Annotated in this window: 55 protein-coding genes and 1 pseudogene (1 of these 56 only partly in view); 24 read left to right on the top strand and 32 right to left on the bottom strand. The window is 71.4% G+C overall.

What is annotated here, in order from left to right; genetic code table 11:
* The 3 genes from AB1673_08600 to AB1673_08590 form a co-directional block, all read right to left on the bottom strand.
* On the bottom strand, positions 1–265 hold the start of the coding sequence (locus AB1673_08600) for an ABC transporter ATP-binding protein (GenBank protein MEW6154030.1). 569 nt of this gene lie to the left of the window's left edge; only the first 265 of its 834 coding nucleotides appear in the window; the start codon lies at positions 263–265; the stop codon falls past the left edge of the window.
* On the bottom strand, positions 262–1,215 hold the full coding sequence (locus AB1673_08595; protein ID MEW6154029.1) for an iron ABC transporter permease: 954 nt from the start codon (positions 1,213–1,215) through the stop codon (positions 262–264). The genes AB1673_08600 and AB1673_08595 overlap by 4 nt, the downstream gene beginning before the upstream one ends.
* Before the next feature lie 129 nt (positions 1,216–1,344).
* Positions 1,345–2,196 (bottom strand): ABC transporter substrate-binding protein, encoded by an 852-nt coding sequence (locus AB1673_08590; protein MEW6154028.1) that lies wholly within the window; start codon positions 2,194–2,196, stop codon positions 1,345–1,347.
* A 474-nt stretch (positions 2,197–2,670) separates the two neighbouring features.
* Between AB1673_08590 and AB1673_08585 the strand changes: the two genes are divergently transcribed.
* The 5 genes from AB1673_08585 to AB1673_08565 all read left to right on the top strand — a co-directional run bounded on the left by AB1673_08585 (position 2,671) and on the right by AB1673_08565 (position 10,293).
* Positions 2,671–3,519: a hypothetical protein gene (locus AB1673_08585; protein ID MEW6154027.1), complete on the top strand. Its 849-nt coding sequence runs from the start codon at positions 2,671–2,673 to the stop codon at positions 3,517–3,519.
* Complete coding sequence (locus tag AB1673_08580) at positions 3,516–6,512, top strand: YcaO-like family protein (GenBank protein MEW6154026.1); 2,997 nt, start codon at positions 3,516–3,518, stop codon at positions 6,510–6,512. Before AB1673_08585 ends, AB1673_08580 begins: the two co-directional genes overlap by 4 nt.
* Positions 6,509–7,747, top strand: coding sequence for a YcaO-like family protein (locus AB1673_08575; protein ID MEW6154025.1), 1,239 nt, complete (start codon positions 6,509–6,511; stop codon positions 7,745–7,747). The genes AB1673_08580 and AB1673_08575 overlap by 4 nt, the downstream gene beginning before the upstream one ends.
* A 261-nt stretch (positions 7,748–8,008) precedes the next feature.
* Positions 8,009–9,364 carry an MATE family efflux transporter gene (locus AB1673_08570; GenBank protein ID MEW6154024.1) on the top strand — a complete coding sequence of 452 codons (1,356 nt, stop codon included), beginning with the start codon at positions 8,009–8,011 and terminating at the stop codon, positions 9,362–9,364.
* Between the two features lie 20 nt (positions 9,365–9,384).
* A complete protein-coding gene (locus AB1673_08565) occupies positions 9,385–10,293 on the top strand; it encodes a DUF368 domain-containing protein (GenBank protein MEW6154023.1) in 909 nt (302 codons plus the stop codon).
* 24 nt (positions 10,294–10,317) lie between these two features.
* Here AB1673_08565 and AB1673_08560 read toward each other — a convergent pair whose 3' ends face one another.
* Positions 10,318–12,252 (bottom strand): choice-of-anchor D domain-containing protein, encoded by a 1,935-nt coding sequence (locus AB1673_08560; GenBank protein MEW6154022.1) that lies wholly within the window; start codon positions 12,250–12,252, stop codon positions 10,318–10,320.
* 148 nt (positions 12,253–12,400) lie between these two features.
* On the opposite strand from AB1673_08560, the gene AB1673_08555 reads away from it, so the two are divergent.
* The 8 genes from AB1673_08555 (at position 12,401) to AB1673_08520 (ending at position 21,075) form a co-directional block, all read left to right on the top strand.
* A complete protein-coding gene (locus AB1673_08555; GenBank protein ID MEW6154021.1) occupies positions 12,401–13,468 on the top strand; it encodes an LLM class flavin-dependent oxidoreductase in 1,068 nt (355 codons plus the stop codon).
* Positions 13,465–13,905, top strand: a complete 441-nt coding sequence (locus AB1673_08550; protein ID MEW6154020.1) for a nitroreductase/quinone reductase family protein — start codon at positions 13,465–13,467, stop codon at positions 13,903–13,905. Before AB1673_08555 ends, AB1673_08550 begins: the two co-directional genes overlap by 4 nt.
* A gap of 22 nt (positions 13,906–13,927) precedes the next feature.
* Positions 13,928–14,290, top strand: a complete 363-nt coding sequence (locus AB1673_08545) for a hypothetical protein (protein MEW6154019.1) — start codon at positions 13,928–13,930, stop codon at positions 14,288–14,290.
* Between the two features lie 47 nt (positions 14,291–14,337).
* A complete protein-coding gene (locus AB1673_08540; protein MEW6154018.1) occupies positions 14,338–16,584 on the top strand; it encodes an AAA family ATPase in 2,247 nt (748 codons plus the stop codon).
* A gap of 7 nt (positions 16,585–16,591) precedes the next feature.
* The gene (locus AB1673_08535) at positions 16,592–17,458 is read left to right on the top strand and encodes a hypothetical protein (GenBank protein MEW6154017.1); all 867 of its coding nucleotides are present in this window, start codon (positions 16,592–16,594) and stop codon (positions 17,456–17,458) included.
* 52 nt (positions 17,459–17,510) lie between these two features.
* The gene (locus AB1673_08530; GenBank protein MEW6154016.1) at positions 17,511–18,323 is read left to right on the top strand and encodes a hypothetical protein; all 813 of its coding nucleotides are present in this window, start codon (positions 17,511–17,513) and stop codon (positions 18,321–18,323) included.
* 120 nt (positions 18,324–18,443) lie between these two features.
* The gene (locus AB1673_08525) at positions 18,444–19,511 is read left to right on the top strand and encodes a hypothetical protein (GenBank protein MEW6154015.1); all 1,068 of its coding nucleotides are present in this window, start codon (positions 18,444–18,446) and stop codon (positions 19,509–19,511) included.
* Between the two features lie 64 nt (positions 19,512–19,575).
* On the top strand, positions 19,576–21,075 hold the full coding sequence (locus AB1673_08520; GenBank protein MEW6154014.1) for a DUF6544 family protein: 1,500 nt from the start codon (positions 19,576–19,578) through the stop codon (positions 21,073–21,075).
* A 170-nt stretch (positions 21,076–21,245) separates the two neighbouring features.
* Here the strand turns inward: AB1673_08520 and AB1673_08515 are convergent, their stop codons facing one another.
* The gene (locus tag AB1673_08515; protein ID MEW6154013.1) at positions 21,246–23,219 is read right to left on the bottom strand and encodes a PhoX family phosphatase; all 1,974 of its coding nucleotides are present in this window, start codon (positions 23,217–23,219) and stop codon (positions 21,246–21,248) included.
* A 211-nt stretch (positions 23,220–23,430) separates the two neighbouring features.
* On the opposite strand from AB1673_08515, the gene AB1673_08510 reads away from it, so the two are divergent.
* The 4 genes from AB1673_08510 to AB1673_08495 are packed head-to-tail and all read left to right on the top strand — an operon-like array spanning position 23,431 to position 26,140.
* The gene (locus tag AB1673_08510; GenBank protein ID MEW6154012.1) at positions 23,431–23,955 is read left to right on the top strand and encodes a hypothetical protein; all 525 of its coding nucleotides are present in this window, start codon (positions 23,431–23,433) and stop codon (positions 23,953–23,955) included.
* Between the two features lie 23 nt (positions 23,956–23,978).
* Positions 23,979–25,124, top strand: a complete 1,146-nt coding sequence (locus AB1673_08505) for a class I SAM-dependent methyltransferase (protein MEW6154011.1) — start codon at positions 23,979–23,981, stop codon at positions 25,122–25,124.
* Positions 25,125–25,169: 45 nt separating this feature from the next.
* A complete protein-coding gene (locus AB1673_08500; GenBank protein ID MEW6154010.1) occupies positions 25,170–25,325 on the top strand; it encodes a hypothetical protein in 156 nt (51 codons plus the stop codon).
* Positions 25,322–26,140, top strand: a complete 819-nt coding sequence (locus AB1673_08495) for an AAA family ATPase (protein MEW6154009.1) — start codon at positions 25,322–25,324, stop codon at positions 26,138–26,140. The genes AB1673_08500 and AB1673_08495 overlap by 4 nt, the downstream gene beginning before the upstream one ends.
* A gap of 184 nt (positions 26,141–26,324) precedes the next feature.
* On the opposite strand, the gene AB1673_08490 is transcribed toward AB1673_08495, so the two are convergent.
* The 3 genes from AB1673_08490 to AB1673_08480 form a co-directional block, all read right to left on the bottom strand.
* Positions 26,325–26,546 (bottom strand): hypothetical protein, encoded by a 222-nt coding sequence (locus tag AB1673_08490; GenBank protein MEW6154008.1) that lies wholly within the window; start codon positions 26,544–26,546, stop codon positions 26,325–26,327.
* A gap of 177 nt (positions 26,547–26,723) precedes the next feature.
* Positions 26,724–27,035, bottom strand: a complete 312-nt coding sequence (locus tag AB1673_08485) for a YegP family protein (GenBank protein MEW6154007.1) — start codon at positions 27,033–27,035, stop codon at positions 26,724–26,726.
* Between the two features lie 63 nt (positions 27,036–27,098).
* A complete protein-coding gene (locus AB1673_08480) occupies positions 27,099–28,640 on the bottom strand; it encodes a helicase HerA-like domain-containing protein (GenBank protein MEW6154006.1) in 1,542 nt (513 codons plus the stop codon).
* A gap of 135 nt (positions 28,641–28,775) precedes the next feature.
* Here AB1673_08480 and AB1673_08475 point away from each other — a divergent pair, with 135 nt between their 5' ends.
* Positions 28,776–29,798, top strand: coding sequence for a L,D-transpeptidase family protein (locus AB1673_08475; protein MEW6154005.1), 1,023 nt, complete (start codon positions 28,776–28,778; stop codon positions 29,796–29,798).
* Between the two features lie 149 nt (positions 29,799–29,947).
* Positions 29,948–30,481 carry a hypothetical protein gene (locus AB1673_08470; GenBank protein MEW6154004.1) on the top strand — a complete coding sequence of 178 codons (534 nt, stop codon included), beginning with the start codon at positions 29,948–29,950 and terminating at the stop codon, positions 30,479–30,481.
* 9 nt (positions 30,482–30,490) lie between these two features.
* On the opposite strand, the gene AB1673_08465 is transcribed toward AB1673_08470, so the two are convergent.
* A complete protein-coding gene (locus AB1673_08465; GenBank protein ID MEW6154003.1) occupies positions 30,491–31,309 on the bottom strand; it encodes a PPK2 family polyphosphate kinase in 819 nt (272 codons plus the stop codon).
* Between the two features lie 41 nt (positions 31,310–31,350).
* Positions 31,351–31,626, bottom strand: a complete 276-nt coding sequence (locus AB1673_08460) for a thioredoxin family protein (GenBank protein ID MEW6154002.1) — start codon at positions 31,624–31,626, stop codon at positions 31,351–31,353.
* Positions 31,627–31,681: 55 nt separating this feature from the next.
* On the opposite strand from AB1673_08460, the gene AB1673_08455 reads away from it, so the two are divergent.
* Both AB1673_08455 and AB1673_08450 read left to right on the top strand, forming a co-directional pair.
* Entirely contained in the window at positions 31,682–32,086 is a 405-nt protein-coding gene (locus tag AB1673_08455; GenBank protein MEW6154001.1) for a heavy metal-responsive transcriptional regulator, read from the top strand.
* Between the two features lie 170 nt (positions 32,087–32,256).
* Positions 32,257–33,354, top strand: a complete 1,098-nt coding sequence (locus AB1673_08450) for a calcium/sodium antiporter (protein MEW6154000.1) — start codon at positions 32,257–32,259, stop codon at positions 33,352–33,354.
* An 87-nt stretch (positions 33,355–33,441) separates the two neighbouring features.
* Here AB1673_08450 and AB1673_08445 read toward each other — a convergent pair whose 3' ends face one another.
* From AB1673_08445 to AB1673_08405, 9 genes are all read right to left on the bottom strand, one after another.
* Complete coding sequence (locus AB1673_08445; GenBank protein MEW6153999.1) at positions 33,442–33,936, bottom strand: DUF2505 family protein; 495 nt, start codon at positions 33,934–33,936, stop codon at positions 33,442–33,444.
* Positions 33,937–34,212: 276 nt separating this feature from the next.
* Complete coding sequence (locus AB1673_08440) at positions 34,213–34,419, bottom strand: hypothetical protein (GenBank protein ID MEW6153998.1); 207 nt, start codon at positions 34,417–34,419, stop codon at positions 34,213–34,215.
* A 12-nt stretch (positions 34,420–34,431) separates the two neighbouring features.
* Positions 34,432–35,010, bottom strand: a complete 579-nt coding sequence (locus AB1673_08435; GenBank protein MEW6153997.1) for a methyltransferase domain-containing protein — start codon at positions 35,008–35,010, stop codon at positions 34,432–34,434.
* Positions 35,007–35,246: a zf-HC2 domain-containing protein gene (locus AB1673_08430; protein ID MEW6153996.1), complete on the bottom strand. Its 240-nt coding sequence runs from the start codon at positions 35,244–35,246 to the stop codon at positions 35,007–35,009. The genes AB1673_08435 and AB1673_08430 overlap by 4 nt, the downstream gene beginning before the upstream one ends.
* Positions 35,243–35,842, bottom strand: coding sequence for a sigma-70 family RNA polymerase sigma factor (locus AB1673_08425; protein ID MEW6153995.1), 600 nt, complete (start codon positions 35,840–35,842; stop codon positions 35,243–35,245). The genes AB1673_08430 and AB1673_08425 overlap by 4 nt, the downstream gene beginning before the upstream one ends.
* Positions 35,843–35,846: 4 nt before the next feature.
* Positions 35,847–36,212, bottom strand: coding sequence for a DsrE family protein (locus tag AB1673_08420; protein MEW6153994.1), 366 nt, complete (start codon positions 36,210–36,212; stop codon positions 35,847–35,849).
* On the bottom strand, positions 36,209–36,445 hold the full coding sequence (locus tag AB1673_08415; GenBank protein ID MEW6153993.1) for a hypothetical protein: 237 nt from the start codon (positions 36,443–36,445) through the stop codon (positions 36,209–36,211). Before AB1673_08415 ends, AB1673_08420 begins: the two co-directional genes overlap by 4 nt.
* Positions 36,446–36,535: 90 nt before the next feature.
* Positions 36,536–37,678, bottom strand: a complete 1,143-nt coding sequence (locus tag AB1673_08410) for a serine hydrolase domain-containing protein (GenBank protein ID MEW6153992.1) — start codon at positions 37,676–37,678, stop codon at positions 36,536–36,538.
* A 153-nt stretch (positions 37,679–37,831) separates the two neighbouring features.
* Positions 37,832–38,620: a hypothetical protein gene (locus AB1673_08405; protein ID MEW6153991.1), complete on the bottom strand. Its 789-nt coding sequence runs from the start codon at positions 38,618–38,620 to the stop codon at positions 37,832–37,834.
* A gap of 622 nt (positions 38,621–39,242) precedes the next feature.
* On the opposite strand from AB1673_08405, the gene AB1673_08400 reads away from it, so the two are divergent.
* The gene (locus AB1673_08400; GenBank protein MEW6153990.1) at positions 39,243–40,217 is read left to right on the top strand and encodes a hypothetical protein; all 975 of its coding nucleotides are present in this window, start codon (positions 39,243–39,245) and stop codon (positions 40,215–40,217) included.
* A 272-nt stretch (positions 40,218–40,489) separates the two neighbouring features.
* Positions 40,490–41,140 (top strand): hypothetical protein, encoded by a 651-nt coding sequence (locus AB1673_08395; protein ID MEW6153989.1) that lies wholly within the window; start codon positions 40,490–40,492, stop codon positions 41,138–41,140.
* 273 nt (positions 41,141–41,413) lie between these two features.
* Here the strand turns inward: AB1673_08395 and AB1673_08390 are convergent, their stop codons facing one another.
* The 12 genes and pseudogenes from AB1673_08390 to panB all read right to left on the bottom strand — a co-directional run bounded on the left by AB1673_08390 (position 41,414) and on the right by panB (position 54,898).
* The gene (locus AB1673_08390) at positions 41,414–43,867 is read right to left on the bottom strand and encodes a S8 family peptidase (GenBank protein MEW6153988.1); all 2,454 of its coding nucleotides are present in this window, start codon (positions 43,865–43,867) and stop codon (positions 41,414–41,416) included.
* A 35-nt stretch (positions 43,868–43,902) separates the two neighbouring features.
* Entirely contained in the window at positions 43,903–44,904 is a 1,002-nt protein-coding gene (locus AB1673_08385; GenBank protein ID MEW6153987.1) for an ATP-binding protein, read from the bottom strand.
* A gap of 298 nt (positions 44,905–45,202) precedes the next feature.
* Positions 45,203–45,583: a PIN domain-containing protein gene (locus AB1673_08380; protein ID MEW6153986.1), complete on the bottom strand. Its 381-nt coding sequence runs from the start codon at positions 45,581–45,583 to the stop codon at positions 45,203–45,205.
* A gap of 25 nt (positions 45,584–45,608) precedes the next feature.
* Positions 45,609–45,863, bottom strand: coding sequence for a hypothetical protein (locus AB1673_08375; protein ID MEW6153985.1), 255 nt, complete (start codon positions 45,861–45,863; stop codon positions 45,609–45,611).
* Between the two features lie 512 nt (positions 45,864–46,375).
* Entirely contained in the window at positions 46,376–49,042 is a 2,667-nt protein-coding gene (locus tag AB1673_08370) for a replicative DNA helicase (protein ID MEW6153984.1), read from the bottom strand.
* A 127-nt stretch (positions 49,043–49,169) separates the two neighbouring features.
* Positions 49,170–49,616, bottom strand: a complete 447-nt coding sequence (rplI, locus tag AB1673_08365; GenBank protein ID MEW6153983.1) for a 50S ribosomal protein L9 — start codon at positions 49,614–49,616, stop codon at positions 49,170–49,172.
* 179 nt (positions 49,617–49,795) lie between these two features.
* A pseudogene (gene rpsR / locus AB1673_08360) lies at positions 49,796–50,056 on the bottom strand (30S ribosomal protein S18).
* Positions 50,056–50,538 carry a single-stranded DNA-binding protein gene (ssb, locus tag AB1673_08355; protein ID MEW6153982.1) on the bottom strand — a complete coding sequence of 161 codons (483 nt, stop codon included), beginning with the start codon at positions 50,536–50,538 and terminating at the stop codon, positions 50,056–50,058. Before ssb ends, rpsR begins: the two are co-directional and overlap by 1 nt.
* A gap of 4 nt (positions 50,539–50,542) precedes the next feature.
* Positions 50,543–50,944, bottom strand: coding sequence for a 30S ribosomal protein S6 (gene rpsF, locus AB1673_08350; protein ID MEW6153981.1), 402 nt, complete (start codon positions 50,942–50,944; stop codon positions 50,543–50,545).
* A 196-nt stretch (positions 50,945–51,140) separates the two neighbouring features.
* Positions 51,141–53,300, bottom strand: coding sequence for a sigma-70 family RNA polymerase sigma factor (locus AB1673_08345; GenBank protein MEW6153980.1), 2,160 nt, complete (start codon positions 53,298–53,300; stop codon positions 51,141–51,143).
* Between the two features lie 138 nt (positions 53,301–53,438).
* Entirely contained in the window at positions 53,439–54,041 is a 603-nt protein-coding gene (locus tag AB1673_08340; protein ID MEW6153979.1) for a DUF192 domain-containing protein, read from the bottom strand.
* A complete protein-coding gene (panB, locus tag AB1673_08335) occupies positions 54,038–54,898 on the bottom strand; it encodes a 3-methyl-2-oxobutanoate hydroxymethyltransferase (GenBank protein MEW6153978.1) in 861 nt (286 codons plus the stop codon). Before panB ends, AB1673_08340 begins: the two co-directional genes overlap by 4 nt.
* A gap of 65 nt (positions 54,899–54,963) precedes the next feature.
* Between panB and AB1673_08330 the strand changes: the two genes are divergently transcribed.
* Positions 54,964–55,134, top strand: a complete 171-nt coding sequence (locus tag AB1673_08330) for a hypothetical protein (protein ID MEW6153977.1) — start codon at positions 54,964–54,966, stop codon at positions 55,132–55,134.
* A 57-nt stretch (positions 55,135–55,191) separates the two neighbouring features.
* Here the strand turns inward: AB1673_08330 and AB1673_08325 are convergent.
* The coding region (locus tag AB1673_08325; protein ID MEW6153976.1) for a transglycosylase domain-containing protein at positions 55,192–57,432 on the bottom strand (2,241 nt) is incomplete at its 5' end.

Raw genomic sequence — 57,432 nt, 5'->3', positions numbered from 1 at the left:
CCTCGGCCGTGGTTTCCTGAAGGACGGCGGCCATCGAGCGGGCCACCACCCGCCCGGGGGTGGCCCACACGTCGGCGCCGTCGAGGCTGACCCGTCCCGAGGTAGGCCGCTGGGCCCGGTACATGCAGCGCAGCAACGACGTCTTCCCGCTCCCGTTGGGCCCGAGCAGGCCCACGAAGCGCCCGGGCGCGACCGTAAAGCACACGTCGGCCAGGACGGCCCGGCCTCCTACGGTCCAGCCCACCCCCTCGACGTCGACTCTCAACCCTTCGCCTCCCGCCGAGCCAGCAACCACAGGAAGACCGGGGCGCCGATGGCGGCGGTGACCACGCCGATGGGCAGCTCCGCAGGACGGATGATCATGCGAGCACCTACGTCCACCCAGACGAGGAAGATGGCCCCCAATAGCCCGGCCACCGGGACCAGCCGGCGGTGGTCGGGCCCGACCAGCAACCGGCCGACGTGGGGCAGCACAAGGGCCACGAACCCGATGGCTCCACTGACAGCCACCACCGAGCCGACGAGCAGGGCGACGAGAACCACGAGCGTGTGCCGGAAGCGGTCGACCTCCACGCCCAAGGTGGTGGCCGTCTCGTCGCCCAGCGACAGGCAGTTCAGGGTGCGGGCGTGCACGACCAGGTAGACGGACACGACTACGAGAGCAGCCGTGGGGGCCACCAGCCACCGGTAGCGGGCACCCGCCACCCCGCCCAACAGCCAGAACAGGGCACTGCGCAACTGGGCGTTGTCGGGGGTGCTGATCACCACGTAGTTGGTGGCCGCGTTGAGGAGGGCGGCCACTGCCACTCCGACGAGGATCATGCGCAGGGGAGACAGCCGCCCGCCCCGTCGGGCCAGCGTGAAGACGGCCAGGAACGTCAGCAGGGCGCCCACGAAGGCGGCCAGAGGGATCGACGTCGTGCCGAAGCTGCTCCCCAGAGCGATGACGCCAATGGCTCCGAAGGCGGCTCCGGCCGAGATCCCGAGGATGTAGGGATCGGCTAGCGGGTTGCGGACCAGAGCCTGGACCGACACTCCGGACACGGCCAATCCCGCACCCACGACCGCGGCCAGCAGTACCCGCGGGAACCGGATCTGGGTGACGATCACCCGGCGCGAGCCCTCGGCGCCGTCACCGAGGAACTCATCGACCAGCGTCCCCCACACCTCCAAGAAGGGGATGGCGACCGGCCCGATGCCGACCGCCATCACCATCGATGCGACCAGCGCGGCCCCGAGCCCACCGAGGACGGGAGCAAGAGGCGCCCGCCGGTGAGACGGCCGGGCCCCGACCGTCAGTGCCACAGGGGCCCGGCCACCCACGGGAGGCCGGGCCACCCGCTATCAGCCACCGGCCAAACCCTTGGCAATGGTCACCAGCGCCTGCCCGTTACGGGGACCGGGCTGCACGTCGTTCACCCCCACGCTTACGATCCGGCGGTTGGCCACGGCCTTCACGCCCGCGACGGGCTCGTAGCCATATAGGAACTCCTCGGCCGTGGTCAACGGGAACGAACCGGTGGTGACGACCAGGATCACGTCGGGGTTGCGCTCCACGGCGGTCTCCCAGTCGAAGCGGCCGAAGCTGGAGATCTCGGGGAAGATGTTCTGGCCGCCAGCCCGGGCCACCAGATCGGCTGCCAGCGTAGACGCACCGTGCGTGCTCGGCTGCTCTCTTCCGGCTGCGTAGATGAGCACCTTGGGACTGCCCGGGGCCGGGCGTGCGGTGGCCGCCTCGGACTTCAGCTTCGCGACGAGGTTGGCCGCCTGCGCCGGGACGTTGAAGACCCGGCCCAGGTTCTCGATGTCGGCGTAGGTGTCGTCGAGGGTGGCCCGGCCGTCGCCACACTTGCCCTGCACGAGGTAGCTGCTCACGCCGGCCGCCTTGAGCTCGCCCCGGTCGCCGATGGCCGTGGCCGCGAAGTCCTCCGAGTAACCCGACACCACGTAGTCGGGGTTGACCGAGAGCACCGCCTCCTTGCTGGGCGGGGGGAACGTCCGCTCGGTGATGATGTTGACCCCGGCCATCTTCGGTTGAAGGTCGGGGGACAGCACCCCGACGGCACCGACCACGCCGGCCAGCTTGCTCTCCAGGCCGAGGGCCAGCATGAGCTCTGTGCCCGGGACGCTAGGCGTCACGACCCGCTCCGGCGCCTCGGTGAAGGTGTAGTCGACCCCGCAGTTGCGCACGGTCACCGGGTAGGGATCGGGTCGGGCCGCCGTGGTCGACGCCGTCGTGACGGGCGCCTGGGCTGATGCCCTCTCGCCCTCGTCCGAACCCCCGCATGCCGAAGCGACCAGAGCGATCGGGAGGAGGGCCGTCGCCCACTTCTGCCTACGCCTTCTTCTATCCGCTGACCACACGGTCGCTCCTTTGCCGATACAGGTTTGGTTCTCGGAACTGTTCTCGTTGACCCTAGCGGGGCGGGGCCTCGTTGACAATGAGAATCGTTCCTGGAACACTCAGGGGGTCGGCGGCCCTCGGACCCCCGGAAGGAGGTGAACGAATGAAGATCACCAAGAGCATCAAGGCCCAGAAGGCCTCGGTCTGCTCCAGCAACCACGCCCTCACCGTGCGCTCGAGCGCTCTCACCTGGCGGTAGGGCAGACCCGTGATCCCCCCGGGGCCGTCAGCCGGCACGGCCCCGGGGCCACCGGAAAGGAGGACCCTTGGACTGGACGGCCTACGACACGTCATTGCGCTACCGGGAGGGCACCGCGGTCGTCCCCACCTCGGCCGGATGGCTCGTACACCTGCCCGACGAACAGTTCCTGCGGATCGAGGCCGAGGAGGCCTCGCGCTCGGTGGTGGACGACCTTCTGGGCGGGCGCACGAACCCGGCAGCCGCCATGGCGGCCGCGCCCGGGGCCGGGACAGCAGATCTGCTTGACGTCCTCCTGGCCGAAGGGGCCCTGGCTGGCCCCGAGCCCACGGCCCCGGGGTGGGTGGTGATCGTCGGAGGAGGCCTGACGAGCGAGCTCGTCGACGGCTTGCTGTCGCGCTCTGGCGTGAGGGTCGAACTGGCCGCTGACCTGGACGGCCTTGACCAGGCCGGGCCGCCCACGAAAGCCACGCCCGACGCGGTCGTGGCCGTGGCCCGCTGGCTACCTGACAGGCGGTGGCGGGCCTTGGACGGGTGGGCAGCCAAAGTGGGCGTTCCCTGGCACCGCGCCCACGGCGAGGGCCGGTCCTGGTACGTCGGGCCCTTTACGGTCCCCGGGGAGAGCCCGTCCTACGAGGACCTAAGGCTACGGAGGCTGGCTGCCTGTCCCTGGCCCGCGGACCTGCTGGAGCTGTGGGCCTGGCTCGACGGCGGGGGAACGGCCGCTGGCTGCGAGCAGCCCGGTCCCGGGGAGGCCGTGGCCGCGGCGCTGTTGGCCGCCGACGTGCTGGCCCACCTGCGAGGCGAACCCGTACCCGGCTCCCACGTGCAGGTCGGCGTGGACGCCGTGACCGGCATCGTCCGCCGCCACCCGGTCCTCCCCGTTCCTCGGGACCTCCTCGTGGACCAGCCGTGATCGACGACGAGCCCGGCGTCGAGTTGCCGCACAGCGCCGGCCCGTTCCCGACCTTGCTGGTCTGCGCCCCCCGTTGGCGGGCACCCATCGCCGGGGCGTCCCAGGCCTGGCTCGACGCCGGCTTCGCGGTGGTGACCGATCACCACGGGCCCTGCGGGCTCGACGGAGGCCTGAGCGGCAGTGACTCGCAAGGGTGGGACGTGCTGGCCTGGGTGGTGGACCAGCCGTGGTGTGACAGGCGAGTGGTGTGTGCCGGGACGGCCTACGACGCGGAGCCGGCCTGGTGGGCGGCAGCCAGTGGCCACCCGTCGGTGGCGGCCGTGGTGGTACGCCAGCCCTGGGTCTGTCCCGGAACGGCCGGGCCGTTCCGCCTCGAGGACGAGCTGTTGTGGCTGGCGGACCACGCCCACCCTGAGAGCCGGGCGGGCTCGCTCAGCTCGCTCCACGAGACCCTGAGAGGCCTGCTCCTGGCCGGGCCGCTGGCCGGCCTCGCCGATCGCTGGCCCGGGCCGCTGGCCGGCTGGCCCCTCGGCCCGCCGGCGCGCCCGTGCCGGCCGCGCCAGAGCAACGGGCCGGGCGCTGAGCGGGGTGGGGGCCTAGAGGCCGCGATCGCGGCCGTGGCCGCCGCCGGGGTCCCCAGCCTCCATCTGGCCTCGTGGTTCTGCCCGTCGGCGGTGGCCAGCCTGGCTCAGGCCGAGGTCTCGGGGCCGTCCGCCACGGTGATCGCCGGCCCCTGGGTCAGCGGGCTGACCCACCGCCTCGCCCCCCATTGCGTCCTGGCGATCGAACCCGCCCAGGTGCCGTGCCCAGAAGCCCTGGCCGCCTCGTGGGCGGCCGAGCTACTGGCCGGCGCAGACCCCCGTTCCCGGGGCCGAGCCCCTGGTCAGGCGGCGGCCGCACGCCCGACGCCCAGCCAGCAGGCCACCGGGAGGAGTTTCCTACTCGGCAGCCACCGCTGGGTGAGCCTCGACCCCCGGGGCGCCACGGTCTCCCGCCAGCTGACCGCGTGGGCGGGCGGGGCCCGTGGTCGCCTACGGGCACCGGGCGTACCCGGGCAGGCGTCGCCGCCGACCGTCCTGGTCCACGACCCCGGCGACCCGTTCCCGTCGAGCCGCCACAGTGACGACCACCGGCTGCCGGTGGCCCGGGCCGATGTCGTCTCCTGGTTCTCGGCATCCCTGGCTGGGCCCCTCGGGTGGTTCGGCCGGGCCCAGTGCCGAATGGAGGTGTGCGCCCCGACACACGGCTGCGACGTGGTCGTAACCCTGCTGCACGAGCGGGCCGGAGGTGAGCGCACCCGCCTGCTCGACTCGGCCGTCGAGGTCGCCGCTGGGCGGACGAAGGTCGTGGTCACCTTCCCGCCGGCCGCCGTCGAGATCCCCGCCGGTCACCGGATCGGCGTGGAAGTGACGACCTCTCGGTTCCCGCGCTTCGCCCGGGCCATCCCTGGGGCCGACCGGTGGCAAGCGGCGTCGGGACCGACCGTCGAGATCACCGTGGCCCCCGCGGCGGGCGGCCTGCTGTGGCTGCCGGAGGTGACCTGGCCGTCCGACGCCGCGGCCCCCGCCCGGCCCAGCGGGGAGGAACTGGGCGCGGGCAGCAACCTGGCCACCCTCGTCGACGAGCGCACGGGCGTCGTCACGGCCGTGGAGCCGGTTGCGACCGCCCCCGGGGCACCCCCCTGGGCTCACCTGTACGCCGGGGCGGTGGCCGACATCGGCGCCCACCTCCCGTGGCCCGCCGACAGGGTGACGACCGGCATGGCAGTGGCCGACCGCCAGCGGGCATGGTCGTCGGCCGTGGGCGAGGCCGTCGAGCGCTACTGCGGCAACTTCGTCCCGGCGGGGCTGCGCCGGGCGAGCTTCGACGAACTGGCGCGCGAGGGAAGAGCGGCCGTCGACCCCCGCACCCTGGCCCTCTACTCGCCGTCCCAGCACGCGGCCCCGGGTTTCCCGTTCGAGCCCTTCACCACCGGTCTGAGGGTGCGCTGGGCCGAGGGCTACACCCTCGACGACGGCCTTCCCGTACTCGTCCCGGCGTCACTCGCGTACGTGAACTACCACCACCTGGCCGGCGAGGGTGAGCCGCTCACGAACTACGTCAACCTGGCCGGCATCGCTGCCGGCCCCGACCTGCAGGCGGCCGAGACGGCGGCCATGGAAGAGCTCATGGAGCGTGACGCCACCATGATCTGGTGGCACAACGCCCTGGCCGCCCGGCCAGTCGAGGTGGACGACCTCCGCCTGGCGCCCTGGCTACGCCCGTGCCCCGAACTGGGCCCGGGCTGGGCCCAGGCCGCCGGGGTGGAGAGCCCGTGGCGGTACCGGCTGGTCGCCATCCCCACCACGCTCGACGTCGCCGTGATCGGGGCCCTCGTACACGACCCGGAGGCGGGGATCGTCGGCCTCGGCGTGGCGGCCCGGCCCGACCCGGTGGCCGCCGTCCACAAGGCCATCGTGGAGGCTGTCAGCCTGCACTTCTACGCGTGCGGGCTGGACGACCCGGCCGGCGCCATCTGGGAACTGTCGGAGTCCGGCCTGTTCGACGGCTCGGTCCTCAAACCGCACCGCGCCGACCGCCGGTACCGCGACGACTACCGCTCCGATTGGCGCGACGTGCTCGACCTGGCCTGCCACAGCCAACTCTGGCTCGACCCCCGCATGGAGCCGGCTCTGGCCCCCATCGTGGGTGAGGCGCCGCCGGTCACCCTCGACCGTCTCCCCAAGGTGACAGGTGACGTCAGGGCCGGCTACATCCGGAGGTTGCTGGCCCAAGGGCTGCGGCCTTGCGCAGTCGACATGACGACGCCGGACGTGGCCGCGACCGGAGCTCGGGTCGTCAGGGTGGTGGCTCCCGGGGCGTACTCCAACCCACCGGCCGCCTTCGCGTTCCTCGGTGGGCGCCGCCTCTACACCGACCCCGTCGTCCTCGGTCTGAGGGAGGTCGCGGCTGAGGAGGAGGAACTGGTGCTCGCCCCACTTCCCCACACATGACCCACGCCTCCCGCATTCTCGACGAGCGCACCGGCCTCGTCGGTGAGCTGGCGACGGTGGCCGTGGCCGGCGGCCCGGCGGCGCGTACCGCCGCCCTGTGCGACACGGCGGCGTTCGCCCTGTGCTCGGGCGGGCCCTTGACGGCCGGCGCGTCGTGGTACGACAGCGATGCGGCCGTCAGAGCGGCCCTGGGCGAGGCCACCGAGCGCTACTGCGGCCACCTCGTTCCCCGGTCGCGGCTGCGGTGGGGCAGCTACCGGGAGTGGGCCCGGGACGGGACCGATGCCGTCGACCCGGCCACCTTGGCCCTGTACCGCCCCGAACAGCTCGCCCGAGCCCAGTTCCCCTTCGCCGGCATCTCCTCCAACGAGCACATCGCGTGGACCGAGGCCACCGACAGCCAGGGCGGCACGGTCCTCGTGCCCGCCAGCCTGGTCTGGCTGGCCCCCGGCCCCCATAGCGCCACGCCCGACGGGCGCCAGCTCCACCTCCCGGTCAACGCCGGCATCGCGGCCGGGCCCAGCCTGGCTGCAGCCGCCGAAGGGGCGCTGGTGGAGGTCGTAGAGCGCCATTGCCTGGCCCAGGCCTGGCACGGCGGCCGGGCCTTTCCGCTCGTAGAGCGGGTCCCCGGGTACGAACTGCGGGAGGTCCCGTGCGATCTCGGGCTGGCTGTCGCCCTGGCCGCCGTGACCTCCGACGACGGCCTGACGGCCTACGGCTGCGGGGCCGGCCCGCGCTGGGAACAGGCCGCGGCCAAGGCCCGGGCCGAGGCTACCTTCATGGTCACGACGGCGCGCCTCGTCGCCAACGGCTTGGACACCTGGGAACGGCCTCGGGGACCACTGGCCCCGCACCGGGCCGACGGTCGCTACGCCCGCTCCTACCGCCCGGACCTGGCCGATGCCACCGACATCACCTGCCACCTCCAGCTGCTGGCCGACCCGTCGGTGGCCACCCGGGTGGCCGGACGCCTGGCCTCAGGGCATGGTCCGCGGTCTTGGTCCCACCCGCCGAGGGCCGAGATGGGCGACCTGCACGCGGCCCTCGATGCCGCCGGGCTCCGGCCCCTGACCGTCGATCTGACGACACCTGACGTGGCCTCATGTGGCCTGGCCGTGGCCCGGGCCGTCGTGCCCGGCCTGCGGGCGACGGGCCCGGCCGCCTTCCCCTACCTGGGCGACGGCCTTGCCCCCCTGCCGGGACAGCCCTGCCGCCTCCCGGTGCCCCATGTCTGACAGCGCGGCCGGGCCGCGAACAGGGCGGGCCCCGCGGCCCGCCCGGCGCGCTCGTTTGCACCCGGGCCGGGGGAGCGGTCGGCGGAACGGGCTCCGGTCAGCTCCCGGGACCGCCCCCGGCGGGGGGCTGGCACACAGACCTGGTCCGCCTCGACCTCCGGGCCCCGCTTGCTTGCCCCGGGCGCGTGCAGTTCTCGGGAGCGAGCGACGCACTCTCAGCGCGCCCGCCGGTCGGGCTGCCGGCGCGCCGGCCGCCGCGCCGTGACCGCCCGACGCGCCCTCCTGGCCCGTCCCGGGGACCGGTCGGGACCACACCGCGCCCTGTGGGCGCTGACCTACCCGCTGATCGTGGGGAACCTGGCAGCCGTCGCCCTCAGCGTGACCGACGGGGCCGTCCTCGGCCGGTTCTCGACCGACGCCCTTGCCGCCGTCGGGCTGGCCGCCCCCGTGATGCTGGTGGCGACCATACTGGCCACGGGGTGGGCCACGGCCGTCCAGGTCATGACCGCCCGCCGCCACGGGGCCGGCGAAGCGGCCGCCACCGAGCGCGCCCTCGATATCGGAGCGGCCGTGGGCCTGGCTGTCGGGGCGGTCGTCGGGGCGGCCCTGGCCGCCATCGCCTCACCCCTGATGAACGCCCTGGCCGGCGACACCGACCTGGCCCCGGCCGCCGCGAGCTACCTGCGCGTGGTGGCCGTGGCCCTGCCCCTGCTGGGGGCCATGACCGCCCTCCGTTCCGCCTTGGCCGGCATGGGCCTGACCAAGGTCACGATGCGGGCTGCCATCGGGGTCAACCTGGTCAACATCCCGGTCACCATGGTCCTCGTCCTGGGCCTCGGGCTCGGTGTGGTGGGGGCGGCGGTCGGGACGGTGTCGGCCGTGGCCTGCGGCTTCACCGCCCTCGCCTGGTACGGCTGGCGCCGGTTGCCGGCGTCGGGGCACTGGCGCCGTCCTCGGCCCCAGGGGTGGACCACCGAGGTGGCCAGGATGTGGAGGATCGGTTGGCCGGAGACGGCGATGCTCTCTGCCGGCTATCTGACGTCTGTCCTGCTGGCGGCCATCGTGGCCCGGTTGGGCGTGGTCGACCTGGCCGCGTGGTCGATCCTGGGCCGGGCCCTGCCCGTGCTGTGGACTGTCATCTACGCCTGCAGCAGCGGGATAGCCATCATGGTGGGCCAGCGCCTGGGAGCCGGGGATCCCGAGGGCGTCGGCTCGGCCCTGCGGTCCGGGTGGGTCGTGACCGGGTGGCTGGCGGCCGCCATCGTTGCCCCCGTCGTGGCCGTACCCGACCTGGTGTTCGGGGTCTTCACCGACGACGGGGCCGTAGCCGGCCAGGCCGTGGCCGCCCGCCTCTACCTCTTCGGCCAGGCCCCGCTCATGGTCGCCACCATGGTGTACTCGGGAGCCCTGCGAGCCGGGGGTGACACCCGCTCGATCATGGTGGCCTCGACCGTCGCCAACTACCTGTGCGCCCTACCGCTGTCCTGGGCGCTGGCCATCCCCTTGGGCCTGGGACTGCCCGGTGTCTTCGGCGGCCAGCTCGGCTACTGGGTCCTGCGGCTGGCCATCACCCACCGGAGCTTTGCCCGAGGCCGCTGGCGCACGGCCTCGCTCTGACCGCAAACTACGGTCATGGCGTGATCCGCGAGCACGTCAAGCATGCCGGCGTGGGGTTCCTGATGGGGTCGGCCGACGTGGTCCCGGGAGTCTCGGGGGGAACGGTGGCCTTCGTCACGGGCATCTACCCCCGCCTGGTGGACGCCATCCGCGACGGCGCCCGGGCCGCAGGGTGGCTGGCCCGGGGCCGGGTGGCCGACGGACTGCGCGGCCTGCGCCAGGTCGACTGGGCCCTGCTCGTTCCGCTGTTGGCCGGCATACTCACGGCCGTGCTCACCCTGGCCTCGGCCATCGAGCACCTCCTGGAGGAGGAGCCGGTCAAGCTCTCGGGGCTGTTCTTCGGGCTCGTGGCCGGCTCGGTGGTGGTGGCCCGGGGTCTCCTGCGCCGGCCCGACCGGTCCCACCTCGTGATCGCGCTGGTCAGCGCGGTCGCCCTGTTCCTCGTCCTGGGGCTGCGCACCGAGACGTCGGCCGAGGCCGCGGAACTGGTCCAGGCCCCGCTGTGGGCCTTCCCGGCCTCGGGCGCGGTGGCCATCTGCGCCATGATCCTGCCGGGCGTGTCAGGGTCGTTCCTGCTGGTCATGCTGGGTATGTACGGCGACGTGCTGGGCGCAGTGAACGACCGGGACTTGCTGCCCCTGGGCCTGTTCGTCGCCGGCTGTGTGATCGGGCTGGCCGCCTTCTCCCGCCTGCTGGCGTGGCTGCTCGACAACCACCACGACCGGGTGGTGGCCTCCATGATCGGGCTCATGCTGGGCTCGGTCAGGGTGCTGTGGCCGTGGCCCGCGGGAACCTCCAACACCGAACTGGGGGCGCCCAGGGGCGACGTGCTCTTCCCCGTGCTGTTGGCCGCGGCCGGCTTTCTGTTCGTCTTGCTGCTGGGCCGGCTCGGGACCGTCGAAGAGGAGCCGGTGCCCCACCCCGGCTGACGGGCCCCAGCGGGCGGGCCGGTCCTACAGCGAGGCGCACTGGCCAGTCTTGGCCGCCGCCGTGTTCGGTTGGCCGGCGTCCACCGGCGCGGGGTCGTTGCCGGCGCACCCCAGTGCACCGAACATCGTGTTGGCCTTGACGACCGTGTTGCCCGGCCCGTTGCCGTCGAAGGTGGCCGAGTGCGAGACGGTGTTGGCCCCGAACATGGCGGCCAGGTTGGAGGACATGACCACGTGGCCCGCGATCCGGTTGCCGGCGCATCCCGCCGCCGGGTCGCCGGCCCGAACGGGCACGGGCGCGTCGGTCACTGTCAGGGCGACCATCGACGGGCGGGGCCCGGACACGTCGGTGCCGCACAGGTCGAAGAAGGCGGGCGCATCGGCCACGATGCCTCCCGCCACCCGTGAACCCACCACGGTGAGCGCCCCACCGGGTTCGACGACGACCCCCCGGGCCACCCGGGCGCCGGTTACAAGCACGCTCTCACCCGCCCCTACGACCAGGGGGCCGAGGAAGTCGCCGGTCACCGTGGAGGTGAACGGTGGCGCCTGGAAGGCGGTGATCGTGACCATCTCGTCGGGCGCGCCGCACGGCGAGGTCGCGGACGTGTGCAGGTCGTCGCCGCTGTAGACCGCGGTCCACCAGTAGGTGCCCGGTGCCTCCGGGCTGAACCACCCCGAGGTGGCCGTCGTGCCGTCGACCACGTCATCGGTCGAGGTGAACACCTCGGTGGTGCACGTGGCGTCGCTGAACAGCCTGAACGTCACCGTTCCGGTCGGGCCTGCACCCACCCCGCCGCTGAGGGTGGCCACGTCGCGCACAGGGGTGCCCAGGACGCCCCCGGGTGACGCCACCGTCGAGATCGAGGGAGCCACCTTGGGTGTGGTCCCGTTGAGGCTGATCATGAACGCCTGGCCGTTCCAGGTCCCCGACGACGTGGCCGACGCCGGCCCGTGCTCGGTGGGCGAGAAGCCAAAGGACATCTGGCAGGACTCACCGGGCTGCAGGGTGTTGCCCTGGCAGTTCTGGACGGCCGAGAAGGGGGCCCCGACGCCGCCGCCGGCCCCGTCCATGACCACCGGGGCGGTCCCGACGTTGGTGATGTCGACGGTCTGGCTGGGCGCCGTGTCCCCCACGGCCACGGCCCCGAACTCCAAGGCCGTGGGCGAGACCAGCAGGCGGGGCGCGATGCCGGTGCCCCGCACGGCGACCTGGAAGGGCTGGTCGTTCCAGGTCCCCGACGAGGTGGCGGTGGCCAGGCCCGCCTCGGTGGGCGAGAAGCCGAAGGACATCTGGCAGGACTCACCGGGCTGCAGGGTGTTGCCCTGGCAGTTCTGGACGGCCGAGAAGGGGGCCGCCAGGCCGCCGCCGGCCCCGCTCATGACCACCGGGGCGGTCCCGACGTTGGTGACGTCGACGGTCTGGGAGGGCGCGGCCGTGCCCACCTGGACCTCGCCGAACTCGAGGGCGGTGGGCGAGACCAGCAGGCCCGTCGACGGCGGCACAGCGGCGCCGGTGCCCCGCACGGCGATCTGGAAGGGCTGGTCGTTCCAGGTCCCCGCCGAGGTGGCGGTGGCCAGGCCCTCCTCGGTGGGCGAGAAGCCGAAGGTCATCTGGCAGGACTCACCGGGCTGCAGGGTGTTGCCCTGGCAGTTCTGGACGGCCGAGAAGGGGGCCGCCAGGCCGCCGCCGGCCCCGCTCATGACCACCGGGGCGGTCCCGACGTTGGTGATGTCGACGGTCTGGGAGGGCGCGGCCGTGCCCACCTGGACCTCGCCGAACTCGAGGGCGGTAGGCGAGATCAGCAGGGTGGGACCGTGCTCGTCGCCCGCGCTCGGAGCGGCGATCAGGCCGGTGGCACCCAGGGCCACCATGACCATCGAGGCCAGCACGGCGCGTGGACGGCGCCTGCTGCTCCCGAGAGCGAGGGCAAATCCGCTCCGTACGGCCCGTGCCATTGTTCGACCCCCTGATACCCGTGTTCCTGGCACGAGCCTGCCGCGTCGCCCGCCCGACCGCAACGCCACCCCGGCTCCCGCGCCCGCCGAAGGCCGAAGGCCGAAGGCCGGGTCAGGGGAGCACGGGACCGGTCGCTACGCTGCGTCCATGGCCGAGGGCACGGACGCAGCCGGCCCGGGCCGGCGGCTCGAACTGGGGATCGACACGTTCGGCGACGTCGGGGTCGACGACGCCGGCCAGCCCCTGCCCCAGGGCGAGGTCATCCGCCAAGTAGTGGAGCAGGCCGTGCTGGCCGACCGGGTGGGGATCGACTTCATCGGCGTGGGTGAGCACCACCGGCCCGACTTCGCGGTCTCGTCCCCCGAGGTGGTGCTGGCCGCCATCGCCGGTCGTACACAGCGCATCCGGCTCGGTTCGGCCGTGACCGTTCTCAGCTCCGACGACCCTGTCCGGGTCTTCCAGCGGTTCTCGACGCTGAACGCCCTCTCCGGTGGGCGGGCCGAGGTGATCCTGGGACGCGGCTCGTTCATCGAGTCGTTCCCCCTGTTCGGCTACGACCTGGCCGACTACGAGCAACTGTTCGAGGAGAAGCTCGAACTTTTCGCCACCCTGCTCAAGGGCGGTCCCGTCACGTGGTCGGGCCAGACCCGGGCCGCCTTGGAGGGCCAGCGCGTGTACCCACCCGTCGAAACCGGTTCCCTGCGGGCCTGGGTCGGGGTCGGGGGCAGCCCCCAGTCGGTGGTGAGGGCGGCCCGCCACGGCCTTCCCCTGGTGCTGGCCATCATCGGGGGCGAACCCGAACGGTTCGTGCCCTACGTCGAGCTCTACCACCGCGCCCTGGCCGAGTACGGGCACCGCCCCCAGCCCGTGGCCGCCCACTGCCCGGGGTACGTGGCCACCACCGACCGCCAGGCACGCGACGAGCTGTGGCCCCACTACTCGGCCATGCACGCCCGCATCGGGAAGGAGCGGGGCTGGCCCCCGATGACCCGGGAGCAGTTCGACCGCACGGCCGGGCCGGACGGGGCCCTGTTCGTGGGCTCGCCCGAGACGGTGGCGGCCAAGATCGTCCGGGTCGCCACCGCCCTCGGCCTGTCGCGCTTCGACCTCAAGTACAGCGCCGGCACGCTGGCCCACGATCGCCTGATGGCCGCCATCGAGCTGTACGGCACCGAGGTGGCGCCCCTCGTCCACCAGGCCGCCGCCGGGCGGTGACCCGGACCAAGGACGCCGCTTTCCGGGCGGGGACGGCCGCCCACCGGGCCCTGCTGCGCCTGAGCCGGGGGCGGGCCTTCGGCCGGGTAGCGGGCATGCCGGTCATCGTGCTGTCCACCACCGGCCGGCGCACGGGGCGCACCCGTTCGACCGTGCTCACGGCGCCCGTCACCGACGGTGGCCGCCTCGTCTTGGTGGCCTCCTATGGTGGGGACCACCGTCACCCCGCGTGGTTCCTCAACGTGCGGGCCAACCCCGACGTGACCGTCACGACCGGTGGACGGTGCACACCGATGCACGCCCGGGTGGCCACCGCGGCCGAACGGGCCGACCTGTGGCCTCGGGTGGTCGCCGCCTACCCGGGCTATGCCACCTACCAGGCCCGCACCCCCCGCACCATCCCCCTGGTGATCGTCGAACCCCGCCACGGTGGGTGACCTGAGGAAGGAGGGTCCCAACTTGGACGAGCTTGGTTTCACCGCTGGCATCACGTTCCAGGACGACCGCGCCCAGACGGTGGACGTGACCGCCATCGACGCCACCGGGATCACCTACGTGACCCCCGACGGGCCCGGGCACGCACCCTGGCCCGAGGTGAAGGCCGTCATGCTGGCCACCACCGACCACATGCTCGAGAGCGCCGGGTCCCTGTTCACCATGGCCGAGCGCCTCGAAGCAGGCGGGGACGAGGGCACGGCCGCGGCCCAGGACATGCGCCGCTTCGGGGCCGGGCTGCTCCAGCAGCTCGCGCCCCGTGTCTGCCCCATGGGGGTGGCCTGCGGCCTGCGGCCGGGCCGCCAGCCGGGCGCCTCGCCCGGCTAGTCCCCGCCGGTGGCGCGCCGGGCTGCGGCCGGGCTTATCGTCGCGCGGTGATCCGGATCGAGCGGTCGGCCCCGGCCCCGGGGGTGCTGGATAGCGACGACACCCGGGAGGCTCGGGCCGAAGCCCGGGACTGGGCCGAGCGCGTCGCCCGCCGGACGCGCAGCTCGGCCAACCAGAAGCCCTTCCACCCCCGCGACGTCGTGCGGTCGCGTGAAGTCGAGGGTGCCCTGGCCGAGCTGTTCCACGGCAAGTGCGCGTTCTGTGAGACCCGGCTCGGTACAGGCGGGCCGACTGAAGTGACGTGGTACCGGCCGCCCAGCGCGGCCACAGGGGCCGAAGGAGACGCCAGCCTGGCCCACTACGCATGGCTGGCCTACGACTGGGACAACCTCTACCCGGCGTGCGAGAGCTGCAGCCGGGCCCGGGGCCGGCGCTTCCCCGTCGAGGGGCGCAAGCGGGCGCCGGTGGGGTCCCACGGGCCGGCGCTCGACGCCGAACGACCTCTGTTGCTCGACCCCTGCCGGGACGACTGCGACGCCCTGCTCGTCTTCACCGACGACGGCCGGGTGTCGAGCCACGACCGGCGGGCCATGACCACCATCGGGGTCTTCGACCTGAACCGGCCGGCCTTGGTCGAGGGCCGCCGGGGGGCCGTCGAGGAGGTCAGGGCGGCCTGGGCTACCGGCCCCGTCGAAGAGGCCCATCTGGCCCCATCCACCGAGTTCGCCGGTGCCCGCCGCCAGGCCGCCCGCCGCCTGGTGGCAAAGCAGCCCAGCGCTGCGCCCGGTCCCCCGGCCACCCCCCCGGCGACGCCCGGCCCTTCGGTCCGGGAGGCAGGGGCCGCGCCGCCACGGACCGCGCCCCAAGTTCTCGACTACGACGACCACGTGGTCATCGGCGGGGTTCGGCTGGCCAAGCGCAGCCTCGACGAGGAACGGTCGGCCCAGGAGGCGACGGCCGCGGCCCAGACCAAGCAGGCCGCCTACTCGCTGCACGACCGCGGCACCGACGAGCTCTATTTCGCCACCGCCCGCTACGTGGAACGTGTCGAGGTCCGCAACTTCCGGCCCATCGCCCACCTCGACCTGGCCGTCCCTCTCGGGGGCGACACGGCCGGCTGGTTGATGCTGGTGGGCGAGAACGCGGCCGGCAAGAGCTCGTTCCTCACGGCCGTGGCCCTCGCCCTGATGGGACAGCCGGCCCGCGACGCCCTGGGCCTCGACGCCCGGCGCTACGTCCGCAAGGGGGCCCGGAGCGGGGAGGTGAGGGTGTGGCTCACCGGCCTGTCCGAACCGATGAACCTGGAGTTCGACACCCGCCGCCCGGGGTTCACGGGCACCCCCGACCCGAAGGTGCTGTTGCTGGGCTACGGCGCCACCAGGCTCCTTCCTCGCCACCCGGCCGAGGGGCCCAGCCCGGATGCAATAGCCGACTTCGACAACCTGTTCGACCCGTTCGTCCCCCTCGTCGATGCCACCGCCTGGCTGCTGTCACTCCAAGACGACCAGTTCACCGCCGCCGCCCGGGGCCTGGCCGGCCTGTTGGAGATGGACGAGGGTGACGCCCTCACCCGCCACCCGTCGTCGCGCGAGGTGCGGTGCCGCAAGAAGTCGATCGGCAGAGCGGTGCGCATCGAGGAGCTGAGCGACGGCTACCAGTCGGTGGTGGCCCTGGCCGTCGACATCATGGCCGTGCTGCTCAACCGCTGGTCGGACCTGTCGGCCGCCGAGGGTGTCGTGGTCCTCGACGAGCTGGGTGCCCACCTCCACCCCCGCTGGCGCATGCGGATCGTCTCCAGCCTGCGCGAGTGCTTCCCGCGCGTCCAGTTCCTCGTCACCACCCACGACCCGCTGTGCCTCAAGGGCCTGCGCGACGGCGAGGCCGTGGTCATGGAACGACTGGCCGACGAGGAGCGTACGGTGGTCGCCCGGACCGACCTTCCCCCCGTCGCCGGCATGAGGGCCGACCAGTTGCTCACGTCGGAGTTCTTCGGGCTGCGCAGCACGATCGACCCATCCCTCGACGCCCAGTTCGACGAGTACTTCCGGCTCAAGGGAGCGCGCTCACGCACGGCCGCCGAAGAGGCCCGGCTGGCGGAGCTGGCCGCCGTGCTCGAACCCCTGCGGGTCTTGGGTGAGACACCTCGCGAGCGCCTGGCCTTCGAGGCCGCCGAGCGCTACCTGGCCGACTACCGGGCCACCCGCGGGCCGCTGGAGGCGGCCCAAGTCAAAGAGGCGGCCCTGGAGGACCTCCGAGGGATCTGGGGCCAATCCGCCCCCGAGCGGTTCACCTGAGGCCAAGGTGCGGCTCGTAACCCGAGGGGCGGTGCCCAAGAGCCTCGACGGCCCGGCTTCGGCCGGGGCCAAGGAGCTCGAACGGGCCCGGGCCCACTTCGGGGCGGGAAGCGACAAGGAGTTCCCGTTCAAGGCGTACAAGGGCCCCGACGTGCGGGAGGCCCTCGACCGCGACTTCCTGCGCAAGTGCGCCTACTGCGAGACCAACATCGGGGCCACCCAGCCCATGGACGTCGAGCACTACCGGCCCAAAGGGGCGGTGGCCGAGGGTGGCCGCTTGGTGAAGCCGGGCTACTGGTGGCTGGCCGCGGAATGGTCCAACCTGCTGCCGTCGTGCATCGACTGCAACCGCCAGCGCGCCCAGCAGATCATGGGCGCCGAAGGGGCCACGACGGTGGGCAAGGCCAACCAGTTCCCGATCGCTCCGGGGACGGCCCGGGCCGGCCACGAAGGCGGTGAGGCGGCCGAGCAGGCCCTGCTGCTCGACCCGTGCACCGACGACGGCACCGCCCACCTCGAGTTCATGGAAGACGGCAACGTGAGGCCGCGGCTGGTCGACGGCCACGAGAGCGAGCGGGGCGAAGCCACCATCGAAGTCGTCGCCTTGCGCCGTAAGGGCCTCGCCGACCGCCGCATGGCCGTGGCCCTCACGGTGGCCGTGGCCATCAGCCACGTCGAGGAGACCCTGCGGGACCTCAACGAGAACGAGGCCCTACCCCTGCCCGCCCAGGCCAAGGCCGACCGCCGGGCGATGCTCAACGACCGGCTGCGCCAGCACGTCGACGAGCTCGAGCGCCACGCCCGGCCCGACGCCGAGTACACGGCCATGGCCGAGGAGATGATCAGGGCCTTCAAGGCCCGCATCGGCCTCTGACCCCGGGGGGCAGAGGCCGGGAGCACCGCGACGGCCGGGCTACCCTGCCCCGATGGGCCGGTTCACGAGGATCACTCTGCTGGCGGCGATCTCCCTGGCGACGGCCGCCTGTGGGGGCGGTGGTGGTGGCGACGCGTCGGCTACCTCCACCACGACCACGGCCGCCCCGACGACGACCACGGCCGCCCCCACCGGTCCGGTCACAGAGCTCACCCTGCGGGTCACCGAGGTGCGGCTCATCAACTCCGAGGACTCCGACAGCGGCATGCGGGTCCTGCTGCCGCCCGGTGTCCCGAGCGCCTCGGTCACCCTCGCCGGTCTGCCGTCACCCAACCGGGTGATCTCCGTGTGCCAGGCCCGCGAGCTGGCAGCGCGCATGTTGGGGGCCACCTGCCGCATGCCCCAGAACGGCGAGGCGGTGACCATCGAGCTGGGCCAGGCCGCCTCGGGGATCGAGATCGCCCAGGTGGGGGTCGTCGGCCCGGGGCCCGAAGGGAACTCGGCGGCCATCGAGCAACTGACGGTCCGTTACTCGGCCGGGTCGCGCGAGGTCAGCGTGCGGCTCCCCCAGATAGCCGCCGGCGAGGGTGCGGGCCGGCCCACGTTCGCCATGACCCCGGCCGCCACGACCGGCGAGTTCCAGGCCGCCCTGTCGTGGGTCGCCATCCCCCAGTTCGGTGGGACGGTCTCGGCCGGCCAGCTCGAACTGCTCCGCGACGGAGAGCCGGTCCAGACCGAGTCGAGCGCGGCCGACACGCGTATGAGCGGCACGGTGGCTCCCCCCGGTGCGGCCGCCGCCATACGTGTCCAGAACTCCGGGTCGACGGCCCTGGTCACCCCCACCGTCACCCTCCTGCTGCCGTAGGAAAAGGACGGGCCGTGTTACGGCTTGTCGACATGACGGCCCACGGGGGGACAACTCGGGCCTGCTGGGGTACAGATGGCGGCCGTGGGAACTGACCCGTGTCCGGACGGTCGGCGGCCGATGGCCAAGATGACCGCGTTGATGGCGGCCGCCCTCTTGGTGGTGGCCGCCGCCTGCGGGGATACCACCGACCAGGGGAGCGGTCCGGGCACGAACACCTCGACGACGCAGGACCGGCCGCCCGTCAACGGGGCCGGGCCCCAGGAATGCACGGCGGCCGGGGCCTACCGCGTGGAGTTCCCTGGCGGTTGGCACACCAACGCCCCTGATCGGCCGTCGCCGTGCCGGTACTTCCACCCCGAGCCCTTCACCCTTCCGGAGGCCAGTGAGGCCACCGGCATCGCCGTCCACTTCCAGGTGGCCCAACAGCGCCTCGGTGACATCGCCCCCGGGCCCTCGGGCAACATATCGGTCGAGGTGCTCGACCGCCGGGAAGCCCAGGTGGACGGGCGGCCGGCGGTGAGGGCCGAGACCCGCTCGACCGGCCAGGGCCTGCTGGGACCGGGGGTGCGGGGCGTCAGCTGGTACGTCGACCACGGCCCCCGTACGGTCATCGCCACCACCACCGACGTGGCCACCGCCGGTACCTTCGAGGGCAACGTCGATGTGCTCGACTCGATGGTGTCCACCGTGAGGCTGCTGGCTACCGAGGAGGGATGCTCGGCCTCCGGCGCGACCCGGCCGGCCCCTCAACCGGGCCTGCCCGCGGCCGTGGCCGAGATGCGGGCCGCCATCCTCGACGCCGCCTTGGAGTGCGACTACGACGAACTGGCCGAGCTGGCCCAGGCCGGCGCGGCTCAGTTCGTCTACAGCTTCGGGGGCGGCGAGGACCCGGCCGGGTTCTGGCGGGATGCCGAGGAGGGCGGTAGGCCGGTGCTGGGACCGCTCGTCCACCTGCTGGGGGCTCCCTCGGCCTCCCGGCCGGCCGGGCCCACCGACCAGTACGTGTGGCCCTCGGCCTTCGCCTACGACTCGTGGGCGGCCGTCCCGGTCGCCGACCGCGAGGCCCTGCGGCCGCTCTATGACGACGAGGACTTCGCCGGCTTCGCCCAGTTCGGGAGCTACGCCGGCCTCCGGGTGGGCATCACTGCCACCGGCGACTGGGTCTTCTACGTGGCCGGCGACTGAAGCCACCGGTCCAAGGGGACCAACGGCCCTTGGCGACCGCCGCCCGGTGCATCAGAGTGGCTCTATGCACCTTCCGGCGCGCGGCACCCTGACAAGGCGAGCCCTGGCGCGGGCGGAGCGTGCTGCTCGCTTTGCCGCCAGCCCCGGGGCTGACCGGCCGGTACTCGAGGCCGACCTCGACGGCCTGCCGCCGGTCGTCCAGCGTTACATGCGGGCCATGGGGGTGGTCGGTCGCCCGCCTGTGTGGTCCCTGCGGGCTCGGTTCGCCGGGCGGTTCCGCATGCGCCCCGGCCAGGCTTGGATGCCGGCCGTCGCCTGGCAGTACAACCGCACCACCCCGATCGCCCGGCTGTTCAGGATGCGCATCGACTTCGCAGGCCTGGTACCCATGCTGGGCGGCGACACCTATGTCGAGGGGACGGGGCGGATGGCGGGGAGGTTGCTCGGGGTCATCCCCGTCGCCCGCGCCGAGGGCCCAGAGCTCGACGGCGGCGAACTGGTCACCTGGCTGAACGACGCCGTCCTGCTGGCACCCTCGATGCTGCTGGGAGCGGACGTCGAGTGGGCCCAGACCGGTCCGGCGAGCTTTACGGTCACCCTCTCCGACGGCGGTCGTCGGGTGACCGGGCAGGTGGAGCTCGGTGACGACGACCGGCCCCGTGACTTCAGTACCGACGACCGGTACGCCGACCTCCCCGGTGGGCTCGTTCAGGCCGAGTGGACGACACCCGTCGACGGCTGGACCATGGTCGAGGGCCGGCCCCGACCGACCGGAGGACGGGCCGTCTGGCACCTACCCACCTCGCTCGGGGGAACGTTCCCCTACGTGGAGTGGTCGTTCACGAGCGTCGACTACGACGTGGCCCCGGCGCCACCGGGGCGCGGTCGGCGCCTGGGGCACGAGGCGGGAGGCGCGGCCCAGGTCTTGGGAGCCATCGTCGGCGCGCCCTTCCTGCACCGCCGGTTCGCGAGCTGGGGAGCGACCAGTGACGAGTGCCGAGCGCCTATGCCGGGCGACGACCTGGTCGTCGGGCCCCGCCTGCAATCCACCCGGGCCGTAACCATCGACGCCCCGCCCGAGGCCGTCTGGCCATGGCTCGTCCAGATCGGCCACGGCCGGGGCGGGCTCTACAGCTACGACGGCCTGGAGAACCTCGTGGGCTGCGACATCCACAGCGCCGACCGGATCCTGCAAGAGCACCAAGACCTGCGGGCCGGCGACGTGGTGCGGCTGGGGCCCGAGGGCTACCCCGCCTTCCGGGTCGTGGAGTCGGCCCCGCCCAACGCGCTGGTCTTGGCCGCCCAAGCGCCCGACGGCGACGGCGACGGCCCGGCCCCCGCAGCCTCGTCGTGGCAATGGGAGCTCCGCCCGGCGGGCGGCGGGCGTAGCACGCGCCTGCTCGTGCGCCAGCGCACGGCCTACCCACGCCGCCAAGCCCCTCTGTGGCGCCTCGTGGAGCCCGTGTCGTTCGTGATGGAGAAGCAGATGCTGCGAGGCCTCAAGGCCCGAGCGGAGGCCGAGCCCCGTACCCCTCATCCGGCGCCGGCGACCCCGAGGACCTAGCTGAACGGTACGCCCGCCTCCGCCAGGCCCCTGCCCGAGCTCACCGTCCTCGGAGGCTGCGGCACCCACCCACCGCCACATCGAAGCCATCAGCACGCGGCTGGTCGGCTCCCCGGCCTCAACCTGAAGCCGCACGGCCGGGACAACTGGGGAGCCGCCGCCCGCGCCCCTCAGGTGCCCACCTTCCCACCGTCGGCGCGGCGGATGACCAGCGTGGCCGAGCGGGGGCGGCCCCCGGGGTCGTGGTCAGGCCAATTACTGACCGAGCGGGGGTTGTCGGTCGTCGGGGCACCGCCGATGGCGTTCCAGAATGAGGTCGACTCGCCCGGGTGCTGGACGTTCACGAACATCGTCCGCTGGTCGGGGGTGGTGATCACCCCGGTGATCTCACAGCCCCGGGGCCCGGTCAGGAACCTCTTTACCTCGCCGCTGTCGGGGTCGGCCACCAGCATCTGGTTGTTGCCGATGCGGTCGTAGCCCCGGCTGGCCAGGTTCTGGGCACTGTTGGAGATGTCGGTCTGCACCCACACCCGACCGTCGGGGTCGCACCAGATCCCGTCGGGTGACCCGAACAGGGGCTGGTCAGCGGGCACCTTGGTGCCCCCCAGGGCCGTGTACTCGGGGTCGCCGGCGAACAGGAACACGTCCCAGTCGAAGGTGAGCACGTGGGGCCGGTGCGACGGCTCGCGCAGCCTCACGACGTGGCCGTAGTTGTTGGGCGACCGCCCGCTGTTCACCGCCGCCCCGCTGTTCACCGACCCATTGGTGAGCGTCACGAACACGTCGCCTGTGCGGGAGTTGGCCGCCACCCATTCGGGCCGGTGCAGGCGGGTCGCCCCGACGGCGTCAGCCGCCTGCCGGGTACGGATGAGCACGTCGGCCTGATCGGCGAACCCGTCGCTGGCGGTCAGCCCGGGCGCTCCATGGACCAGCGCCATCCACACACCCGTGCCGTCCTCGCCGAAGCGGGCCACGTGGAGGGTCCCCTCGTCGAGCGGGCTGAGGCCGCGCGCCCGAACGGCCTGCCAAGGGGCGTCCCCGACGAACTTGTAGAGGTAGTCGCCGTTCTCGTCGTCGCCGCTGTAGACGACGACCCGTCCGGCGTGCTCGGTGACCAGGGCCCCCTCGTGCTTGAAGCGCCCGAGGGCAGTGCGCTTGACCGGCACCGACCCCGGCGCCATGGGGTCGATCTCCACGACCCACCCGAAGTGGTTCAGCTCACTACGGTTCTGGGAGACGTCGAAGCGAGGCTCGGCCCGGTGCCAGTTGTAGCCGAACCCGGTGGCGGTGACCCCGTAGCGGGCCTCGAGAGGCGTTCTCGTCCAACCAGGGTCGTCGGTGCCGAAGTAGCCGTTCCAGTTCTCCTCGCAGGCCAGGTAGGTGCCCCACGGGGTGTGGCCGTGGGCGCAGTTGTTGAGGGTGCCGGTCGGGGGGTTGCCCAGCTCCGATGCCAGCATGGGGTGGCTGGCGCTCACCGGCCCGCTGAAAGCCATCGGGGTGGTCCCCGTCACCCGCCGGTTGAAGGGCGATCCCTGCACGTGCTCCCACTGGCCATCGTCGCGCTGGCGCACCTCGACAACACAGACCCCGTGCGCGGCCAAGGCCTTGGCCACCTTCTCACGGCCGGCGGCGTCGCCCGTTATCGCGCTTGCCTGGGCGGCGGTGTAGATCTGGGTGTCGTCGGTGTACTCGTGGTTGAGCACCAGCAGGCCGTGGCGGTTGCCGGCCGGGCCTTGGCCGAGCGGGAAGTAGTGCATCCCGTCGTGGTTGAACCCGACTTGGCCTTCCTGCTCGCTGGCCGTGTTCGACCCGTCCTTGGCCCACGGCGCGCTGGCTGCGAACAGGGGTGTACCCCAGGGCACCAGCACCGACCACGTGTAACCGGGCGGCACGTGCACCGTGTCGTCGGTGCTCGTGGGGACAGGGGTGAAGCTAACCAGCCGGCCGGGCCGGCCCCGGCCCGCGGGGCGAGCCGTTGTGGCTCCAGCTGCCGGGGCCGGCGCCAGGCTACGGCCGAAGAACCCGACCGCAGCTGCGGCGATGCCTCCGGTCATCACCTGGCGGCGGTTGAGCCGCGCCCTGATCAGGTCGTCGAGATGGACGTTGGTGGTGGGGTTGGAGCCGATGTCGTCGGTGTCGTTCACGGTCGAGGACCGTAGAAAGGCCACCTTTCGTAGAGGTGGCCCGCTCGTGAACGGGCCGGGAACGCCCGTTGGATTCTCGGGGCTGGCCGAAGGGAGTGGTGGTACGCACTCCGAGAGGGGGTGCTAGCACCATTGGCATAGATGTTTGACGCCTATAGGCTGGCTGTTCGCCGATCGAGTGCTACTACAGCGCCGACCTGGGAGGGACAACGTGAAGAAGACGACCTTGCGCCGGCTGGGCGCGATCGTGGGCACGCTGGCGGTGGCTGCTGGCGTGGCTGCCTGCGGGGACGACGGGCCGGGCACTCACACGGTCACCGCCGCCGACTACCGCTTCGAGAACCTGCCGGCCACCGTCGAGTCGGGGGCCACATTGGAGCTGGTCAACTCGTCGAGCGTCGAGCTCCACGAGCTGGTGGCCGTGCGGCTACCCGACAGCGAGCAGCGCTCGGTCGATGACCTCATCCGCCTACCCGAGGCCGAGATCGAAGCCCTGTTCACCGGGCCGCCGGCGATGGTGCTGCTGCGGGCACCGGGGGGTGACCAGATCGCGGCCGTGGGCGACGGCAAGCTGACCGAACGGGGCCGCTACTTGATCCTGTGCGCCATCCCCATCGGCGCCGACCCCGATGCCTACATCCAGGCCGCGCAGGCCTCGGGCGACGGGCCCCCCGACGTCCCCGGCGGCGCGCCGCACTTCACCCAAGGGATGTACGGCCAGATCATCGTCCAGTAGCGCCGCCCTAGCATGGGCTCCCAGTGGATAGGGAGCCGGTCGCCGATCTCGACGCCGTCCGCCAAGCCTGGACACGGCTGGCTGAGGATGACCCGCTATGGGCCATCCTCAGCCAGCCCGGTAAGCAGGGAGGCCGCTGGGACGAACGGGAGTTCTTCCGGTCCGGCGAGAGGGAGATAAGCGAGCTCCTCGCCCGCTTGGCGGACCTCGGCCTGGAGGTCGGCCGCGAGACGTGTCTCGACTTCGGATGTGGCGTGGGCCGGCTCACCCAGCCCCTGGCCGCCCACTTCGGGACGGCCCACGGGGTCGACATCGCCGAGCCGATGATCGAACACGCCCGGCGCTACAACCGGGCCGGCGACCGCTGCCACTACCACCTGAACATCGAGCCCAACCTCCGGTTGTTCGAGGAGGGCAAGTTCGACCTGGTGTACTCCAACATCGTCCTCCAGCACATGCCCCCGGCGGCCAGCCTGGGCTACCTCGGCGAGTTCGTGAGGGTGCTCCGCCCCGGGGGTACCGCCGTGTTCCAGGTCCCGGCCGAACGCCAGGCTCCCCCGCTGAAGCCGGGCCAGACTCGCAACGCCGATGCCCTCCCCTACGAGGCCTTCCGGGCCACGATCGAGATGCTGAGCCCGAGGCGGCGGTTCCGCCCTGGGGCCCGGCGGAGGATCAGCCTGCTGGTGGGCAACGCCAGCGCGTGGGCGTGGCCCGTGGCGGGCACAGCCGACGGCCGGCTCGGGGTGCGTGTGGCCAACCAGTGGAGGGCCGACGGCGGACGGGTGGTACGCCGCGATGACGGGCGCGAGACCCTTCCGCGCGACCTGGCGCCGGACCAGACGGTGAAGGTCGAACTGGCCGTGGAGGCCCCCCGGGTGCCGGGCCGCTACCAGCTCGTGTTGGACCTCGTCCAAGAGGACGTCGCCTGGTTCTCCGACCGAGGCAGCCCCCCGCTCTCGGTACCGGTCACAGTGTCGGGACGCCCGGTAGCCGAGGCTGTAGGCCCGACCGTCGAGAACCCGGGGTTCGAGATGCACGCCGTCCCCCGCGAAGACGTGGAGGCGGTCGTGGCCGCTGCCGGGGGGCGCGTCGTGGCCGCCCTGCCCGACCGGTCTACTGGCGACAACTGGGTCAGCTACATGTACGTGGCGACGAAGCTGCCAAGGTGAGCAAGAATGTACTGGTAGCACGTCGCTGCGGGTGAGGAGGCCTAGATGGCAGAGGACACGACGACCACCGACGGGAGCTGCGGCTGCTGCCGGCCCGAACCGACGACCACGGCCGACGTGGTGCGAGGCCTCGAGGCCCGGCGGGCGGCTGTCGAGGAGCGTTTGCGTAGCCTCGAGCCTGTCTCGGCCGGGTCCCGGTGAAGGTCGGCATCGTCGGCAAGGGCGGGGTCGGCAAGACCACCCTGTCCTCGCTGATCTGCCTGGGGTTCCGGGGCCGGGGCCAGCGGGTGCTGGCCATCGACACCGACTCCAATCCCAACCTGGCCATGAGCTTGGGGCTTGACGAGGACACGGCCAACAGCGCCCCCATCGTGCCCCGGGAGCTGGCCGTGGGCGGCATGGCCCAGTGGACCCCTGAGCGTCTTGTAGAGGTGTTCGGCCTGCCCACGCCCTCGGGCGTGACCCTCATGCACGCCATGCGGGTCGACCAGGCGGGCGCCGGGTGCACGTGCACCAGCCATGCGGCCGTGCGCAGCATCCTGGGGTCGGCCATCGAGGAGATGGCCGACGTAACCCTGGTCGACATGGAGGCCGGCCTCGAGCACCTGAGCCGCTCGGGTGGCACCCTGGCCTACGCCGACGTGATGCTGATGATCATGGAGCCGACGCGTAAGTCGATCCTTACGGCCGCCCGCACGATCGAGTTGGCCCACGAGCTGGGAATCCCTCGCATCGCCGGGGTGGGCAACAAGGCCAAGCTGCCCCAGGACGCGGAGTTCTACGAGAAGGTGGCCGCCGAGTTCGGCGTGCCCCTGGCCGCCATCGTCCCCTGGGACGGCGACGTGCCCCTGGCCGATCGCCGTGGCACTGCCCTGACGGCGTCGGAGGCGCCGGCCGTCCGCCAGGCCGTCGAGCGCATCATCGACTTCATCGAGTCGCCCGACGAAGAGCGCAACGCCCTCATTGCCGAGCGCGAGCGCATCGAGCGCCGGCTGCTGGAGCTACGCGACGCCTGACGGCTGAGCAGGCCGGGCGGTCCATATCGCGTCGGGAGGCCGCGCCCGGGCGGACCGGGGGTTGCCGTAGGCGTCAGTCATCCGCACGCGACAGGTGATCGCTCCGGCCCGGCATATCGAAACCTTCGACCCGCACGTGAAGAGCCCCACGGCTGGGGAGTGTCACGCCGCAGAAACTAGACCGTCAACCGGACAGCAGGCTGGCCAACGCCCAGATGGCGGCCACCACCCCGACAAGCGCCATGGTCACGCTCCGGCCGACCGGGGCCCGGTTGAGCTCGCCGGCCTTGGTCTCGCGAGGAGGGCGGACGAGCGCCAGCCCGTTGCCGACCAACAGGGCGGCGCCCAAGGCGAGCACGAGCAGGGGCAGAAGGTTGTCGCCAAGGAACAGCGTCTGGGCCAGCACTGGCCCCGACCCTAACGCCCCAGCGGTGAGTTCCAACAAGGGCTCAAGTCAGAGCCTCAGCGCGCCGATCATCCTGGCATCAAGGAGTGGCGGGGGCCGGAGGAGAGCCCCCCACCCGGCAAGCCTGGTGATCCCGCCCACCAGGTCTTCCCTTCCCAGCCGGCCCCCCGCCGCTCCTCAGGACGAGGGCGCCGCCTTCTTGGCCGCAGCTCGCGTGGCGGCTGCCTTCTTGGCCGCAGCCTTGCGCTTGGCCGCAGTCTTCTTGGCGGCGGCCGCCTTGCGCTCCTCCTCGCCAGCCGCCCACTCCTTGGTCGTCTGGTCCTCCAACACGGCGTCGGCCGCTAGTGAGCGCACCGACTTGATGCCGCCCATGCACGAAGCTTTGGAGTTGTAAGCCTCGCTGGTGGCCACCACCTGGCCATTGGTCGACAACAGGTTGAAGCGGAACTTCCCCGTTGTGCCCTTCTTAACCACGAACTTGCCCGGCATGCGATCCTCCCTGTGTCAGCGCCGCCCGCACCCCCCGGCCGCTTGGGGCGTTGCGAAGCATAGTCAGCGCCGCTTGGAAAGGACGCTGAAGACGCCTCGGGCAACGGTGTTGATCATCGAACGGCCTTCGCGCGACTTCAAGTACCCGACCACCGCGTTGTCCCCGTCCTTGGCCTTGCGGGCCGACTTGGGCTGGGCGGGCGGGCGGGGCGCGGGTTGCTCGCGGGGTACTTCGGCCTTGGCCGCGGCCGCTTCGGCCAGCCGTGCGGCCAGAACCTCGCGCGCCGAGACCCGGTCGATCTCCTGGGCGTACCGGGGCCACAGCTCGCTGGCCCGGCCCAGCCGGTCGACCTCGGCGGCATCGACCGCGGCCATGAGCGACTGGGGCGGGCGCAGCTTGGTCCACACCACCGGGGTGGGCGCGCCCCGCTCGGAGAGGATCGTGATCATGGCCTCGCCCGTGCCCAGCTGGGTCAGCTCCTGCTCGAGGTCGTAGTCCTTCGTCCGGGGATAGGTCGTCACGGCCGCCTTCAGGGCCTTGGCGTCGCGGGGCGTGAACGCCCGCAGGGCGTGCTGCACCCGGTTGCCGAGCTGGCTGAGGACGTCGGCGGGCACATCGTCGGGGAGCTGGGTCACGAAGAACACGCCCACACCCTTGGAACGGATGAGGCGCACCGTCTGGGCCACCGAGTCGAGGAACGACTTGGAGGCCCCGTTGAACAGCAGGTGGGCCTCGTCGAAGAAGAAGGCCAGCTTCGGCTTGTCGAGATCGCCGACCTCGGGGAGCTCCTGGAACAGCTCGGCCAGCAGCCACATGAGGAACGTCGAGAAGAGCCGGGGCTTGTCCTGTACGGCCGCCAGTTCGAGACAGGAGATGACACCCCGGCCGTCCGGCGCGATGCGCAGCAGGTCGGCCACCTCGATCTCGGGCTCGCCGAAGAACGCATCCCCGCCCTGGTCCTCCAGTTCCACGATCTTGCGCAGCAGCACTCCGGCGGTGGCCGACGAGAGGCCCCCGATGTCGGCCAGGTCGGCCTTGCCGTCGGCACTGGTGAGGAACTTCAGCACCTCGCGTAGGTCGTCGAGGTCGAGCAGGGCCAGACCGTTGTCGTCGGCGTAGCGGAACACCAGCGACAGCGAAGAGGCCTGGGTCTCGTTGGCGTCGAGGACCTTGGCCAGCAGTTGGGGGCCGAAGGACGACACCGTCGCCCGCACCGGCACACCCGGGCCGAGGCCACCCAGGGAGAGGAAGGTCACCGGGAACCCGGACGGGCCCCACTCGATGCCCAGGTCGTCCACCCGCTGGGCCACCCGGTCGCTGGGGGCACCCGGCTCCACCAGACCCGTCAGGTCGCCCTTGATGTCCGAGACGAACACGGGCACGCCGATCGAAGAGAGCTGCTCGGCCATGAGCTGGAGGGTCTTGGTCTTGCCGGTGCCCGTGGCCCCGGCGATCAGCCCGTGCCGGTTGCACATGGCCGCAGGCACCTGGACGGCCGCCCCGGGATGGGTCACCCCGCCCAGCATGCCCCGGCCGAGGTCGACCACCGGGCCACTAGCGGCGTACGCCTGGCTGATACGGGCGCTGAAATCGTCGTTGGCCATAGCCTGAACGTAGCCACCCGGGGCCACCGGCGGTCGCCAGATCCCTGTTGGCAGCGGCCGCGCCAGCCGCTACCGTGACTTGGCAGTACCGGTTCCGGACGGAACCAATCCACTTCCCCGACAGTCCAAGGACATATGAACGGCGTACTCCGAAGCCGAGCCCTCAAGGCTCTCGCCGCCGGTGGTGGCCTCCTCCTGGTGATAGGCGGGGGCTCCTACGCGCTGGCCAACCGCGACTCCGACGCCGGCAGCCGCCGCCAGGTGGCCAGCGCGGCCACGTCGACCTCGACAACGGCCCGCCCCACGACCACGGCGCCGACCACCACGACTACGGTGCCGCCCGAGACAACCACGACCACCGAGGCAGCGCCCCGCCCCGAGCCGGTGGAGTCGGTACGGCAGATGCAGCAACAACTGGCTGACCTGGGCTACGACATCGGGCCCATCGACGGCCTGGCCGGCACCCGCACCTACTACACGATCCTCGCCTTCCAGCGGGTCGAGGGCCTGGCCCGCACCGGTGAGGACAGCCCGGCCTTGCGCGAGGCCCTGGCCGGGGCATCGAGGCCCGGGCCGGTCGTGCCCTGGGGGGAAGCCGACCGCGTGGAGATCGACCTCGACCGCCAGGTGCTGTTCCTCTACCAGGGGGGATCGCTGGCCCGCATCCTGCCCGTCTCGACCGGCAACGGTGTGGCCTACTGCGAGAACGGCATGTGCGGCGACGCCATCACGCCCACCGGTTCGTTCCGCATCGGGCGCAAGGCCCTGGGCCTGGAGGTCAGCCCCCTGGGCCAGCTGTGGAGCCCGAGCTACTTCTACGGGGGGATCGCCATCCATGGCTCGCCCTCGATCCCCGCCTCGCCCGCGTCCCACGGCTGCGTGCGCATCCCGATGTACTCCCACGAGAGCTTCTTCGCCCAGACCCCGACGGGCATGGCTGTGTACGTGGTGGGCGACGCCCCCGCGGCCAGCGACGTGCCCCCGCCCCCCGACGCTCCGATCCCCCAGGCCGACCCGGCCCCCCCGCCCCCGGCAGACGTTCCCGAGACCACGACCACCACCACGCCGCCCCAGACGACGACGGTGCCGCCCTCGACCACCACCACGACGGGCGGGCCTGCCCTGTCCGCTCCGACCTCGGCTACCTCGACCCCGTAGATGGTCCGCTTCCATCTCTATTGAAAATCTGGATATAGCTGTACGCGCGCTCTAGCGTGTCCCCACTTACCGGAGCGAGGTAGCTACCGGCCGTAGTGGGGGGGTTCGCGTTGAGGGGTAGGAGGATGGGCCGCGGCTGTCGCGCGGCCGTGGTGCTGACGTTCTCGTCAGCAGGAGCGTGCCTGGCCGCCGGGGCCATGACAGTCACGACCTTGCCGGCCGCCATCTGGTGGGCCGAGAGGGCGGCCGCCCAGCCCGTCGCCTTCGCCGAGATCGTGCCCGCCCCACCGGTGGTCGTGCCCACCAGCCCCGACGAGTGGTTCGCCCCCGGTGGCCGCAACCAAGGCACCGAAGCCCTCGCCGACTACCTGGCGGCCCTGGCCCTGGAGCGCAACCATCCCCTGGTGGTCACCTCGTCATGGGGCCGCACCTGGGGGCCGGGCACGTCCGACCATCACCACACCCGCAACGACTCGTGGGCCGTCGACCTGGCCGTGCGGGGCGTGAACCACCCCACGGCCGCCACCGAGACCGCGGCCCAACGCATAGCCTCGGCCTTGGGCGAGCCGGGCTGGTCGGGCGGCAACCTCGTGAAGGTGGTCGACGGCTACCGCTTCCAGTTGCTGTGGCTCACGTCGGGCCACTTCGACCACGTCCACCTCGGGGTACGGCGGGTCGGCTGAGGGCTCGCCCTAGGGCGGCACGACGACGTCCTCGATCCCCTCCTCACCGGGCGGGTAGGCGGGGGCCATGGCTTCCAGGGTCTCGATCACGATGTTGCTCACTGCCCAGTTGCGGTACCACTTGCGGTCGGCGGGCACCACGTACCACGGCGACGCCTCGGTAGTGGTCCGCTCGATGGCCTCGGTGTAGGCGGCCCGGAAGTCGTCCCAGCGCGCCCGGTCGTCGAGGTCGCCGGCTCGGAACTTCCATCGCTTGGTGGGGTCGACCAGCCGGTCATGGAAGCGCCGGGCCTGCTCCTCGCGCGAGACGTGGAGGAAGACCTTGACCACCTTGGTGCCAGCGGCCGCCAGGTTGGCCTCGAAGTCGCTGATCAGCCGGTAGCGGGGCCGCCACACCTCCTCGGGGACCAGGCTGTGCACCCGCACGACCAGCACGTCCTCGTAGTGGGACCGGTTGAACACGACGATCTCGCCCTTGGCCGGGGTGCGCTTGTGCACCCGCCACAGGAAGTCGTGGGCCGCCTCCTCGGCGCTGGGCACCCGGAAGGACACGGCCCGGCAACCGATGGGATGGACGGGCCTCAGGAGGTGCTTGGCCGTCCCGTCCTTGCCGCCCGCGTCCATGGCCTGGAGCACGAGCAGCAGCGACTGCCGGCGCTCGGCCCACAGGCGCTCCTGGAGCCCGGCCAGCCGCACGTCGAGGTCGGCGAAAGTGGCCGACGTCTCGTCCTTGTCACCGGGTGCCCCGGCCGTCGAGCGCGTATCGACCGAACCCAGATCGACCTGTTCACCGGGCCGGACCAGCCAGCGCTCACTCTCGGTTGCCATCGCCAGACCGTAGCGGGCCGGCTTCGGCCGGGCCCGGGCGGTCAGGTAAGGCCGGCGGCCGCCAGCTCGTCGGCGGTGGGACCGGTGTTGCGGCAGCAGGCCAGCAGCGAGCCGTCGACCACCACCGCGGGCACCGTGCGCACGCCGTAGGACCTGGCTCGGTCGGCAGCCTCGGCGTCGCCGTGGAGATCGTGGACGACGAGCTGGTGGCGGCCGTCGATGAGGGCGGTCAGCTCGGCCACGGTCGTGTCGCACACCGGGCAGCCGGCACTGAACACTTCGACACGGCGCACCGCAGTCGTGGGGTCATCGCTCATGGGACTGAACCTACACCTTCCAGTTAGCTGGAAGGTCAAGGGCTAGGCTGGGACGGTGCGTATCGGTGAGCTGGCCACGCGGGCGGGGGTGACGACCAAGGCAGTCCGCTACTACGAGTCGATCGGCGTGCTGCCCGAACCAGCCCGCACGCCTTCGGGCTACCGCACCTACGGCGAGGCCGACGCCGAGCGGCTCGCTTTCGTACGGGCCGCCCAGCGCTACGGCCTCACCCTCGACGAGGTACGCGAGGTGATCGCCCTGCGCGACCGGGGCGAGCCGCCCTGTGCCTACGTGGCCACGGTCCTCCAGCGCCAGGTGAGCGAGATCGAGGGCCGCATGGCCGAGATGGCCCGCCTGCGTGACGACCTGGCCCGCCTGCTGGCCTCCGCGCCCGAGGCCCCCGCCCGCTATTGCCCGGTCATCGAACACGCCGGGCCGGGCGGTTTCGGACCGATATGAGCCTGACTGACCGGTGAGGAGCCGCCGCTCTCGGGCAACGCCAGCCTGACAGCGTGCGGCCTGGCCGTCCGTCGGTGCTGCGCCGGGGCGGGACGGGCCCGCGCCGGTCTCTCGCTCGATCATCGGGTGTTCGGCCGATCGATGGCGACCATCCTCTATCGTCCTCGCCCATGGACGCGATGACGGTCGCCATGCTGATCGCAGGCTTGGTCCTGCTCGCGGCCGGGGCGGAGGGGCTCGTGCGGGGTGCGTCTCGGATCGCGTTGTCGGTCGGGATCTCGCCCCTGGTCGTCGGGCTCACCGTGGTGGCCTTCGGCACCAGTTCGCCCGAGATGGCGGTGAGCGTGTCGGCCGTCCGTGACGGTGCCTCCGACATCGCCATCGGGAACGTCGTCGGCAGCAACATCTTCAACATCCTGCTCATCCTCGGCGTGTGCGCTCTCGTCATGCCGCTGGTGATCTCGTGGCGTCTCGTGCGCATCGAGGTGCCGTTGATGATCGGCGTCTCAGCCCTGCTGTGGCTGTTCGTCCTCGACGGCAGGATCGCTCGTTGGGAAGCGGCGGTCCTGTTCGCAGGAGTGATCGGGTACACGGTGTGGGCCATACGCGCCAGCCGGAGGGAGAGCGCGGCCGCTCAGGAGATGTCGGCGCCTGGAGCCGAACCACCCGAGGTCCCGTCGCCCTGGTACGTCAACGTCGGCTACATCGTGGGCGGTCTCGTGCTCCTGGTGGTCGGCTCAGACTGGATGGTCGGCAGCGCCGTCGAGATCGCCGAAGGCTTCGGGCTCTCCGAGCTCGTCATCGGACTGACGATCGTGGCAGCAGGGACTTCGCTGCCCGAGCTGGCGACCTCCGTGCTGGCCACGATCAAGGGCGAGCGCGACATCGCAGTGGGCAACGTGGTCGGCAGCAACATCTTCAACATCCTCGGGGTGCTCGGCCTGTCAGGCCTCGTCGGCAGGAACGAGCTACAGGCGTCGTCGTTCGTGCAGGATGTCGATGTCCCGGTGATGATCCTCGTCGCCGCCATCTGCCTGCCGGTGTTCTTCTCCGGCCGCAACCTCATGCATCGCTATGAAGGCTTCGGCTTCGTCGTCGCCTACATCGTCTACGTCACCTACCTGGTGTGGAACTCGAGCGACGACGGCGCACCCGGCTGGTATGCCGACATCGTCTGGTTCGCGGCTGTGCCGCTGGCAGTGGTGGTGGTCCTCGTGACCGCGTGGCGCGACCGCCACCACCCCATCCCCGAGCAAGCCCTGCGCTGATCGACGAACCTACGGGGCCCCGTCGCGCCGGTCACCGTAAAGGGGTGCGACTGGCACACGGGGCGGTTCCACTCGTACCTGCCCGCGTCAGGTCCGCTGGGCCAACCAGCGCTCGACGATCTCCACCTCGGCATGGGCGTGGTCGGTGAGGCCGGCGACGATGGCCCGTTCGACCCGCGCCGCCATCAGCGGCGCCCGCACGTCGAGGTCACCCTCGGTGACCCGCAGGGACCCACCGGCCAGCGGGTGCAACTCGATCGTCCCCTCGCACCGGAGGCGGTCGGCGTAGTGGTCGGGCCGGACCGAGATCTCGGTGCGGTGGGCCCGTCGGTCGTGGACGGCCTCTTGCACCCACGTCAGCCGGTCAGGGTCGACTATGGCCGCGGCCGCTGGCGACAGGCGGCCCGTGAACCGGTAGCGCACCCGCTGGCGCACCAGGTGGCCGTCATCGTGCTGGTCGAGCAGCTCGGGTCGCCCCAGCGACGGGAGCCCGGCGAGGCGGGCCAGCAGGTCGGCGTCGAGGAAGGCCGCCTCCACGTCCTCGACCGCCGCTCCGAACCGCTGCTCCACCGTGAACCGCACGCCCCCATTGTGGCCCGCCGGAGGCGGCGGGGCGGCCACCCCTGGCGAGGACCCGCGCCGGGTTCAGGGGCAGTGAGGCTTGGGCCCGATCTGAAGTAGGGCCCGAGGGCGGGGGCCGAGGACAACGGCACCCGGAGGGCTCCACGCAACCGGGGGGAACCGGCCGGGCCCGCCAAGGTCTTTGCCCCGATGATGGCCGCCGCCATGCGCCCGGCCCACCGCAAGGACCTGGCCGCCCTCAAGGCCCTCCTCGCGCCCTCGGCAGCCGCCCGGCGGTCAGGCGCGGCGGGCGGTCACCACCACGGCGGTGGCCACCGACCCCTGCTGCTCGGGCGGGATGAGGCGGCGCATGAGGTCGAGCAGTTCGGGAGTGAACAGCGGGTAGAGGGAGAAGTCGTCGATCGACCGGGGCTCACGAGCCACGATCTCCACGTCGACGAAACCGGCCTTCTCGAGCTTTTCGACGAAGTCACGCTCCGCCAAGGCACCGGACACTCAACCGGCCCACGCCGCCGGGTGCACCAGCACCTCGGGCGGGAGCTGCTCCTCGACGATGGTGATGTCGCTCACACAGAACCGGCCCCCGGGCCGCATGACCCGGGCGCACTCGGCGAACACCCGGGACTTGCGGGGCGACAGGTTGATCACCCCGTTGGAGACGATCACGTCGACGCTGGCGTCGGGCAGGGGTAGGGATTCCATCTCCCCCTCCGCCGTGCGCACGACCTCGGACAGCCCGGCCTCGGCCGCTGCCCGCTGGGTGCGGGCCAGCATCTCGGGCAGGAAGTCGAGGGCGTGGACCACGCCGTCGGGAGCGGCCGACGAGGCGGCCAGGACCGTGTCGATGCCTCCCCCACAGCCGATGTCGAGGACGTGATCGCCGGGGCGGATGTCGGCGAAGGCCATGTGGTTGGCGACCCCCAGGGCCATGTCCCGAGCCGGCGCCGGCACCAGCGAGAGCTGGCTGTCGCCGTAGAGCTTGCAGGCCACCGCGCCACCGGTCGAGGTGACCGCTTGATAGGCCTCACGCACGATGGTCTTGCGGTCTTCGGTGTGGAGCATGTCGGTTGTCATGGAGCCTCCATGATCGAGTCGAGGGTGGACAACAGGGCGGTCCGCACTTCGGGCGGCAGCGACTCGTCCTTGCCGCGCTCGGCGATGAACTCCCGAAGTTCACCGGCGAACTCGGCCTCGCCACAGCACCGCAGGCAGGCGCCGAGGTGCTCGTCGACCTTGGCGCGATCGCTCTCGGGCAGCTCGTTCTCCAGGAACTCCCAGAGCTGGCGGACCGCTTCTGAACAGCTGATCATCGTGTTCCTTCTTTCAGGAGCCCGTTGTCGCGGGCGTACTCCCACAGGCGTTTCTCCAGGAGCTTGCGGCCCCGGTGGAGGCGGGCCAGCACCGTGCCCCGGGGGGCATCGACGACGGCCGCCACGTCCCTGGTCGGGAAGCCGTACATGTGAACGAGCACGAGGGGCACCCGGTAGATGTCAGGGAGCCCGGCCAGTACGGCGTGGAGGTCCTCGGCACCGAAGCGTTCGAGGAAGTCCAGATGGAGCGTGTCGGAGTAAGGGAACGGGTCCTCGTCGGCGATGGTGCGGAAGAGGGAGAACCGTTCCACCTCCTCCAGCTCCACCTCGTCGGGGTGGCGGACCTTGGCCCGCCCCCGGTCTCGGCAGCAGTTGACCAGGATGGTGACGAACCAGGCCGGGGCCGCGTCCCGTGCGTCCAGGCGGCCGAAGGCGCGGAACGCCTTGAGCAGGCAGTCCTGGACGGCGTCCTCGGCGTCGTCGCCCACCAGGCGGCGGGCAATGGCATAGAGCCTGGGCAGCTCGGCCGTGGCCAGCGCCCGGAACTGCTCGCGGCTCTCGGCGTCGAGGGCCGTGTGCGCGGCAGTCGGGCCCACCGGCTCAGGCAAAGGCCAGGGTCTTGGCGCCGGCCACGACCTCTTCGATGACCCGGGCGGCACCGACGATCGTCGTCCCCTTGCTGACGTGGTCCTCGGTGATGCCCCGAGGCTTGGTGCAGGCCCCGCACAGCCAGACCTGGCCACCGTTGTCCACGAACTCGGTGTAGAGGTCGGACAATGCTGGAAGGCCAGGGGCCTGTACGCCGTCGGTGCCCCCGGCCGTGCCCAGCCACACGGCGTCGATCGTGCACACCACGACCGCCTCCTGGCCGGCGATGGCGGCCACATTGGCGGCCACGAAGGGCAGCGTGGCCCGCTCCGCCTCCTCTTTGCCGTGCGTGCAGTTGAACAGGATCCTCTCGCTCATTTCGTCCTCTCCACGGTTATGGCCAACCGCCCGTCGGCTTGGTCCTCGATGGAACGGACGGTCTGGCCCAGCATCCGGGCCAGCGCCGGGAGGTCCTCCCGGCTGGCGGCGTCGGACACGATCGTCCGCAGCGAGTCGCCCACGGGGATGGCCCGCACCCGGCGCAGGAACTCCCGGGGCAGGCCGGTGCCACACCCCAGGTCGCCCGCATCGAACACGTGCTCGGTACCCATCTCCGGCCCTCCTCGCGCCGCTCCGTCCACCCAGTAGAGACGAACCCAGGCCCCGCCCGATTGCATGGCGACCCCGTCCGCCGGCGCCAGTCAGGTAAGGCTGCTTAGAGCGCGAGGGACGGCACGGAAGGGAACCGCGGCTCCCGTCGCCTGGTCCACCGTCCCTGCGACCAGGGCGCCGTGGTCGGGGAGGTACCACAGCCAGGAACCCGTGGAACCTGTGTGGCCCATGAGAGGCGGCAGCCTTAGCCCGCCGGCGAGCAACCGGCCGAGTTCGAACCTCATGAGCCCGAGCCCGTACTCGATCGGCCAGCTGGGGGCGCGGACGTTGGACAGCCGGCGCGGGAAGCCGAACCGGTTGAACCGTTCACTCATGAGCCCCAACGTGCGGGGGTGCTCGAACACCTCCCCCTCGAACAGGCCACGCCCGAAGCGCAGTAGGTCGTGGGTGGTGCTGTAGAGGTCGCCGACGGAGGCGAGCGCCAGAGGGCGGTCGTCGAAAGGACGTGGCCCGAGCCACACGGTCGCGGGAGCGGGGACCGACCCCGCCGAGCGGGCCCCCGGTAGCCACGTGTCGCCCAGCGCCAGGGGCTCGAACAGCATCTCCTGGTACAGGGTCGCCATCGGCTTCCCGGTGACATGCTCGGCCATGACGACAAGTAGCTGGTAGTTCGTGTCGCTGTAGCGGATCTTGGGGCGCGTGCTGCCGGGGGCCGACGGACGGAAGTAAGGTGAAAGCCGGTCGCGCGCCCGCCTGACCGCGCCGGCTGGCGTCCAGCTCAGGTCGGGGCCTGCGATCACCTCGTCGATCAGGCTCTGGCCGCCCGCTGGCTTCTCGGTGAGGTAGTCGGGCAGCCCGCTGAGATGCCCGAGCAGTTGAACGGCGGTGATCTCGTCAGTGAAATCAGTCCCCTCGAGAACGTGGAGGCCCGTGAGGAACTCTCCGGGAAGGTACTTGACTGCTGGCTCGTCGACCCGGAGGCGGCCCGCCTCGTGCAGCCGTAGGATCACCGCCGCGACATAGAGCTTGGTGACGCTGGCGATGAGCCATGGGGTGTCGGCACCCATCGGCGTACCGGCCCGGTCGGCCGTGCCGCAGGCACCCACCCACTCCCAGAGCCCGTCGAGCGTGCACGCGCCGAGGGCGACATGACGGACACCCCGCCGACGACCGAGCCGCTCCAACAGCGACCGCATGAGCGGGACCATCTCCTCCCCGGTAGGCGGTTTCATTCGGTGAGACCTCCAGCGTCGGGTGTACCGGCCCACTGAAGCCTCACTCAGAAATCACGGGCGCGCCATCGCGTCCAGCAAACGGTTCAGTGAGGATGAGCAGAACGGCACGCTGAAGATGGCTGGTCGTCCGTCTGCCGAGGCCCGCTTCCCTCAGACGTTCGGCCAGGCGACGAGCGCTGGTCCGACCGCAGGGTCGAGCGCTTCGAGATCGGCAACGACGATCGGCTTGTCGGCCTGCAGCAGCCGGTCGTAGATCGCACGGTAGAACCCTCTACCTGCGGTATGCCAGAGCCGGTCCGCCAGCGCGGTGAGACGGAGGATGTACCAGCCAAAGGCCAGCTGGCCGGCATCGAACGACCGCTCCATGTCGGCGAGGTCATGGATGGGACGCTCGCTGATGGGGATGTGGGCCGATGCGTCGGCAGCGACACGCAGCAGCGGCAGCGTGCCCGGTTCGCACTCTGCGAGGTAGCCGACCATCCCGAGGTTGCAGAAGAGTTCGACGATCCACAGCGGCGCCGGGGCGACGGGCACCTGCTCGCAGAAGAGGTGCACCAACTCGTGGGGCAGGTACTGGTCGAAGTAGCCGACGAGGACCGGCGGGTCGCCGTAGGTGTCGCGGAGCCGGTCGGACATCGCGGGCGGAGCGAGGGAGAGGAGGTCGGCGCTCACCTCGGCGAAGAGCGGTGCCTCGCCGGCTGCGATGATCGTGTGGTCGACCCAGGTCTGGGGCACACCGTAGATCGGAACCGGAGCGACATCGGGCCAGTCATCGCCATCGGACACGGTCAGCCGGAGCTGGGGCCGCCAACCGAGCTGTTCGACGTGCCAGTCGAGCGCCAACACTGCCCTTGCCGCGAGAGCACGCGCCCGTTCCTCCGTGCCAACGCTCGCACTAACCGCAAACGGGAACCCATCGATCGACACGAGCGGCATCATCAGATCAAAGCATCACGGGCACTCGCTGGTCCAACGAGTCGGTGCAACGTGCCAACGTGCCCGAACGACGGGTCCAGGACGGCCTCCGGCGCGACGGGAAGCTCGGTCGTCCGCCAAGATGCCGAGGTGTGAAGGCTGTTACGGCAGGTGCGCCATGGGCCCTACTTCGTGTTCCAGACCGGTCTCAACCGCAACCGTGACGCGTTGGGAGTCGTCCGGCTCGGTGGGTACCTCGAAGCAGGCCGAGACCGCGGTTGAGCGCGCCAAGCGTGAGGCGTTCGAGGAAGCCTGCGTAGACATCGGAGTAGCGCCCGTTGCAGGCAGTTGGTCGTACCTCCCGAAGGGCGAGGACATCGAGCTTGTCCCTGTCGTCGACGACTGCGACGTCAGTCGTGAAGGTCGTGGTCTCGCGCGTCGTAGGCGCGGCGAACCGCCAGATGACGGGACTGAAGATTGGCCGCCCGTTCGCCGATCCCGGACTCCCACTCCTTCGACATCCGACCCAGTGTCGCGTTGTCCATGACCCCTCCGTCCGGATATGCCTGGGGTCACGCCGAAAGCCGCCGGGCGGAGAACCAGTGCCCGCCGCCTGCACGAGCCGGACGTACGGCATCCTTTTGCAATGGGCAAGCTTGGACGGCGCGGCACGCTCTTCGTGCTTGAAGTCGAGCCGCCGTCGCCTGGCCCGCGTTGGTACTGCCACCGCGACGGTGACCCGGCGCCTGGTTTCCACTCTCCGGAGGAAGCTGTCGTGTGGGGGCTCTCCCGGGCGCGCGGCGTCGTCGTCCGCACGCTGCAGTCGCGCTTCTACGTGGCCGGCGAACGCCCGGCCGACTGGGGTGACGGGCTCGACCTGCGCCTTTGGCCGCCGCCTCCCGAGGAACGAAGGGCAATCGACGACGAATACGCCGCCGCCGCCGCTGAAGCAGCCCGCGATGAGGCGATGTGGCGGCATTACCAGCACGAGCGGGACGTCTGGATCGCGCTGCACGCGCCCGAACTCGCTGGCAACCCGCCGCTTCACGAATGCTCGATCGTTCTCCCCGACGACCCGGACGATGCCATCCATTTCGAAGAGTTCGACGTTTCCGGGACCCTCTGCGGCGCGTGCGCTCGCGACGGAACCTACGCGTTCGGCGATCCGGCGCTCGTCATCGCAGCGGCCAGTCGCCGGCCCGGTGACGATCGCTGGGTCGAGGCGGTCGTGGAGGCGGTGGCCAGGGAACGTTCGTGGTACCACGAGAACCGGCGAGACAGGATCGAGGTCACCCTCGGCCAGGGCGAGCTGTTCCATTTGAGCGCCGCCGCCAATCGCGACTCCATCGTACGGCACGGGCTCGACTGGCGGCGGATGGGCCCCAGTGGAGGCATCGCAGGCAGTCGTTCCGCCGAGCTGCCGGCGATCTTCCTATGCGAGGGTAGGTTCGACGTCGACTTCTTTCTTCGCATGGCGCGCTGGCCTTGCGACCTCTGGGCCGTGAGCGTCGACGACCTCTGGATTGAAAACGGTCCGCCAGGATGGCTCGTCGTTCCGAAGGAGATCGGACCGCATCGGCTTCGGCTCGCCGAGACCGATATTCCGCCTCTGCGTCCGTGATCCGGCAGGCACGCCGACCTGGTCGGCCGATCGCTGGCTAATGCCCGCAGTGTGCGCCTTGGTGGGCCAGAGGATGTGTCCCAGAACAGCCGGCGCACCCTGGTCACTCGCCCGCTCCCTGACCGCCCGAAAACTCGACGCCATGCCGCGGGCTCGTGGCACCCTTGATCGGATGGAGACCAGTCGACTCTGGCGGCCCGTCGGCGAGAACGCCGGCGATGGGTGCCGGCGATACCGGCCGCCCAGAAGGTCGGTCTCTACGATTGCGGTTCATGGCCCACTGGCGAGATCGGTACAACCGCGGGGACCGGGTCGGCGTGTGGACGGAGATGACGAGTCTCGGTCCCGACCTACCCGCCGACGACATGCCGGAGGCATTCGTAGTCGTACGGGAGACGATGCGTCGGGTTCGGAAGAACGTCGCGCGGCTCGCCGAGCTGCTTCCCGCGATCGGCTACATCTTCGACGCGGATGGGCCGGTGTTCGAGCCGCCCCCAGCGAACATCGAGCTTCAGCTGGATGGGCTCGAAGCTCGGGTGGGCCGGCTCCCGCTCGCGCTCCGTAGCTGGTACGAAGAGGTGGGAAGGGTCAACTTTGTAGGGCGGCATCCGCAGTGGGGCTACGAGTATCACGATCCGCTGGTTGTCGACGCCCCGGTGGACTTCGTTCTCTCGGAGTACTGCGGATCGCATTCTCCTGGGGAGGATGCCCCGGCTGGAGCAGAGGCCAACTTGACGCCTGGGCGGGGCCGGCGGAACCTGTCCCACCTCAACTCGCGGAGGTCGCGCGCGAGCTACTTCCAATCTGAGAGGCGCTCGAGGTTGCCCGGTAAGGAGCGGACCGCGCTCGACCTGAGGCGACGCGGACGCTCCGTCCCGAGCCGCACCAGAACCGGGATTGTCGGGCGGGTGCGCCGCAGGTAGCGAGGGGGTGCCAACCCGTGACCGATCGACGGTGCGGCGTGCGGCCTCACCCGCTCCCAGCGCAACAGATCGTTCGCCCTCGTGAATCACGAGCACCCCGCTGAGGGCCGATCCGCCCAGGATCGCCGAATCTGGCGCGCCTCCCAACGCGTCTGGAGGCAGTGCCCGAAGCGCCACCGGCTGATCTAGCGGGAGCAATACCGCCGGAGTGGGGGGACACTCTGAACCGCTCGAGAAGCGCCGATAGGCCGAGCTCGGCCAGGCGACCGATCGTCACAACTGCAGCTCGATCTCGACCGGCAGCTCGATGACCGCTTGGAGCCGCGCGGCGAGCTCGACGTAGAGCTCCTCCTGTGCCTCCGTGCGCCAAAGCACAACCGCGAGCGCGTAGGGCTGCGTCGCGGTGTCGTCGTCCCAGCGGTTGGTGTTGCGGATGACAAGGTGGACCGGCTCGTGCTCGGAGTCGAAGCGATGGCTGAAGACCTTGCGTCCCAGCTGGTTGGCGCCCGCGGAACGAATCGAGGATGTTGGCAGCAGCTTCGAGACCTTGGAGCCGAGCTGGGAGATCGTCGGCGGAGGCGGCGGCTTCCGTGCCGCCTCGTCAGCCGCCACGTCGGGCGTCTCCTCCTCGTCGTCGCCGGCGAGCTCCTCGGGGTCGACCACCTCGTACGCGGCCTCAAGCAGAGCAACGGTCTCCTGCACTTGCTCGATGGTGATCCCGCGGAAGACGTGGAACTCCATTCGGCTCGACAGGTAGTCGAGTCGTCGCGCGCGGGTCTTCGGGTTGTAGCCGAGCGCGACGTCGATGCCTCTCTGTCCACCGGACTGCCTGAACGAGGCGGGGATCGGCAACTCGTAGATGTGCACGCCGTCGACGGCGATCTCATCCTCGGCGACGAGGACGACCCGGTGCGACGTCGACTCGATGGCTTTAGCCATGTTGGGTCGGCCGTAGCCGACGAGCCGACGGACGGCGTCCTGCTGCGCCGCCGGACCACTCGCTTCGATCTCCTTGCCGAACTCAAGCGGCGCTGCGGACGCGAGCACCAGGGCTCGAACCTGGTTGGCGGAGAAGCTGGGGAACCGCGCCTTCACCCCGGCCGCGATCCGAGTGACGAGGGGCGCGGCGAAGCTTGTGCCGCAGGCGTGGATGAGTGGACGGTCGGCCCGCGCTCCCGCACTCACCACCGCCAGCTCGGCGTCGTTGTTGACGAACCGCCCCGACTCGATCCCCAGCGTGCCGCCGCGTTCGACGAGTTCGGGCTTGACTGCCCCGGCGACACCAGGACCGACGCGGGTGAAAGGTGACGGCCATCCGGGCTTCCCCATTGGAACCCGGACCACCGTCTCCCTCGTCGCCAGTCCCGTCGCGGCGGCAGCATCGGTGACGGCGCCGACCGTCAGCGCGAGCATCGCCGGCGCGGGATCGATCAAGCGGGCGTGGTCGGCAGCGAGGAGCCGCTCGGGATAGGTAACAGCGGTGCCATCGTCGACGTCCATTAAGTAGTCAGCCGGCGCGATGTTCCCGGCGCAGGTCACGATCGTGACGTCGTGGCGTCGAGCGAGGTCGTCAATGACCGCGGCGCCGGCAAGCTGGCGCGGTGCCCAGAGGACCGAGCGGGCATTTCCGAGCGACACGTTGATAACCGACGCACCCTGTTCGATGCACCACGTGATGGCGTCGGCAAGATCGTGCTCCCACAGATCCTCATCAGGGAACTCGTTGTTGGCGTCGAGCACACGAGCCGACACGATCCGACAGAGCGGCGGCACGGGCACCGAGCGCGTGATCACCGCCTCGATCGGACCGTGGGCGACGAGTGCCGCGACCATCGTGCCGTGCCCGTGCTGGTCCTCGCCCTCGGTGATGCCGGTGCCGATCGCATCTGCGGCGAGCACGACGCCGGCGAGCAACGGATGTGCGGAGCGGACGCCGCTGTCGACGATACCCACGATCGGCGCGTCATCCGCAGGTGGCGCGACCGGCCGCATGTCGCGCAGCTCGTCGCCGTACAGCTGCGGGAGCGTGAGCGCCGGGGTCGGCAGCACATCGATCCGCGCCACAAAGTCCAGCTCGGCGAGCTCGGCGACTCGACCAGCAGGCACGTAGGCCCGCGCCAGCAGCAGACCGGCGCCATCGTGCGTGAACTTGTCGGCCACGCGCCCGCCGGCTGCGGTGACCGCACTCTCGAGCTCGGTCAGCCAGGACGCGGCGATGTCTCGGTCGTCGGGGTGCCAGCACTCGACGTCGACTCGGAGCAGATCATCGAGCGCGGAGCGGCCGATCGCCGCGCGCAGCGCGTCGGTCATACCATCGTTGGCGTCGAGCGTCCGGAGCGACTCGATGGCGTCGAAGAACGCGGCGTAGGGCTCGTTCTTCCTGCCTTCGGGCACGCCGCGCTGCATCGCGTCGAGGCGCTCGTGGAACACGACGAGCTCGGGGTCATCGGCGAAGGCGACGACGACCCGACGGTCCGATCCGTCGAGGACTCGCAGGCCCGCCAGGCGGAAGGCGTCGAGGTCGACCGGGCCTTCGAGCTCGAACACGAGGATCAGGCGCGGATCGACACCGAGCACCTTCGGTCGCTCGACGTGGCGCATCGCGATCTCCTTGGCGCGGAGCTGGATGCGCTCGCCGTGACCGGGCAGATCGTCGTGCTTCCGTCCGCCGCCGAACCCCTTCTTCTGCCGCCGCTCGCTCGGTTCGAGCGTCCGTGCCAGTCGCAAGAGGTGCAGACCGCGACGGACGCCCCCGGGAGGGGCTAGTCCTGGGAGGTGCTGATCGCTCGTCGCCGTGCCTCTTCTCGCTCCATGCCGTACCGAAGGTGCGCGTCGGTGACGGTCTTGTCGTACCTGCGTACCATCAGCCGGATGGCGTTGAGGCAAACCGACTCGATCTCGGCAGCGCTGAACCCATCGAGCGCCTTCGTCGCCGACTGAACGTCGATGTCGACCTTCACACCTCGCAGCTTGCGCTCCAAGAGCGCGCTTCGCGCTGTAGCGTCCGGCAGGCCGAACGTTATGACCTCGTCGAACCGGCGCCACACCGCTGAGTCGAGCAGTGACGGATGGTTCGACGTCGCCACGAAGATCGAGTCGGCGTTGTTCTCGTCGATGATCTGGAGCATCGCTGCGACGACACGCCGCAGCTCGCCGTGATCGGACCGGTCAGAACGCTCGCGTCCGAGCATGTCGAACTCGTCGAACTGCAGCACCCACGATCCAGTGTTCAGGAAGCCGAAGATCTGCTCAAGGTTCCGGGCCGTCTCACCTAGGTACGACGACACCACCGTCGCCAGCTGGATTCGAGCGACCGCGAGCCCGAGCTCGCCCGCGATGGCCTCACCGGTCACGGTCTTGCCCGTGCCGGGAGGCCCGACGAGCAGCAGGCTCGATCGTGGCTCCACACCATGGGCGCGCAGGGTGGAGCGCTGCCGGAACTCGTCGACGATTGAGTCGAGCACCGTCATGATCGTCTCGTCGAGCACGAGGTCCTGGAAGGACCAGCGGGGCTGGATGATCGTAAGGAGCGGGTGGTCGTCGCGTGACTTCGGCAGGGGCTTCAGCGACGAGACCTGAAGTGGCCGGCGACGCGCCGACGCCTGCGGGGGCTCGGCGAGGATCGCGGCCAGCTCGTCGGCCAGGAGATCGTGGCGCTTCCGTCGCTCGTCAGCTATGACCGCCTCGGCCGCCGACTGGAACGCGGCGTCGTCGCCCCGTGAGTAGCTGCGGATCAGTGCCTTCACGAGGTCGCTGCGGGCCAAGAGTCACCTCCCATCTGGTCAGCGTATCCAGGCGGTGTGACGGCGTCGGCGACCCTCATCGCCCAGGCGCCAGCTGTGCCCGATACGGACACCGCATGAAGTCCTTCTCAAGTGACGTCAGCCGGGCACTTGCAGCACGTATCACCGTGCGATGCGGCCGAAGTCCGACACGACGAACCGATCCGACGGGGGTTCGGACTAGAACCGAGGATGCAGTTGGCACCGGAGCGGCCCTCCCAGATCGACGGCTCCGGCGTCGCGGGAGGAGCGCCCGAGGGCCGGACTTCCCGGCCCCTGCCTAGACGACGACCACGCGCACGAGCTTCTCCAGGCCCCGAAAGTCATCACCATTCCGGGTGTACAGGGGCAGGTCGAGCGCGAGTGCCGTGGCCGCGATGAGGAGGTCGACAGCTCGGGGGCCGCGTGCCTTTCGGCCAGTGGCCGCCACTGCGGCGAAGACCCGGCCGTAGGCACGAGCGGCCTCCGCGTCGAATGGGATGGGATCGAAGGCGGCTTCGGCGCGCTGCAGGCGGTCCTGGCGGCTGCTTCGCTCGTCGGGATCGGCTGAGGCGTGCGGGCCGGCTGCGAGCTCGGCCATCGTGAGAGCGCTGACGGCGATTGCCCGCGGAAGGCGGTCGACATCGACCTCCTCGAGATCGATTAGGGCGGACGTGTCCAAGACCCCCCGCTCAGGCCGCTCCTCCCTAGCCACGTGGCAGTGGGTCTTGGTCCGCAGCGGCGTCGAGATCGGCTCGGAAGCGCTCGTAGTCGACCGGTGGGGCGCTCCTGAACACCGCTACGGCGGCTTCCGTGGCAACGAACCGATGGCGACGGAGCGGCGTCAGTTCACCCACGGGCACACCATTGCGCGTCACCACGAAGCTCGCGCCCTCGTCGAGTTCGCGCATGATCTCGCCGCTGCGATTGCGTAGCTCTCGCTGACTGATCTCCCGGCTCACGGTGGGGAAGTGTAGCACGGGGTGCTACGGGCTCTGGAGCCGGCTGGGAGGCCAGTGAGGGGTGTCCCCGATCGACGGTGCGGCGTGCTCTTCGGGCTGGACAGATCGACGCGGGCCATCCGGGGTGATGACTTTCGTAGTGCAGAAGGTGCGTGTGGAGATCCACTCCTCCGCTCGACGCCACGGGATCGCCGACGACGACATCCTCCACGCTTTCGAACACTCCATGGCCATCGACGATCTCGGCGACGGCCCTGACCGGTGGCTTGTCATCGCCCCTTCGCGCCGTCTTCCGGAGGCTCCTCGAGCCATGACCAAGCGCATCTACGGACGCGCGGAGTCAGGCAAGCCCATGGATGACGACCTCATTGAAGCCTTAGCCGACGAAGCGGAGGCTGGCTACGATGTCGACGCGATCATCTCCCGTCGCGCCAAGCGCGGCCGAAGGAGTGACCACTTCATGGTCATGTTGGGCGCGCTACTGATCATTCTCACCGCGTCCCTACAGATGATCAGACGCCCTTGGCCATGTTGGCGAAGCGGGTGTAGTGGTCGAGGAAGGCGAGCTGGGTCATGCCAGTGGGGCCGTTGCGGTGCTTGGCCACGATGACCTCGGCGGTGCCGCGGTCGGGGGAATCGCGGTTGTAGACCTCGTCGCGGTAGAGGAAGACGACCACGTCGGCGTCCTGCTCCAGCGAGTTGTGGGCCACCACGCCGTTGGCCACGAAGTTGTGCGTGCCGTCGACGGTGGCGTCGAAGGTGGGTTGCTCCCCGAGGGGTGAGATCTCCACGACCTGGTCCCAGAACACGTCGGAGGTGGCGAGGGCGACCAGCTCGGGGCCCTGTACCAGCTCGCCCATGCGCCGCAGGTGGTCCCGGGAGAACCGGCGGGGCCGGCCCTCGCTCCCGAGAAGGAAGGAGCCGCCGTGCCGGTCGCCGAGGTGGGCGGCGAGCTCGCGGTGGGTCACGCCCGCGGACGCGGCCGCCGCCTCGACCCGGCCCGCCACCTCCCACGGCACGAAGTCCCGGTCTGGTTTGGCTTCGCCGTTGCCGAGGATCGACAGCGCCTCGGGAATGGACGCGCCGCCTGCCCCATGGCACCCGACGCCCACGAGGAACCGGGTCTGGTTGTCAGCGCCCTCGATGCGAACGCGCCAGGCCTCCTGGTAAGCCGCCTTGCGGGCCGGGCTGACCCGGCAGCGCACGTCCATTCGCAGCAGCAAGCGCCGCACGCCGTCGGCCATTCGCCGGCTCGGCGTCGAGTAGTACACCTGGACCTTCTGGCCCCTGCGGTTGCGGCTCACCCTGATCGAACCGCCCGCCGCCCACAGATGGCGCAGGAACAGCCGGAGCTGGTCGTCGGGAAGGCGGTACAGCACCTCGGGGACGAACTTCTCGTGCGATCGTGACCCCCAGATCCCCAGCGGCTCCAACCAGTTCCGGATGGGGTGGCGGCGACCAGGAGTCACCCGGTAAGGGCTGGGCAGCCGCAGCAACCCGGTGCCCCCGACGTTGGGGCCGGTGACCTCGCTCCCGAACAGGCGGCGGGCGGCGTCGGTGACAACCGCGCTGTTGGCCGGGTCGGCCGCCGAGCACCTCACGTCCGCGGGGCCGATCGACCCGTTGCCCAGGAGGTGGGCCAGCAGGACGACCTCGTCGTCGTCCCAGGGGGCGCCGGGCGCGACCGGACCGGCGCGGCGCGGTACGGCCAGGTGGTCGCCGGGAGCGAGCGTGCCGAGGGCACGCCACCCCGAAACTGTACGGAACGGGTGGTTGGCCGTGGCATCGACCTCATGGCCCGACGCCAGCCGCAACCGGTACACCGGCCTTATGCCTGAGGGGAACACCTTGGTCATCGGCGCCGCCACCAACCGCCACTCGTCGTCGAGCGACCAGACGTCGGGCCGGTCCTGGCTCAGCAGGAGCTCGCCCAGTGTCCGCTCGGTCCCGTCGGCCATTGCGACCCGTGTCGTCGCCGGCATGCACCCGCTCTCTCGCAGGTCGGCCAACTGGGGACGCTTGTCAGCCCGTGACTCGAGACCGCGCGAAAGCTGGGACAAGGCGACGACCGGCACCTCGAGCTCGCGGGCCAGGATCTTGAGGCCCCGGGAGATCTCGGACACCTCGACCTGGCGGTTCTCGGCGCTCTGGCGGCCGGCCATGAGCTGGAGGTAGTCGATGACGATGAGGCCCAGGCCTGAGCGGCTCTTCAGGCGCCGGGCCTTGGCCCGGATCTCCATGACCGTCAGGTGAGGGTTGTCGTCGATGTAGACCGGGGCCTCGGCCAGGCGACCGACGGCGTGGCTGATCTTGGGCCAGTCGGCCTCGAGCAGACGGCCGTTGCGCATGCGGGTGGCGTCGACCCGGGCCTCCGAGCACAGCATCCGTTGGGTGAGCTCGAGGTGGCTCATCTCGAGGGAGAACAACAGCACGGGGGTGCGGCTCTCGACGGCCGCGTGGGTGACGATCCCCAGGGCGAACGACGTCTTGCCCGTGCCAGGCCGGCCCCCCACGATGACCAGGTTGGAGGGCTGGAGGCCGGCGAGCTGTTGGTCGAGGTCGATGTAACCCGTGGGCACGCCGGTGATGTCGTTGCCCCGCTCGAACAGCGCCTCGATGCGGTCGAGCTGGCGCTCGAGGAGGTCACGCAGGGGCGCCAGGGTGTCGGTGACCCGGCGTTGGGCCACGTCGAACACCATGGCCTCGGCTTCGTCGATGGCGGCGGTGACGTCGTCGGGCATCGAGTAGCCCATCTCGGCGATCTCGCCCGCCACCCCGATCAGCTTGCGCAGCAGGGCGTGCTCCTCGACGATGCGGGCGTAGCGGGCCGCGTTGCCGATGGCGGGGGTGTTGGCCTGGAGGCCGACGAGGGCGGGCGGGCCACCGATGGCGTCGAGCAGCCCGGCCCGGCGCAGCTCCTCGGCCACCGTGACCGGGTCAGCGGGCTCCCCCTGGGCGTAGATCGACGTGATGGCGTCGAACACGTGGCCGTGGGCCGGCCGGTAGAACGACTCGGCACCGAGCTGGAGCTCGACGGCCGAGACGATGGCGTCGCGGCTGAGCAGCATGGCCCCCAGCAGGGACTCCTCGGCTTCGAGGTTATGAGGGGGCACCCGGCCGCCACTGCTGCTGCGGGCGGGCGGGCGGCGGCGGCGCGCGTCTTCGAGGGGTTGGACCATCGGCGTCACGAGCCTCGCCCCTCGGCCATGGGGACCGCTAGGGGATCTTCCTGTGGGCGAAGCTCCCACCCCTGGGGATTAGAGGGGTCGAACATACGTTCGACCATTGTAACCCCCAGGTGACGGGCTACTGCGCCACGACCTCCACCTGGAGCCGGACCTCGACGTCGGTGTGGAGCCGCAGGGCGACCTCGTGGGAACCGAGGCTCTTGATGGGCTCGTCGAGGCTGATGCGGCGGCGGTCGACAGTCACACCCGTCTGGGCCAGGACGGCCTCGGCCAGGTCGCCGACGGTGACCGAACCGAACAGGCGGCCTTCGCTCCCGGCCCGAGCCGGGATACGGATGACCGTGGGAGTCAGCTTGCGGGCGACCTCCTCGGCCCCCTCGCGGTCGCGCGCCTCCTTGAGGGCCCGGGCCCGGCGCATGCCCTCGGCCTGGGCCAAGGCACCGTCGGACGCCCGCAGGGCAAACCCCTTGGGCACGAGGTAGTTACGAGCGAAGCCGTCGGCGACGTCGAGCACGTCGCCTTTGCGGCCTACGTTGGGCACGTCGGCCCGAAGGATGACCTTCACTCCGACTCCTCCTCGGTGCTCCCGTCGTCGCCCGCGGTGTCGGTCAGTTCGTCGGCACCGTCACCGGGCGCAGCCTCGCCGGCCGCCGGCCCGGAGCTCGGGCCCCCGAAGCCACCCCGACCACCGTCGCGCGGCGGTCGGCCGCCCCGGCCCGGGCCCCGCTCGTTGACGGCCCGCTGGGTGTAGGGCAACAGAGCGAGCTCGCGGGCCGTCTTGATGGCGATGGCCACGTCACGCTGGTGCTGGGAGCAGTTGCCCGACACCCGGCGGGCACGGATCTTGCCCCGGTCGGACATGAAGCGGCGCAGCAGGTTGACGTCTTTGTAGTCGACCCAGTCGATGTGCTCTTTGCAGAAGATGCACACCTTCTTCTTGACCCGCCGGCCGGTGTCTTTCGGCGTGCGCCGCCGTTCGCGGTCGCGCTCGCGGTCCCGAGCCATTAGAAGGGCTCCTCCCCGTAGTCGTAGGTCGGGCCGGGGTCGGACGACGCCGGCGCCTGGGGACGGGACGACCCGCCGCTCGGGGCCCCGCCGGGACCTCCGCCGTCGGCCGGGCCCCTCCTGTCGTTCTTGCGGACCTCCGCGGTGGCCCACCGCAGCGACGGGCCGACCTCGTCGGCCACGACCTCGACCTTCGACCGCCGGTCTCCCTCGGGGGTCTCCCACGAGCGCTGCTCGAGGCGGCCGGTGACGACCACGCGGGCGCCCTTCTGCAGGGACTCGCTGACGTTCTCGGCCATCTCCCGCCAGCACACGATGTCGAAGAACGACGTGACCTCACGGCGCTCGTTGGTCTGGCGGTCGTTCCACGTGCGGTTGACGGCCAACCCGAAGGTGGCCGTGGCTTGGCCCGTGGCCGTGAACCGAAGTTCAGGGTCGCGGGTGACGTTACCTACCAGGGTGACGGTGTTTCCGTTGGACATGATCTCACGCTCCGTTTGGACGCGGGCTGCTCTCGGTCGCCCCATGGGCGACGACGTTGGCCGGCGGGGCCGTCTCGGGGCCAGGACGGCTGGCCGGTCGGGGCGGGCGGGCGGCGATGCTGTCGGGCAGCCTGATGACCTTGTGGCGCAGGACCTCGTCGGCCAGGGTCAACGACCGGTCGAGCTCGGCCATGACGGCGGGCTCGGCAGTCGCCTCTACGAGGACGTAGTAGCCCTCGCGCTGGTGGCGGATCTCGTAGGCCAACCGGCGCTTGCCCCAACGGTCGACCCGACCGGGGTTGCCGCCACGGGAGCGGACCAGCTCGGTCGAACGGTCGACCGCGGCCCGGATGGCGTCGTCCTCCAGGCTCGGGTCGTAGATGACCATGACTTCATAAGGGCGCATGAGCGTCCAACGCCTCCCTCTGGACCTGACCAGATGTGTGCAGGGCCCCGGGCGCGTGACTCGGGGCAGGGTGTTCGGTTGTGAATGCATGGTAACCCGACACGGGCACCACGATGGCACGGGGGTATGACAGTGAGCGGGGGAGGGCTACCCGGGGGCTGGGGGAACCCGGGCTGCCACTCCCCCTGGGCAAACCCTAGCCAGTCAGACCGTTGCTGGGAAGGCCGGCCCCGAGGTTGGGGAGCTGAGGGAGCAGCGGGAGCCCGGGCCAGGGTGGTTGGAGCAGCGAGGGCGGCGGCCCCAGTGGGAGGCGCTGGTCGGGCCCAGGGGCGGGCGGGCCGGCGGGCGGGCCGGTGACTGCGACTTCCGGGGGCGGCAACGGGAGAGGCCCGTGGCGCGGGGCGGGAAGGGAAGGGGCAGGAACCGGGCCCGTCCACCCCGAGGGCGACACGGAGGGCAGGACCTGGCCCAGCCCCAAGCCGGTGGGGGGGGTCGGAAGGGTGTCCTGGGGGCCAGGCAGGACGTCGCCGGGCGGGGCCGGTACCGGGCGGATGGGGCGGTCGGGTACCGGCCCGACGAGCTCGGACAGGAGGGTGGGGAGGCGGGCCGCCAGGTCCGTAGGTGAGGGGCTTCCTCCCGCCTGGGAGGAGACGGCCGCGCCTCCGACCAGTCGGGCCAAGGCGGGGAGGGCGAGCGGGGCCCCCCTCGGTGGTCCCTGGTCGATCCCCAGCACCGCAGCCAACGACGCCGGCCGGCCTCCCCGGTGCCCGACCGGCACGGCGGTGGCCAGGGGGCTGTCGCCGGGGGGCGGGAGGAGGCCGGCGACCGCGCCCCCCAGCGCGGTCCCCCCGACCGAGGCCCCGGCCAGGTCGGCACCCGAACCGTCGGGACCAGACAGCGTCACACGGGGGAGGTCCACCGCCGGGAGGTCCACCGCCGGGAGGTCCACCGCCGGGAGGTCCACCGCGGGGAGGTCCACGCCCGAGAGGGCCCTGCCCACACGCTCCAAGCCCGCAAGGTCGGAAAACGAAGGATCTCCCACGGCCATGACCGCGCCGGGGAGGCTCAGGCCCTCGAGGCCGGGAGCGACAGGAGGCGCAGGGACGCCGTCGGCCGGTGGTGACGAGGGCAGGGTGGACGCACCCGGCACGGGCGTCTCGGCCATAGCACCGGCGCCGCCGAGCGGTCCGGTAGGCGCCCGGACAGCAGGCACCGGCCCGCGGCCGGGCATGGCCGTCACAGTCGGGCCGGCTCGCGCCACAGCCGGGCTGAGGCGGACGGGGGGCGGACCTCCGGCGGGCGGCAGGGCTACTGCGACCGAGGTCGTGGTCCGGGGCGGCGCGGCCTGTCGGCCCGGGTCGGGAGTACCAACGGCCAGGACCGACAGTCCCACGGCCAAGGCGGCGGCCGAGGCGCCCCCGACGAGGCGCTCCAGCGTGGGAGCGACGACGGCCACCTGCCCGAGGGCCTCGCCCACGGGCGACCCGCCGGCCGCCGAGCCCCGGCCCAGCAGCCGTTCGGCCCAGTCGCGCAGCGCCCGCAGCGGACCGCCGCCACCCCAGGCGGCAACCGCCACCGGCAACGGCAACACCGACCTCCGTAGGACGCCGGCCACGTCGGCCAGCTCGGACACCCGGCCCCGGCAGTCCTCGCACCGGCTTAGGTGGAGGTCGACCTTGCGGCGGGCCCGGGCCGACGCAGAACCGGCGACGTAGCCGCCCAGCAACCCGAGCGTGACCGCGCAATCGGGCCGGGCGTGGTTGCGGACGTGGGCCTGGAAGTACTCGGCCCGCAGCCGCGACCGGGCACGCACGGCCAGTTGAGCGGCATTGTTGGGCGAGACGCCGAGGACGGCCCCGGCGTCGCGGGTCGACCGCTGCTCGACGTCGATGAGCCACAGCGCCCGCCGCCAGCGGTCGGGGAGGCGGGAGTAGGCCTCGGCTATCACCCGGCCGTCCTCCCGGGCGAGCAGGGCGTCGGGCGGTTCCAGCTCGGCCTCGGCAAGAAGGGCCGCCACTCCCGGGGCGGGGCGCTCGCCGGCTCGGTCGGTGGGCTCGGCCCGCCGGGACCGGCGGACGATGTCGCGGGCGCTGTTGCGGGCGGTGACGGCCAGATAGGACCGGAAGTCACGGGTCGCGGGGAGCGACACCAGGAGCTTGGCGAAGGCGTCGGCCACGGCGTCGGCCGCGTCGTGGGGGTTGCGGACCACGGCCTGGGCGGCAACCAGGGCGGCCCCCGAGTGACGCCGGTAGAGCTCGTCGAAAGCCCCGGTCTCCCCCCGCCGGGCGGCGTCGACCAGTTCGGCGTCGCTGGCCCCCTCGGCGTCGCGGAGCGGGGCGAGGTGGGGTGCAGCCATCAGAAAAGTTCCGCGACCCGCGTCATCGACAGCTCCGACGGCCGTCTACATGCCAGAGCGTCCGCCTCTCCGAGTAGGTCGGGGGTCGGAGAGACGGACGCCTCCATGACCGCGGGCGGGCCGGCCACCGGCGACCGCTCACTCACAAGGCCCTCCCACCGAGAGCACCGAACCAGGGCCTACGCCCAGAGCCGGGAGCGATCCCTGGGGCACCTCCAGCGCGTAGCGGTAGGGGCCGGGAGGTGGATAGTCCGGGCAGTCGGGGCGGTCGTCGCACGGCTCCATGTCCGTCGCCGCCAGATAGCGGCCGCCGGCGTCGAACCAGGCGATCGAGAGCGCCAGGGGGGTCGCCCGCATGAAGAAGCGAGTGGTGGTGTCGGCCGGGAAGGCGAACAGCATGCCGTCGTAGCCGCCCAGGTCGGTGTGGCCCATCAGTCCCCGGCTCTGCTGGAGGGCCGTCTGGGCCAGGAGGGCGCAGCGCACCGCCTCCACCGTGTCGACCCGGAAGGCGATCTCCCCGAAGCCCTCGACGGGGGCACGGCCCTCGGTCCGGAAGAACGGGTCGGCCGGGCTGTCGGCGCCTTTGACGACCAGGCTGACCACGCCCGCAACCAGCAGCACGACGATCATCCACTGCTGAGCCCCGGGCCCGGGTGGGAAGCGGGGTGCCCGCCGCCGGTCGCGCTCGTGGAGGTCACGTGGCTTGCGGGCCGGGGCAGGGGCGGTAGCCGCCTCGCTCACGCCGACCGACCGGCGGCGTCAGGCCAACCCCCGAGGTGGGTCGTCACGAAGTCGGCCGAGACGTGGTAGCTCTCGGCATCGGACGGGAAGCGCCCCTCCCGAACGTCATCGGCGAAGGCGGCCACGGCAGCGACGGCGTCGGCCTTCAGTGACGCGTAACGGCGGACGAAGCGGGGTAGGACCCGGTCCTCGAGCCCCAGCAGGTCGTGGAAGACGAGCACCTGGCCGTCGCACCAAGGGCCAGCCCCGATCCCGATGGTGGGGACGCCGACCGCGGCCGTGACGGCCCGGGCGACCTCGGCCGGGACCCCTTCGATCACGATGGCAAAGCAGCCCGCGCCCTCAAGGGCCTGGGCGTCGGCCACCAGGGCGGCGGCCGCCTCAGGCTGCTGGCCCTGGACCCGGTAACCGCCCATCGTGTTCACAGACTGCGGCGTGAGGCCGACGTGGCCCATGACCGGGACCTGGGCGTCGGCCAGCGCCTCCACCATCGGCACCCGCACGGCGCCGCCCTCCAGCTTCACGGCCCGGGCGCCGGCCCTGATCAGCGTGGCCGCGTTGCGCACGGTGTCCTCCACCGAGACGTGGTAGGTGAGCCACGGCAGGTCGGCCACGACCAAGGCGTCGGGCCGGGCGCGGGCCACGGCGGCCACATGGTGGACCATGTCGGCCAGCGTCACTTGGAGGGTGTCGTCGTAACCGAGCACGACCATGCCGACCGAATCGCCCACCAGCACGATGTCGGCGCCCGCTTCGCTGGCGATGCGCGCCCCGGGTGTGTCATAGGCCGTGACCATGACGAGGGGGACGCCTCCTTTGCGTGCTCTGACGGCTGGGACGGTGATGTTCTGGGCCACTTGCGCGTCTCCTCCCGTCCAGCGCCATCGGGCTGCCGGCGGTGCCGTGAGTCTACTGTTGGACCGTGGCGATCACCCCTGCCTCCCCCGTCTGCGAGAACTGCGCCCGCGACGAGGAGGACCTGACCTCGGTGTGGCCGCCCGTCAATCCGGGCGCCGAGCCCGCCGCCTCACAGTTGTGGTGCCCCGAGTGCGTGGCCCGCTTCCCGCACGAACCGGCGGACGACGAGGGCTAGGCGCTTGCAGCCCGTGCGTCGGGGGCGCAGCCCCCGAGGCAACCAGCCCCTACCGCGTCAGGGCAGGTCGGGGCGGCGCACGTCGGGACGGGGAACAGTTGACGGCGTGGGGAAGCTGGGGGGGCTGATCAGCACCGGCGTCGTGGTGGGCGGGGCCGCAGGCTCGGTGGTCGGGGTGGTGAGGGGCTGGGAGGCCGGGGCCAGTGTGGTCGTCGGTTGAGCCACCGTGGTGGTGGTGGTCGTCTCGGCCACCTGCTCGCTGGCCGGAGCGGGCGCCACCGTCGTGGTCACCCCCGGGGTCGACGAGTTGAGTTGGGCGGCGTTCACCGCCGGCAGGGTGGCCGACCGGCCGTCGCCCGGGGCGGCCGCGTTCATGAAGTTGCGGAAGATCAGAGCCGGGAGGGTGCCACCCGAGACCTTGGCGACCCGCTGGACGTTGTAGAGCGAGCGGGACTGGCCCTCGGCGTAGCCGATCCACACGGCGGTGACCAGCTTCTCGTTCGCACCTACGAACCAGGCGTCGCCGTACTCGTCGGTCGTCCCCGTCTTGCCCCACACGTCGCTGTTGGGCAGCGACGCCAGGTAACCCGAACCCCGGTTCACGACCAGACCGAGCACCGACTTCACCTTCTGGGCCACTTCCTCGGGGATGGCCCGGCGGGCACCGGTCGGCTTGTCCTCGACGACCGTCGTGCCGCCTTCGGTGATCCGGCTGATCACCCGGGGGTCGACGTGGATGCCGTCGCGGTAGAACGTCAGGTATGCGGTGGCCATCTCCATGACCGAGACCTCCTGGCTCCCCAGGGTGATCGACGGCACGGGCGTCAGATCGGACGTGATCCCGAGGTTCTTGGCCATGTTGACGACGTTGGCCGGGCCTACCTCGTCGACAACCTGGGCGTAGACCGTGTTGACCGAGTGGACCGTGGCCTCAGCCAGGTTGATGTAACCGAACCCGGTGTTGCCGTAGTTGTTGACCTCCTGCTCCCAACCGGGCAGCGGCCCGATCTTGGCCGGGGCCGGGTAGTACTTCGAGTCGACAGGGATGCCTTGGTTGATGGCCTCGGCCAGCACGAACGGCTTGAAGGCCGAACCACCCTGGCGCCCGCCCCCGCCCCCCTCCTGGCCCACCGCCACGTTCACCTGCGACTGCGACCAGTCGCGGTTGCCGACCATGGCGACCACCCGGCCCTCGGGGTCGAGGGAGACCAGGGAGCCAACGGGGTCGTCGGGGCCACTGAGGGTGTCATAGACGCTCCGGTAGGCCATGGCCTGGACCTTGGGGTCGAGGGTCGTGTGCACCCGCAGCCCGCCCCGCAACACCCGGTCCTCGCCATAGGCGGCCACCAGGCGCTGGCGCACGTACTCCACGAAGTACTCGGCCCCGTTGGACACGTTGGTGAAGGTGGTGTCGGCCGGTTCGGGGGTGAACACGTACTGCTCGATGCGGGTGGCCTCGGCTTCGTCGGCCTGCTCCTGGCTGATCGAGCCGTCCTTGACCATGTTGCGCAGGACCGACGTCCGTAGGTAGTAGGCCGTCTCGGGGTCGTTGAACACGTCTCCGGTCGAGGGCGTACGGATCAGCCCGGCCAGGTAGGCCGACTCCTTGAGGTCGAGCTCGGTGACGTCGTTCTTGCCGAAGTAGGCGATGGCCGCAGCCTGGATGCCGTAGGCCCCCCGGCCGAAGTAGACCGTGTTGAGGTACTTCTCCAAGATCTCGGGTTTGGTGTACTGCCGCTCCAGCTTGACGGCCACGACCGCCTCTTTGAGCTTGCGTACGAGCGTGCGGTCGTCGCCCACGATCTGGTTCTTCACGTACTGCTGGGTGATCGTCGAGCCGCCCTGGGTCACCCCGCGGCTACGAATGTCGGCCCACGTGGCTCTCAGGATGCTCCACGGGTCAACGCCCCGGTGGTTGAAGAACTGGCGGTCCTCGGAGGCGATGATGGCCGCCTGGGTGATGGCCGGTACCTGGTCGATCGACACCGGGTAGCGGTTCTCGACCCCGTGCAGCTCGGCGATCTGCTGGCCGGAGGCGTCGTAGATGAGCGTCGTCTCGGCCAGGGGGGCCTCGGACGGCAAGGGGATCTGGGTGATGACCCACGCCGCTCCGGCCAGCCCCGTGAAGGCCAAGAAGGCGAACATGAACCAGATGCGCCGGTAACGCCAGAACCGCCCGGGCCGGCGCCCACCCGGACCGCGTCCCCGGGCGCGCCCGCCTTGGGGACCAGCGCCGCCGGGGCGGCGAGCGGGACCACCGGGCTGAGCGGGGCCCGGGCCTCGGCCCCGAGCCCGTGA

It is taken from the genome of Actinomycetota bacterium (assembly GCA_040754375.1).
Lineage (GTDB): Bacteria > Actinomycetota > Acidimicrobiia > Acidimicrobiales > AC-14 > JBFMCT01.
This window is presented reverse-complemented; position numbering and strand designations above follow the sequence as displayed.

What these genes read in the sequence shown, in the direction of transcription:
- AB1673_08555 (MEW6154021.1), top strand. Translation starts at nt 12,401, where the DNA reads ATGGCCGAGGGCACGGACGCAGCCGGCCCGGGCCGGCGGCTCGAACTG.
- AB1673_08525 (MEW6154015.1), top strand. Translation starts at nt 18,444, where the DNA reads ATGGCCAAGATGACCGCGTTGATGGCGGCCGCCCTCTTGGTGGTGGCC.
- AB1673_08450 (MEW6154000.1), top strand. Translation starts at nt 32,257, where the DNA reads ATGGACGCGATGACGGTCGCCATGCTGATCGCAGGCTTGGTCCTGCTC.
- AB1673_08435 (MEW6153997.1), bottom strand. Translation starts at nt 35,010, where the DNA reads ATGACAACCGACATGCTCCACACCGAAGACCGCAAGACCATCGTGCGT.
- AB1673_08530 (MEW6154016.1), top strand. Translation starts at nt 17,511, where the DNA reads ATGGGCCGGTTCACGAGGATCACTCTGCTGGCGGCGATCTCCCTGGCG.
- ssb (MEW6153982.1), bottom strand. Translation starts at nt 50,538, where the DNA reads ATGTCCAACGGAAACACCGTCACCCTGGTAGGTAACGTCACCCGCGAC.
- AB1673_08430 (MEW6153996.1), bottom strand. Translation starts at nt 35,246, where the DNA reads ATGATCAGCTGTTCAGAAGCGGTCCGCCAGCTCTGGGAGTTCCTGGAG.
- AB1673_08480 (MEW6154006.1), bottom strand. Translation starts at nt 28,640, where the DNA reads ATGGCCAACGACGATTTCAGCGCCCGTATCAGCCAGGCGTACGCCGCT.
- AB1673_08500 (MEW6154010.1), top strand. Translation starts at nt 25,170, where the DNA reads ATGGCAGAGGACACGACGACCACCGACGGGAGCTGCGGCTGCTGCCGG.
- AB1673_08410 (MEW6153992.1), bottom strand. Translation starts at nt 37,678, where the DNA reads ATGAAACCGCCTACCGGGGAGGAGATGGTCCCGCTCATGCGGTCGCTG.
- AB1673_08415 (MEW6153993.1), bottom strand. Translation starts at nt 36,445, where the DNA reads ATGGGTACCGAGCACGTGTTCGATGCGGGCGACCTGGGGTGTGGCACC.
- AB1673_08345 (MEW6153980.1), bottom strand. Translation starts at nt 53,300, where the DNA reads ATGGCTGCACCCCACCTCGCCCCGCTCCGCGACGCCGAGGGGGCCAGC.
- AB1673_08485 (MEW6154007.1), bottom strand. Translation starts at nt 27,035, where the DNA reads ATGCCGGGCAAGTTCGTGGTTAAGAAGGGCACAACGGGGAAGTTCCGC.
- AB1673_08420 (MEW6153994.1), bottom strand. Translation starts at nt 36,212, where the DNA reads ATGAGCGAGAGGATCCTGTTCAACTGCACGCACGGCAAAGAGGAGGCG.
- AB1673_08520 (MEW6154014.1), top strand. Translation starts at nt 19,576, where the DNA reads ATGCACCTTCCGGCGCGCGGCACCCTGACAAGGCGAGCCCTGGCGCGG.
- AB1673_08475 (MEW6154005.1), top strand. Translation starts at nt 28,776, where the DNA reads ATGAACGGCGTACTCCGAAGCCGAGCCCTCAAGGCTCTCGCCGCCGGT.
- AB1673_08405 (MEW6153991.1), bottom strand. Translation starts at nt 38,620, where the DNA reads ATGATGCCGCTCGTGTCGATCGATGGGTTCCCGTTTGCGGTTAGTGCG.
- AB1673_08400 (MEW6153990.1), top strand. Translation starts at nt 39,243, where the DNA reads ATGGGCAAGCTTGGACGGCGCGGCACGCTCTTCGTGCTTGAAGTCGAG.
- AB1673_08460 (MEW6154002.1), bottom strand. Translation starts at nt 31,626, where the DNA reads ATGAGCGATGACCCCACGACTGCGGTGCGCCGTGTCGAAGTGTTCAGT.
- rpsF (MEW6153981.1), bottom strand. Translation starts at nt 50,944, where the DNA reads ATGCGCCCTTATGAAGTCATGGTCATCTACGACCCGAGCCTGGAGGAC.
- AB1673_08370 (MEW6153984.1), bottom strand. Translation starts at nt 49,042, where the DNA reads ATGGTCCAACCCCTCGAAGACGCGCGCCGCCGCCGCCCGCCCGCCCGC.
- AB1673_08575 (MEW6154025.1), top strand. Translation starts at nt 6,509, where the DNA reads ATGACCCACGCCTCCCGCATTCTCGACGAGCGCACCGGCCTCGTCGGT.
- AB1673_08465 (MEW6154003.1), bottom strand. Translation starts at nt 31,309, where the DNA reads ATGGCAACCGAGAGTGAGCGCTGGCTGGTCCGGCCCGGTGAACAGGTC.
- AB1673_08595 (MEW6154029.1), bottom strand. Translation starts at nt 1,215, where the DNA reads ATGGTGATGGCGGTCGGCATCGGGCCGGTCGCCATCCCCTTCTTGGAG.
- AB1673_08395 (MEW6153989.1), top strand. Translation starts at nt 40,490, where the DNA reads ATGGCCCACTGGCGAGATCGGTACAACCGCGGGGACCGGGTCGGCGTG.
- AB1673_08560 (MEW6154022.1), bottom strand. Translation starts at nt 12,252, where the DNA reads ATGGCACGGGCCGTACGGAGCGGATTTGCCCTCGCTCTCGGGAGCAGC.